Genomic DNA, 55,802 nt, shown 5'->3' with positions numbered 1-55,802 from the left:
GAGCTCGTGCGTGACCACCACCATCGTCATGCCGGACTCCGCGAGCCCCTTCATGACCTGGAGCACTTCGTCGACGAGCTCCGGGTCGAGTGAGCTCGTGGGCTCGTCGAAGAGCACGATCCGCGGCCTGGCCGCGACCGCGCGCGCGATCGCGACACGCTGCTGCTGCCCGCCGGAGAGCTGACGCGGATGCGCGTCGGCCTTGTCGGCGAGACCGACGCGCGTCAGCAGCTCCATCGCGCGCTCGCGCGCCTCTGCGGGAGACATGCCGTGCACCTTGATCGGCGCCTCGGTGATGTTCCGCAGGACGGTCCAGTGCGGGAACAGGTTGAACTGCTGGAACACCATGCCCATGCGGCGGCGCTGGCGCTGCACGTCGCTGTCGCGCAGCGGGCGGATCGAGCCGTTGTGCACCTCGTAGCCCAGCAGCTCGCCGTCGAGGTACATCGCCCCGCCCTGGATCGTCTCGAGCTGGTCGATGCAGCGCACGAGCGTCGACTTTCCCGAGCCCGACGGACCGAGCACGGCCACGACCTCCTGGGCGTGCACCTCGAAGTCCACGCCGTCGAGGGCGACGTTGTCGCCGTATGTCTTGCGCAGTCCGACGACCTGCAGCACGGGCGTCGTGTCGGTGGGCGTGATCATGCCGCAACCTCCGTCCGTGCCGCGACGCGACGCACGACCGCATCGCGCGTCATTCCCCTGCTGAAGTGCCGCTCGACCCGGCGCTGCACGAGGGTCAGCGCGGTCACGACGACGAGGTACCAGATCACGGCCACGAGGAGCATCGGCACGACCTCGTAGGTGCGGTTGTAGATGACCTGCACCGAGTGGAGCAGGTCGCCCATCGCGATGACGCTCACGAGCGAGGTTCCCTTCAGGAGCGCGATGACCTGCGAACCGGTCGGCGGGATGATCACGCGCATCGCCTGCGGCAGGACCACACGAGTGAACGAATGCCACCGGCTGAATCCCATGGCGGCCGCCGCGTCGCGCTGACCCTGGTCGACCGACAGGATGCCCGCGCGGACGATCTCGGCCATGTACGCCGCCTCGTGCAATGACAGACCGATGATCGCCGCCGTGAGCGGCGTGATCAGGTCGTTCGTCGACCAGCTGAACAGCTCCGGGCCGAACGGCACCCCCACCGCGATGCGCGGCAGCAGGTACGCGAGGTTGTACCAGAAGATGAGCTGCACGAGCGGCGGGACGCCGCGGAACACCCCCACGAACACGATGCACGCCCAGCGCAGCGGAGCGAAGTCGCTCAACTGCCCTGCGGCGAGCCCGGTGCCCAGGATCGAGCCCAGCACCATGCCGATCACGGTGAGCATGATCGACATGCCCAGGCCCATGAGCACGCTCGGGTTGAAGAGGTATTCCGCGACGACCGGCCAGTCGAAGCGCTCGTTGGTGGCGAGGAAGACCGCGATCTGAACCGTCACCAGCGCGAGCAGCACCCCGATGACCACACGCCAGGGGTGGATCCGCCGACGCGCGTCGGCGACGTCGATCGATCGATCGGCGAACGGATTGCGTACGGGCTGGGTGGTCAGGTCGCTCATGGTCAGCTCACTTGGCGGTGTCGGGGTTCAGAGCGGGAGCGTCGACGGCGGCGTTCTCGATGCCCCACTCCGACATGATCCGCTCGTACTCGCCGTTCTCGAAGATCGCCTCGAACGCCGCGAGCATCGGCTCCGCGAGACCGTTGCCCTTGGGCATGAAGATCGCGAGCTGGTCGATGCCGGCGCCCTGCTCATCCGACTGCAGGAGGTAGCCGTACCGCCCCGGGTCGCTGGCCTGCAGGTCGATCGCGGCGGACTGGGTCGTGCCGGCGTAGTCGGCGCGGTCGGAGTTGACCGCGAGGAAGGTCGCGTTGCTGTCTTCGAGGCCGATGAACTCCGCGGGCTCGAGTCCCTCCGCCTCGCACCACTCGTTGTAGCGCGCGAGCTGGCTCTCGGTGACCGAGCCCGTGACGCCCGCCACGCGCGCACCGCACACGGCCTCGGGGTCGTCGAGCTCGTCGGCGCGCTCGTCGAGGAAGATGTACGAGGTGCGCGTGGTCATCCACACGACCGCGTCGAAGTCCTCGAGACGCTCGGGGGTCACGCGCACGGGACCGTTGAACGCGTCGAAGCGGCCGGACAGCATTCCGGTGAGCATCGCGTCGAGGCCCGACGCGGTGATGATCTCGAAGGGCACGCCGAGCTGCTCCGACAGCGCCTCCTGCAGGTCGGGGTCGATGCCGGTGATCTCACCGCCCTCTTCGATGGTGCGGTAGGGCGGGTGCGTGTCGCCGGCGATCTTGATGACGCCGGCCTCCTTGATGGCGTCGGGAAGCATGTCGTAGAGGGGTGCGTCGGCCGCCGCATCCGTCTCTTCGGGTTCGGCTTCCGGCGCGGCCGACGAGCAGCCGGCGAGGAGGCCGAGGGCGAGGACAGCGGCGAGGGGGGTGGCGCTGGTTCGGATACGCATGAGAACTCCACATCTTCGTGCAGATCAGGCGGTGTCGGTCGAGCACCGCAATAACATCATAAAAGTTGATGTTTGAGAAATTCAACTATTTTCTCGGATGCTACGCCACGGGCCCCGGATGACGAAGACGGGGCGTACACGAACCCGTCGCGCACGCCCCGCCCCCACCGTCAGGACGCAGGTCGATCAGGGCATCGGCGACGCCTCGCTGAAGATGCGCGGGAAGTCGGGAACCTCACCCGGGTCGACGAAAGCCGCCCCACCGAGGTCGATCGACGTCGCGGCCTGCAGCGCCGCCGCGCGCTGGTTCAGCTTCGCGGGCTTCGCGATCGAACCCCACGTCGGCCGCTCGAGCCGCTCGAGCAGAGCGTCCACCGCCGCCGCGTACTCACCGGCCGTGAAGGCGCAATGACCCGACCGCTCGACGACGACCTGGCGCAGCCGGTCGCTGCTCCCCGCCGCCGCGACGACGTCGCGATACGCGTTCATCTCGCTGAGCGCCGCACGCGGATCGGAGCCCGTGTACATGTCGAGCACCGGGATCGACAGCGCGCCGCTGTAGACGCCGTTCTCGTGCGTCCAGGCGACGGCCGCGGCGTCCGCCTCGACCCGCGGCGCGGTCTCGAGGGCGGCGAGGTCGCTCGCGAGGTCGAGCCCTGCGGCCTCGTACAGCGCGTGAACGATGTCGGTCTGACCCGACTGCTCGAACTGCGCGCGGTAGTCGACGCCGACGTTCCACGAGATGTTCCCACCCGCTGTCGCTTCGAGCACCGACCGGCGAAGCAGCATGATCGAGATGCCGTCGGCGATGGTGTCGAGCTGCGTGGCGTAGTCGTCGGCCGCGGGTCGCTCCGCACGGGCGGGCCAGCCCGAGACGTGACCGATCGCCCCGGCGAGGGCGACGCGTGCGCGACCCTCGGGCGTAGACATCGCCTCGTCGACGAGGGCCGCGAGCGCGGCATCCGCCGCCGCCTGGTCGGTGATGTCGACCAGCTCGATCGGCTCGTCGCCGACCAGCACATCGAGCACCCACGTGGCGTCGAGGCGGTGGTTCCACATGCCCACGAGGCCCGCGCCGCCGCCGCACATCGGGATGGCGCCGTCGAATTCCGCACCGTACGTGTCGACGGTCTCGCGCGTGACGAGGCCGCCGAGCGAGCCGCCCGCGACGATCGTCGTCGTCGGCGCACGGCCGACGGCGGCCTCGAACGTGCCCTTCAGCTCCACGAGGTCGGACGCACCGGCACCCACTGCCCAGTCCGTGATGTCACGCGAGCGCGTCGCCGAGGCGTAGCCCTGCTCCATGAGCCAGCGCACGCGCGGATCGTTCGCCTGACGGAGGTCGGCGTCCATCACGAGCACGCCGTTCCAGTCGCTCGGCAGGTGGATGTTGTACGCCGTGCCGTTCGCGAGCTGCCCCGTCCACTGCTCGACCGTCGGCGCGAGCGTCGACGTGTACGGGCGGTTGAACGTGTCGGGCGAGAACCGGATGAAGCGCGCGTCGCCGAGACCGAGCGCACGGGCCGCGTCGTTCATGCGCTGGTGGTTGTCTCGGCCCTGCCACTTGCCCGTGTCGAGGCGGTGGAGCAGGAGCTCGGCCGCGGCGACGCGCTCGGCCGCCGTGAACGCGCAGTGCCCGGCGGAGTCGACGTACGTCTGCCGCAGCAGGTCGGCGTTGCCGGCCTTCTTGACGAGACGCTCATACTCCTCCTGCTGCGCGACCGTCGAGATCTGGTCGCCGATGTTGACGAGCGTCACGACGGGCACCTCGAGGTTCCCATCGAACTCGATGCCCTTCTCGAACCGCTCGACCGCTGCGGGGTCGGCCTCGATCCGCGGCGCGGCGTCGACCTGGGCGAGATCCTCGGCGAGGGACAGCCCTGCGGCCTTGTACAGCTTCTCGACGACGCTGCGAGCATCCGGCGCGAGCTTGCGGAACTGGTCGGCGTACACGATGCCGGTGTTCCACGAGGGGTTGCCGCCGACGAGTGCCTCGATGCTGCGGCGGCTGCTCATCGCCTGCCCGATGTAGGGCAGTCCGTCGCCGGAGAGGGCGCCGTACCAGCCGGCCTGGTACGCCTCGACGTCACGCGGCTCGGGCCGCGGCGCCGACGACGAGTACGCGGGGAGCTGTCCGATCGCCGCAGCGAGCGCGATGCGCGCACGCCCCTCGGGCGTGGACTGCGCCTCGGCGAGACGCGCACGCCACGCGTTGACCGACCCGTTCACGTCGGCGGGGATGTCGATCACCGGGAGCGTGCCTTCGGGGTCGAGCAGGTTCGAGAGCACGAAGACCGTGTCGAGCTTCTGGTTCCACTGCGAGACCGAGCCCGACAGCCCGCCGCACATCGAGACCACACCGTCGATGAGCGACGGGTAGCGCTGTGCGACACCCGCCGCGACGAATCCGCCCATGGACGCGCCCATCGTGATCGCGCGCTCGGGCGTGCCGACCTCGCCGGCGAACCGCCGCAGCGCCTCGACCTGGTTGTCGATCGCCGACGCGATGTCCCACCCGGTGACCGAGCGGGTCGTTCCGCCGTAGGCCGCGCCGTCGTCGATCAGGTGCTGCACGTGGGGTGCGATCGGACCCGAGGGGCCGAAGTCGAGGTCGACGAAGACCGTCCCGTTCCAGTCGCTCGGAACGATGAACCGGTACGGCGTCGAGTCCTCGAGCGAGCCCGTGATCACGCGTTCGTCGTCCGCTGCCGCGGGCGCCGAGCCCGCGAGCACTCCCGCCACCGCGACCGCTGCGACGGTCGCCATCGCGACGCCGGAGCGCCTCCTTCTGAATGGATTCGTCATGCCCAAGACCTCCACGTCTCGTGTTCTCGAACCCTGGCCGTCGACATCGACGGTCAGTAATATCAAGGCGGTTGATATTATTGGGGGCGAATGTAACGGAGGCCGCGGAGGCGGTCAATCCCCCGTCGCGACGCGGCGAGACGTCAGAAGACGTACTCCATGAGCTCGGTGCCGAGGATGCGGAACGCCTCGTGCGCGCGCAGCCGGTGCATGATCGACAGGTCGTCGAAGCACACGATCAAGGCGTACGAGACTCCGGCGCGGGGTCCGGCGAGCACGCCGGCCTCGACCCGGATGCCGTCGTCGCGACCGGTCTTGTTGATGAACAGCAGGCCGTGCTCGTCGTTCTCGTGCGAGAACGGATCGAGGCCCGTCGCGGATGCCACGAGCGACAGATCGTGGTTGAGGCTCAGCCACTCGGCGACCTGCGCGCTCACCCCGGGCGAGACCGCCTGCGAGTTGACGAGGGCCGCGAACACCTCGGACAGCTCGCGCGACGAGCCCAGCGCGAAGTGCGGCGCGTCATCGGGACCGCGCTCGTCGCGGAACCGGTCCAACAGCGCGGAGCGCGAGAGCCCGAGCAGCTCGATACGCCGCCGCACGGCGGGCAGTCCCACGCGGGCGAGCAGCGCGTTCGCCGCGAGCGCGTCGCCCGTCGACGCGGTGAGCACCGCGAGGTCGGAGAGCGGCAGTGCGGGGGCCATGAGGTGCTGCCACACTCCCCCCACCGCAACGCGTTCGACCGACGAACGATCGATGATCTCGAGCGGATCGAGGGTGCCCGCCTCGAAGGCGGCCGCCACCTCGATCAGCAGCGGGACGACGCCGAGCCCGGCGACGGGGAGGGTGACGAAGTCGTCGCCCGACAGCACGGCGGTGCCGCGGTCGAGGTCGGTGATGCGCACGGAGATGCGCGCACCGTTTGCGGCGAGGTCATCGAGCGCCTTCAACGTCGACGCGAACGCGGGTTTGCGGGCCGCCGCGCGGCGCGGGAGCCGGCGGCTGTTGCTGCTGCTTCGTTGCGAGCTGCGCAGCGATCCGGTGTCTCTGGGCGGGTCGTCCGTGTCGAAGGGCTCAGGGGGCATGCCCATGAGCGGGGTTCCTTCCGGGGGTTTCGGATGTCGGCTCGGCGCGCGGGGGCACGCCGAGGTACTGCAGAGCGATGTTCTGTTACGGGGGTGTTCGGTTGCGGGGGCGATATTCAGTTTGAGGTCGGAGCCGGATCCGGGGGGGATCGAGTCTTCAGTGGGTTTCGGGTGGCGTCCAGGTCTACGCCGCGGCGCGCCGGCCCGCAGGTCGGCGCGCCGTCCGTCACCAGATCGTGACGCGCTCGCTCTCGTCGAGCCACAGGGCGTCTCCGGGCTGGACGTCGAACGCCTCGTAGAAGGCGTCGACGTTGCGCACGATCTGATTGCAGCGGAACTCGTTCGGCGAGTGCGGGTCGATCGTCAGCAGGCGGATCGTCTCGGCGTCGCGGCCCTTCTGCTGCCAGATCTGACCCCAGCTCAGGAGCAGCCGCTGGATGCCGGTGTAGCCGTCGATGACGGGTCCGTCGGGGTCTTCGCCGCTCTTCGCGACGTGGAGTCGGTACGCCTTGATCGCGATGCCGAGGCCGCCGAGGTCGCCGATGTTCTCGCCGATCGTGAGGGCGCCGTTGACCTTGTACTCGTCGGACAGGCCGGCCGGCGTGAGTCCGTCGAACTGCGCGATGAGCGACTTCGTCCGCTCCTCGAACGCGGCGCGGTCGGCATCCGTCCACCAGTCGCGCAGCGACCCGTCACCGTCGTAACGGCTGCCCTGGTCGTCGAAGCCGTGGCCGATCTCGTGGCCGATGACGGCGCCGATGCCGCCGTAGTTCGCGGCCGCGTCGCGCTCCGCGTCGAAGAACGGGTACTGCAGGATCGCCGCGGGGAAGACGATCTCGTTCATGAGCGGGTTGTAGTACGCGTTGACCGTCTGCGGCGTCATGAACCACTCGTCGCGGTCGATCGGCTTGCCGACCTTGTCGAGCTGGCGATCGTGCTCGAAGATGTGCGCGCGGCGGACGTTTCCGATGAGGTCCGTCGCGTCGATCTCGAGCGTCGAGTAGTCGCGCCACTTGACCGGGTAGCCGATCTTCGGCGTGAAGGCCCCGAGCTTCGCGAGCGCGCGCTCACGCGTCTCGGGGCTCATCCACTCGAGCGTCGAGATGCTCTCGCGGTACGCCTCGACGAGGTTTCCGACGAGCTCGTCCATCGCCTCCTTCGCGGCGGGCGGGAAGTGCCGCTCGACGTACACCTTGCCGACGGCCTCGCCCATCGCCGCCTCGACGAGGCTGACGCCGCGCTTCCAGCGCTCGCGATTAACGGGCACACCGGTGAGCTGCGTGCCGTAGAACGAGAAGTTCTCGTCGACGAACTCGTCCGACAGGAACGCGGCCGCCGCATGCACGATGCCGAACCGCAGCCACGCCTTCCAGTCCTCGAGGCGCTCCTCGACGAGCACCGTACCGAGCCCTTCGAGGAAGCTCGGCTGGTACACGACGACCTCCGCGAACGCGTCGCGGTGCCCGGGCGCCATGCCCTCGAGCCACGGCTCGAGGTCGACGGCGGCGAGCGCCTTGACCTCGTCCCACGTCTTGAGGTTGTAGGTCGCGACGGCGTCGCGGCTGCGCACGTTGTCCCAGTGGTGGGTCGCGAGCTCTGTCTCGAGCGCGGTGATGCGGTCGGCGGCGGCCGCGGCATCCGCGATGCCCGCCAGCTCGAGCAGGCGCTCCACGTGCGTGCGGAACGCGATGCGCGTCTCGCCGAAGTTCTCGAGGCGGTAGTAGCTCTCGTCGGGAAGCGACAGTCCGCCCTGGATGAGGAACGGGAGGTAGCGCTGCGGGTTGCCCGGATCGGGCTCGACGTACAGGTGCACGATGCCGCTCACGCCGTCGCGCTCCAGCTCGCCGAGCGTGCGCAGGAACGAGGGGATGTCGGTGATCTCGTCGACGCGGGACAGCTGGTCGGCGATCGGCTTCGCACCGAGCTCGGCGATGCGCTCGGTGTCCATGAAGCTCGTGTAGAGGTCGCCGATCTTACGGGTCTCGGTGCCCGGCTCGGCCGCGCTCGCCTCCTCGATGATCGCGTGCACGTCCTTCTCGGCCTGCTCGGCGATGAGATGGAACGATCCCCAGCGAGCCTTGTCGTCGGGGATCTCGGTGCGCTCGATCCAGGCGCCGTTGACGTGGCGGAAGAGGTCGTCCTGCGGACGGATGTCGGCGCTCAGCTCTTCGAGAGCGAGACCTGATCGGGCAGCGTCGGTCATCCGTCCAGGATATGCCCCGTCGGTGTGAGCGGATGCCGCGCGCTCACGGTCCGCTGCGCGCGCAGCCGTCGGCGACGGGGTCGCCGGCGAAGCGCGACTGCGTCCAGACGAGAAGCTCGGGGATGAGCGGCGAGTCCCGCTGCACGAGCGGGACGTGATCGCGGCCCTCGTAGACCCGGTAGTCGACCCGCACCCCCGACTCGCACAGGCCGTCAACGTAGTCGTCCTGCGTCTCGGGGAGGATGAGCCGGTCCGCGGCCCCCTGCCCGATCAGCAGCGGTGCGGTGATCTCGGCCGGCGGGGTGTTGTCGACGAGGCGCGTCCCGAGCGGTCCGCCTGTGGGATCCGCCGCGAGGATGTCGGGGTCGTTCGAGAGCCCCATCAGATCCAGCACCGAGACAGCGGTCGCAGGGTCGGCGAAGCAGCGCGTGGCCATCTCGCGCACGGTCGCCTCAGCGCCCGGGCGGACATATTCGCGATACGTGATGTCGTCGAAGACGTGCGCATACGCGTCGATCACGAACGACATGATGAGGCTTCCGCCGGTCAGGTGCGGGAGGTCGTTCGCGAGACCGCTGAGGTCGGCGGCCGGCGCGAGCGCGGCCACCCCGTCGAGGGGCACGTCCGGCGCGTACTCGTCGGCGAGCACCCCCGCCCAGAGGGCCGCGCCGCCACCCTGCGAGTGGCCCCACACGACCGTCTGGTCGCCGAGGCGCGCGTCGTCGAGCTGCCGCGCGGCGCGCACGGCGTCGAGCACGGCGTGGCCGGTCGGGTCGCCGACGAGATACGGATGCGGCCCCTCGGTCCCCAGCCCGATGTAGTCCGTCGCCACGAGCGCCCACCCGTTCGCGATCACGTCGGGCAGCACGAACAGTGCGCCCGACTCGAACGGCTGCGGCGACAGCGACGGCGCGCAGTGCTGTGCGACGCCAGTCGTCCCGTGCGCCCAGTCGATCACGGGCCAGTCGCCCGCGCCCTCGCGAGGAACGACCACGATGCCGCTCGAGATCGCGGAGCGACCGTCCTGGTTCGTCGTCGTGTAGAGCATCCGCCACGCGAGCGCGTCCTGCGGCACGCCGCGCGTGAAGGGCTCGGCGCGGACGAGCTCGCCCGGCTCGTCGGGCACCGTGCGCGGCGCCGCATAGAAGTCGTCGACGACGGGACTCCCCGCGCGAATCGACAGACTGACGGATGCGGCCGCCCCCGCCAGCACGAGCGCGAGCACCGCAGCGACCGTGCGGACCCACCGTCGCAGCACGCTTGGACGGGCATCCGGCTCGTCCGCCCCCGTCTCGTCGCGAGCGCGATGCCGAATGGTGAGCCACACCTCGGCGACGCCCGACATGATCAGGCGCGCGCCGAACACGATCGCGACGACCAGGAGCGTGATGTCGGGCCACGCGAGCGCGAGGACGCCGAAGGCGATCCCCGCAAGGCCGAACGCCCCGGACGCCACGCGGGCATCGGGCGTCACACCCCTGCGGAACGCGGCGAGCAGCGATGCGACGCCGTTCACCATGAGCGCGATCCCGACGACGAGCGCGAGCACGCGCACCGTCAGCCCGGGCCACGCGAGCACGAAGACGCCCGCGATGATCCACACCGCCGCGAGCAGACCACGCCAGCGCGACGGCGACCCCGCCGGCTCCGCCTCGCCGCCGCCCGTCAGCGTGAGCACGCCCGTGAGGACGAGCCCCGCGCCGATGAGCAGCGCGAGCACGCCCAGCGATGTCGTGGGCCGGAGCACGATGACGGCGCCGAGCGCGATGGCCACGATTCCGACGGCCACCCGCACCCATCCGGGCAATCGCTCGAACCATCGGCGCAGGCGTGCGGTCAGATCCATCTCTTCCCCCGGGCGAGACTCAGGCGAGCACAGACTCTTCGAACCTATCGACCGGCGCCGGGGCAGCCCCGAAGGCTCGCGCGGCGGCGAGCCTCGGCGTCCCGGGTCCGCTCTAGGCTCGACGCGTGACGACCCGACCCGCGACGCTGAACCGCGCGATCCTGCACCTCGCGGTGCCCGCGCTCGGGTCGCTCGTGGCCGAGCCGCTCTTCCTCATCGTCGACTCGGCGCTCGTCGGCCACCTCGGCGTCGTGCCGCTCGCGGCGCTCGGCATCGCGTCGGCGGTGCTGCAGACGATCGTCGGGCTCATGGTGTTCCTCGCCTACTCGACCACGCCCGCCGTGGCCCGCCGGTTCGGCGCCGGCGACCCGTCGCGCGCCGTCTCGGTCGGCATCGACGGGCTGTGGCTCGCGCTCGGGCTCGGCGCCCTCCTCGCGATCGCCGGCTACCTCGCGACCCCGCTGTTGGTCGGGCTGTTCGGCGCGAGCCCCGAGGTCGCCGCCGATGCGATCACATACCTCGGCATCTCGATGTGGGGGCTGCCGGCGATGCTCATCGTGTTCGCCGCGACCGGCCTGCTGCGCGGCATGCAGGACACGGTGACGCCCCTGTGGATCGCGGGCATCGGGTTCGCGGCGAACGCGCTCCTGAACTGGCTCTTCATCTACGGCCTCGGGTGGGGCATCGCGGGCTCGGCGTTCGGCACCGTGCTCGCGCAGTGGGGCATGGTCGCCGCCTACGCGATCGTGATCGGGCGACTCGCGCGCGAGCATGAGGCATCCGTCCTGCCCCAGCGCGAAGGTGTCCGCGGGTCGGCTCGGTCCGGCGGCTGGCTCTTCCTGCGCACGCTCTCGCTGCGCCTCGCGCTGCTGGCGACCGTCGCCGTCGCGACGATGCTCGGCACCGAGGAGCTCGCGGGCTGGCAGGTCGCGTTCACGATCTTCTCGACGGCGGCGTTCGCGCTCGATGCGCTCGCGATCGCCGCGCAGGCGCTCATCGGCAAGGGGCTGGGCGCCCAGGACGAGCCGTTCGTGCGCCGCGTGCTGGGCCGCACGGTCGCGTGGGGCGCGTGGTTCGGCGTGCTCGTCGGCGCCCTCATCGGCGGCTTCTCGGCGCTCATCGGGCTCGTGTTCACGGGAGACCCCGAGGTGGCCGCCCTCGTGCAGCCGGCGCTCGTCGTCCTCGCGGTCGCGCAGCCGGTGTGCGGTGTCGTGTTCGTGCTCGACGGCGTGCTCATCGGCGCGGGCGACGCGCGCTACCTCGCGATCGCGGGGGGCCTGAACCTCGTGCCGTTCCTCCCGGCGCTCGTGATGCTCGCGATGCTGCACCCGACGGGCGCGGCGGGACTCGCGTGGCTCGCGGTGGCGTTCTTCGGCGTGTACATGCTCGCGCGCCTCGCGACGCTCGGGTGGCGCGTGCTGCGGCCGGAGTGGATGACCGCCGGCGGCTGATCCCCCGGGCGGGGACCCGGTTGGGGGCGCCGAGCGGCAGCGGCGCTCGTACATGACGAGGTCACGCGCGCTGATGTGAAAGCTCCGGGACGAATCGGCACTTCCGCGCCCGGACGCCCGTGCGCTGCGCGATCCAGCCCGGCGCTTCGACGGTGCGTCACTTTTCGGTGTACCGAAATTCCGCTATGGTTTCGGCATGCCGAAAACCTCCGCGCCCGCCCGCGTGCGACCGACTCGCGCTCGGCGCGACGCGTACGATGGCGGCGTGCGGAGAGCTCCGACGCTCCCCCGCCTCGCGTGGCTCATCGGGCCCGCACTGGTCGCGGGCGTGGCGTATCTGGATCCGGGCAACGTCGCGAGCAACATGACCGCGGGTGCGCGGTACGGCTACCTGCTCGTCTGGGTGGTCGTGCTCGGCAACGTCATGGCGTGGCTCATCCAGTACCTGTCGGCGAAGCTCGGCATCGTGACGGGCCGCAGCCTCCCCGAGACGCTCGGCGGGCGCCTGCGCAACAAGTGGGGGCGCCGCGCGTACTGGCTGCAGGCCGAGCTCGTCGCGATGGCCACCGACATCGCCGAGGTGATCGGCGGCGCGGTCGCGCTCTACCTCCTTTTCGGCGTGCCGCTGCTGTGGGGCGGTCTCATCACGGGTGCGGTCTCGATCGGGCTGCTGCTCGTGCAGTCCCACAAGGGCGCGAAGCCGTTCGAGTTCGTCGTCATCGGACTCGTGCTCATCATCGCGTTCGGCTTCACCTACGGCGTATTCGTCGCGCCGCCCGACCCGATCGGCATCGTGGGCGGCCTCGTGCCGCGGTTCGAGGGCACCGACTCGGTCCTGCTCGCCGCGTCGATCCTCGGCGCGACGATCATGCCGCACGCGATCTACGCGCACAGCGCGCTGGCGCGCGACCGCTTCGCCCCGCCGGGCACGTCGCCTGAGCAGGGCACCGACGCGGTGCCGACCCGCGGTGTGCCGCTCGAAGGCCTGCGCGGCATCTCGACGAAGCGCCTGCTGCGGGCGACGAAGTGGGACGTCACGATCGCGATGATCATCGCCGGCACCGTGAATCTCTGCATCCTGCTGCTCGCCGCGGCCAACCTTGACGGCGTGCCCGGCACCGACTCGCTCGAAGGCGCATACGCGGCGCTCGCCTCGGGGATCAGTCCGGCCGTCGCGACGCTCTTCGCGGTGGGCCTCCTGGCGAGCGGTCTCGCGAGTGCGTCGGTGGGCGCCTATGCGGGCGCCGAGATCATGCACGGCCTGCTGCACATCCGCGTGCCGTTGCTCGCCCGCCGTCTCGTGACGCTGCTGCCCGCTCTCGCGATCCTCGCGTTCGGCGTCGACCCGACCCTCGCGCTCGTGCTGAGCCAGGTCGTGCTGTCGTTCGGCATCCCGTTCGCGCTCATTCCGCTCGTCGCCCTGACGGCGAAGCACGACGTCCTGGGCCGTTTCCGCAATCGCGTCGTCACGACGGTCGCGGGGGTCGCGGCATCCGTCTTCCTCATCATCCTCAACGGAGTGCTGCTCTGGCTCGTGCTGTCGGGCTCGTGAGCAGCGCCCCGCAGGTCAGCGCGCCCAGCGGCGGCACCACTCGTACATCACGACGGCCGCGGCGGCGCTCGCGTTGATCGAGCGCGTCGAGCCGTACTGCGTGATCTCGACGACGGATGCCGCGGCTTCGAGCGCCCCGGGCGACAGTCCCGGGCCTTCCTGTCCGAAGAGGAACGCGCACCGCTCGGGGATCTCGGCACGGTCGAGAGGCACGGACCCTTCGACGTTGTCGACCGCGATGATCGGGACGGATGCGGCATCCGCCCACTCCCGGAACGCCGCGACGTCCTCGTGGTGACGCACGTGCTGGTAGCGGTCGGTGACCATGGCGCCGCGGCGGTTCCAGCGGCGGCGGCCGATGATGTGCACCTCGGCGGCGAGGAACGCGTTCGCGCTGCGCACGATCGAGCCGATGTTCATGTCGTGCTGCCAGTTCTCGATCGCGACGTGGAACCCGTGGCGGCGCGGGTCGAGGTCGGCGACGATCGCGTCGACCGTCCAGTAGCGGTACGCGTCGACGACGTTGCGGCGGTCGCCGTGGGCGAGGAGGTCGGGGTCGTAGCGCGGGTCATCGGGCCACGCCTCGGGGCCCCCGGGCCACGGGCCCACGCCGACCGGGAGCACGGGTTCGGACTCCGCGGCGGCGTGCTCGGCAGAGGCGTCCGCGGGCTCCGCGGGGGGTCGGGTGGGAGTCACGCGCCCAGAGTACAGACCGCCCGAGAACGGGGGTTTCGGCGTCCCGAAAAACCGCTATCGTTTCGGTATGCCGAAAAGGTCGTCGACGACCCGGCATGACCTCGCAGGACTGGGGAAGGTCGAACGATGAGCGTCATCGACGTACGAGACCTTGAGGTGAGCTACCGAGGCGTGCGCGCCGTCGACGGCGCGACGCTGAGCATCGGCGCCGGCACCGTGTGCGGACTGGTCGGCAAGGCGGGGTCGGGTAAGACCAGTCTGTTCAAGGCGATCGTCGGCGCTGTGCGGCCCGACCGCGGAACGATCCGTCTCGACGACCGCGCACCGCATGAGGCGCGCCGGGCGGGCCTCGTCGCCTACGTCCCCCAGAGCGAGCAGATCGACGGGTCGTTTCCCGTGAGCGTCCGCGACGTCGTGATGATGGGCCGGTACGGGTCTTTGGGCTTCACGCGGCGGCCGCGCGCCGCCGATCAGGCGGCGGTCGATGGGGCGCTCGCCCGCGTCGAACTCGACGACCTCGCGGATCGCCCGCTCGGAAAGCTGTCGCACGAGCAGCGCACGCTCGCCTTCGTCGCGCGCGCCCTCGCGCAGGAGGCGCGCATCTTCCTGCTCGACGAGCCGTTCGCCGGCGTCGACAAGGGCACCGAGGTCGCGCTCACGCGGCTGCTGCGCGAGCTCGCCACGCAGGGGTGCACCGTGTTCGTGTCGACGCGTGACGTCCACGTCGTGCCGGAGCTGTGCGACGACGTCATCCTCTTCTTGCGCAACACCCTCCTCCACGCGTCGCCCGACGTCGCCCTCCGGCCCGAGCACGTATCGCGCGCCCTCGGCCTGAACCTCACCCGGCCCGACGAACAGGTCGCGTGAGGTGGACGTGGTCGGCTGGCTCGTCGAGCCCTTCACGCACGACGACATGCGGCTCGCACTCGCGGCGGCACTGACGGCGGCCGTCGTGTGCGGCGTGCTCAGCTGCTGGGTCGTGCTCCTCGGGTGGTCGCTCATGGGCGATGCGGTTTCGCACGCGGTGCTCCCCGGAATCGTCATCGCCTCGCTGCTGGGTACGCCGTTCGCCGTGGGCGCGGTGCTGTCCGGACTGCTCGCGGTGGCCCTGATCGCCGTCGCGCGGTCGACGAGCAGGGTGAGGCCGGATGCCGCGACCGCCGTCGTCCTCACGACGATGTTCGCGCTCGGCCTCGTGCTCGCGGCGCTCACTCCCAGCCAGAAGGGCTGGGACCATGTGCTGTTCGGCGACCTGCTCGGGATCGGCGCCGCCGACCTCATCCAGATCGTCGTGCTCGGTGCGATCACCCTCGCGGTCGTGCTGGTCAAGCGCCGCGACCTCGTTCTCCACGCGTTCGATCCCGCCCACGCCGGCGCGATCGGTCTGAGCTTGCGCGGCCTCGGTGTGCTGCTCCTCGTGCTGCTCACGCTGGCGACCGTGGTCGCCGTCCCGACGGTGGGAGTCGTCCTCGCGCTCGCGCTCGTCGTCGTGCCCGGGGCGACTGCGTACCTGCTCACCGACCGGTTCGCGGCGATGCTCGTGCTCGCGCCGGCGCTCGCCGCGGCATCCGCTGTCATCGGCCTCTACGCGAGCTACCGCACCGGCACGCCGCCCGGCGGAACGATCGTCCTCACGATGGGTGTGCTGTTCGCGCTCGCGTACCTGTTCGCGCCGGCCCAGGGCGTCGTCCCGCGCTTCCTGCGGCATCGGGCGGCGGTGATGGCCGAGGTAGCCTGAGTCCGTGCCGTCCCCCGCCATCGACGACTACCTCAAGACGATCTACCACCACACCGAGTGGCAGGACGATCGCATCACGCCGTCGCAGCTCGCGGCGGTGTTGGGGCTCGCGCCGTCCAGCGTGACCGAGATGGTGCAGAAGCTCGCGGCCCAGGGCCTCGTGACGCATCGCCCGTACGGCCCGGTGTCGCTCTCTCCGGCGGGCGAGCGGCGCGCGGCGAGCGTGATCCGGCGGCACCGCCTGATCGAGACGTGGCTCGTGCGCGAGTTCGGCTACACGTGGGACGAGGTGCACGACGAGGCCGAGATCCTCGAACACTCGATCAGCGACCGGCTGCTGGAACGCATCGACGAGCGGTTGGGGCATCCGCGGTTCGACCCGCACGGTGACGCGATTCCGGATGCCTCGGGCATCGTCCACCGCGAGCCGTTCGTGCTCCTCTCCGAGGCGCCGTCGGGCCACGAGGGCCGCGTGCTGCGCGTGAGCGATCGCGACCCCGCGCTGCTGCGCGCCCTCGAGGATGCGGGTGTCGTCGTGGGGGCGATCGTGACCGTGGCGGATGCGACGGCCATCCGCATCGACGACACCGACGTGCCCCTCCCGGCCGACGCCGCCGACGCGGTGTGGCTGACGGCCTGACCGCCCGCGGCACCGCCCCGCAGCACCGAGCGTCAGCGCCGACGCACTCGCGCCGCGCGGTCGAACGGCCAGCGCACGCCGGTCGCGTCCTCGCACGCGCTCCACAGACGCTCGGCGATCTCGCGGCTGCGCGTGAGGCGCGACGCCTTCGCGCGGCGGGGCTCGCCGTGCGTGATGAACCGCGGCCCCCAGAACTCGCCGCCCTCGACCGACGGATCGACGAGTACCCGCACGAGCGGCCACGCCCCATGCTCCTTCGACTGCGCGATCGCGGCCTGGAGGTTGTCGACGAATCGCGTCATGCGGCTCGGCTCGTTGACGCCGATGATCCCCGGCGTGCGACCGCTCGTCGAATAGCCCGGATGCGCGACGACGCTCGCGACCGGGACGCCGGCGTCGCGCAGGCGCCGGTCGGCCTCCAGCCCGAGTGCCGTGGTCGCCGTCTTCGACTGCACGTACGCCCGCCACGCGGAGTAATCGTCGACGAGCTCGGGGTCGACGGGGTCGAACGGCGTGAGCGACGTCGACATGCTGCCGACCCACACCATGCGCCCCACCGAGGCGGCGAGCGTCGTGAGCAGCTCGCCCGCGAGCGCGAAGTGCCCGAGCGCGTTCGTCGCGAAGACGAGCTCGTGTCCGTCGAGCGTCGTCTGGCGCTCCTTCGGCGTGTGCACGATCCCGGCGTTGAGCAGCACGCCGTCGAGGTGCTTGCGCGAGCGTACCGTCGCGGCGGCGGCGCGCACCGAGCCGAGGTTGCTCGTGTCGAGGATCATCGTGTCGACGGCGGCGCGGGTCGCGGCATCCGGAACCCTTCGATACACGGCCGCGCGCGCCGCGGCGAGCCGGTTCGGATTGCGCCCGGTCATGATCACCTGGGCGCCCGCGCGGGCGAGCTGCTCCGACGCGAAGTAGCCCAATCCGGCGTTCGATCCGGTCACGAGATAGGTGCGGTCGGCGAGGTCGGGAAGCTCCCTCGGGTTCCACTCGTCGCGACTCACGAGTGAAGACTACGGCCCTTTGCGGGGGCGGAGCTGCGGACTCCCCGCCATGCGGCATCGCTAGGCTGTGCGCATGCGGACCCGGGCCGATATCGAGTGCTGGCTGACCGACATGGACGGCGTGCTCGTGCACGAGAGCCGTCCGATTCTGGGAGCCGCGGAGCTGCTCGCACAGTGGCGCGACACCGGCACGCCGTTCCTCGTCCTCACGAACAACCCGATCTTCACGCCGCGCGACCTGAGCGCCCGGCTGGCGCGTTCGGGGCTCGATGTTCCGGAGGATCGCATCTGGACCTCCGCGCTCGCGACGGCCGACTTCCTCCGGTCGCAGATGCCCGGCGGCACCGCGTACGTGATCGGCGAAGCGGGCCTGACGACGGCGCTGCACGAGGCCGGCTACATCATGACCGAGACGCAGCCCGACTACGTCGTCGTCGGCGAGACGCGGCAGTACTCGTTCGAGGCGATCACGAAGGCGATCCGGTTCATCAACGCGGGTGCGCGCTTCATCATCACGAATCCGGATGCCACCGGCCCCACGCCCTACGGAGTCGTGCCCGCGACCGGGTCGTTCGCGGCGCTCATCACGAAGGCGACAGGCAGGGAGCCGTACGTCGTCGGCAAGCCCAACCCGATGATGTTCCGCTCGGCGCTCAACCGCATCGGCGCGCACTCCGAGACGACGGGCATGATCGGCGACCGCATGGACACCGATGTGGTCGCGGGCATCGAGGCGGGGCTCCACACCGTGCTCGTGCTCACCGGCATCAGCGATCGCGCGGAGATCGAGAAGTATCCGTTCCGTCCCGATGAAGTCGTCGACTCGGTCGCCGACCTCATCGTGGGCGAACCGCTGGAGAGCGATCTTCCCGAGGGCATCTGACCGGCCCCGGTGTCGGCGGCCCGCGCTATCGTCGGGGCATGGGAGCGCTTGACGACGGCGAACGCGTCGAGGCTCCGGATGCCGCGACCTGGCGAGCCTGGCTCGAAGAGAACCACGCCACGTCGAAAGGCGCGTGGCTCGTGCGCGCACGGCCCGGCTCCGGACTCACGTTCGTCGAGTACGAGGATTCGATCCTGCATGCGCTGTGCTTCGGCTGGATCGACGGGCCCGTGCGCACGTTCGACGAGCACCGCGGCGGTCTGTGGTTCGCGCCGCGGCGCCCCTCGAGCGGCTGGGCGGCGTCGAACAAGGAGCGCGTCGCGAAGCTCGAGGCGGCCGGGTTGCTGGCGCCGGCCGGCATCCGCGCGATCGAGATCGCGAAGCAGAACGGCATGTGGTCCGTCTTCGACAACGCCGAGGCCCTGCGCGAACCCGACGACTTCGCGGCGGCGCTCGACGCGAACGCCACCGCACGCGCCAATTGGGACGCTTTCCCGCCGTCGGCGCGCAAGCAGGGCATCGCCGCCGTCGACATGGCTCGCAAGCCCGAGACGCGCGTGGCGCGCATCGCGAAGGTCGTGGCGGATGCGGCGGAGGGCCGGCGTCCGTGATCAGTCAGTTCGAGCAGGCGCTGCTCTACGGCGTGACGGTCGTGATCCTCGCGGGCACGCTCGTGGTGTGGATCGTGTCGTACGTGCGCCGATACGGCAAGAAGCGCGACCGGGACGACGACCTCGGACGCTGACCCTTCGTCTCGCTTCGAGACGAAGGGTCACCCACCGGGCGCGATGACCGGCGGGAGTTCTCGCAACGCCGCTCGTCGTCGCGCCTGCTCGTCGGGGTCGCTGACGGGCGACGACATGAACAGGCGGCGCACATAGTCGTCGCGCGGGTTCTCCGTCACTTCGCGAACAGTGCCGGCCTCGACGGTCCTTCCGCGCAACAGCACCATGACGTCGTGGCTGATGTGGCGGATCACGCTGAGGTCGTGCGACACGAACAGGAACGCGACGCCGGTGCGCTGCTGCAGCTCGATGAGCAGATCGAGCACGCGCGCCTGGGTCTTGAGGTCGAGGCCCGACACCGGCTCGTCGCACACGATGAGCCGCGGATCCGTAGCGAGGCTTCGCGCGATCGCGACCCGCTGTCGCTGACCGCCCGAGAACTCGCTGGGCACGCGACGCGCGGCATCCGACGGCAGGTGGACCGCGTCGAGCAGACTCCGCACGTGAGCGCGCGCATCACGCAGCGAGCGTCCCTGCGCGATGAGCGGCTCGGCGAGGATGTCCTGGATCTGCATCGCCGGGTTGAGCGACGAATACGGGTCCTGGAAGATCACCTGGATCTCGCGCGCGAGCGGGCGTCGCTGACGGCGCGACAGGCGGGAGATCTCGCGTCCGGCGAACCGGATCGATCCGCTCTGCGGCTGCGCGAGGCCGAGGATCGCGCGTCCGATCGTCGACTTGCCCGATCCGGACTCGCCCACGAGGCCCAGTGTGCGTCCCTCGGAGACGTCGAAGCTCACGTCGTGGACGACGGGCGTGAGGGTGCGACGCGGCCCCGACGGGTAGCCGACCGAGAGGCCCGTCACGCGCAGCAGGGGCTCGTCGGCGACGGTGGTCGTCGATGCGGTGGGAGCTGCCAAGGTCGTCACGCCACGACCTCCTTTCCGCGCGCGTCGAGGTCGTCGCGCACGACGGATTCGCTCAGCATCGCGTCCAGGAGCGAGCGGGTGTACTCGTGCCGCGGGTCGCCCAACACCGATCGCACGTCGCCGGTCTCGACGATCTCGCCCTGCGACATGACGGCGACGCGGTCGCAGATGTCGGCGACGACGCCGAAGTTGTGCGTCACCATGAGCACCGCCATGCCGGTCTCGCGCTGCAGTCCGCGCAGCACATCGAGCACTTCGGCCTGCACGGTGACGTCGAGCGCCGTCGTGGGCTCATCGGCGATGAGCAGGCGCGGATGACACGACACCGCGCCCGCGATGAGCACGCGCTGCGCCATCCCGCCGGAGAGCTGGAACGAGTACGACGAGAAGACGCGCTCAGGATCGACGATGCCCACCTGTCGAAGGAGGTCGAGCGCGCGCTCGCGCGCCTCCGCGCGTGACAGCCCGAGCTTCTTGCGCATCGGGACGACGAGCTGGCTGCCGATCGTGAACGTCGGGTCGAGGTTCGTGATGGGCTCCTGCGGGACATACGCGATCTCGGAGCCGCGGAGCCGCTCGTACGCCTTCTCGCCGGCATCCGTCAGCTCGATTCCGTCGAACCGGATCGAGCCGGCCGTGACGCGGCCGCCCTCCGGCAGCAGTCCGAGCGTTGCGAGAGCCGTCTGGGACTTGCCCGAGCCCGACTCGCCGACCAGCCCCATCACCTCGCCGGCACGGATGTCGAGCGAGATGCCGTGCACGACCTCGACGTCGCCCGTGCGGTAGCCGTACGCGATCCGCAGGTCCGAGATCGCGAGCAGCGGCGCAGCCTCGCCGCCCTGCGGCGGCGCGCCGGCTGCCGCCGTCTCGTGGCGACGAGCACCGGCGGCATGAGATTCGGGATCACGTCGGAGCGCAGGATGTGCACACCCCCGAAGCCGGCTGCGCGAGCGGACTCCACGTAGCCGAGCTGGGAGATGCGCATCGCCTCGCCGCGCGCGATCCTCGCGACCCCCGGCCACATCGTGACCGCCAGGATGGCGACGATGATCCAGATGCTCGATCCGAGGAGCGCCGCCGCCACGAGCGTCAGCACGATCCCCGGGAGCACCTGGAAGAACTCGGCGACCTTGACCATCACCAGGTCCATCGCCTTGCCGTAGTACCCGGCGAGACCGCCGACGATGAGCCCGATCGTCATGCACAGGAGCGCGACGCTGAATCCGACCAGCAGCGAGACCTGGCCGCCGTAGACGACGCGCGACAGGTAGTCGCGTCCGAGCATGTCGGTGCCCAGCCAGTGCTCGGGGCTCGGCGGCAGCAGCTTCGGGTAGATGGTCGAGACCGGGTTGTCGACGAAGAACGGGCCGATCGCGGACACGAGGGCGAAGAACACCAGCAGCGGGATGAACACGAGCGCGGCCGGCTTGCGGAAGAAGGCGCGCCACGCTGCGCGGGCGCCGCCCGTCTGCCGGGGGCCTGCGACATCCGAGTCCGGCGTGGGCGTCGGCGGCGTTTCGACGATGCTCTCGACGGCATCGAACTGCGACACGGTCACGCGGCCACCTCCCGGCGCTGGGGCATGAGTCGGGCCCGCAGGCGCGGGTCGACGAGTCCGTACACGAGGTCGGTGAGGATGTTGACGACGATGATCGTGACGGTCAGCACGATCACGATCCCGAGGACCACCATGTTGTTCTTGCGCTCGATCGCGTCGAAGAAGAGCAGGCCCATGCCCGGCCAGCCGAACACCCGCTCCACGAGGATCGAGCCCGCGAGGATGAAGCCGAGGCTGTAGCCGGCGACCGAGATCATCGGGAGAAGCGCGTTGGGCATCGCGTGCCGCCACAGCACACGCGAGGAGGAGAGCCCCTTGGATCGCGCGGTGTCGATGAAGTCCTGGCCGAGGGACTCGATCATCGACGACCGCATGATGCGCGTCTTGTAGGCGAGCTCGGTGGTCGCCATCGTGATGACGGGGAGCACGAGGTACTGGGGCTGGATGCCGGATTGCCCGTACGGGGCCATGCCGCCGGTCGGAAGCCAGTCGAGCCAGATCGCGAAGACGATGATCAGGAGCATGCCGAGCCAGAAGTTCGGCACCGAGAAGAGGGCGACCGACGTCCCCGAGATGCCGCTGTCGAGCCACCGCTTGCGCGTGCGCGCCGCGATCGAGCCGAGCACGATGCCGCCGACGAGCGACAGGACGAACGCCGGGACCGCGAGCGCGAGGGTGTTGCCCGCGCGGCCGAGGATGATGTCGAGCACCGGCTGCGAGTTCGTCGCGTAGGAGTAGCCGAGGTCGCCCCTCAGGACGTTGCCGAGGTAGGTGAAGTACCGCACGATGGCGGGCTGGTCGAGGCCGTATGCCGCGATGATCTGCTCCCGCACGGCGTCCGAGATCGGCACGTCGCCGACGAGGGACTGCACGGGGTCGCCGGGGGCGAGCTCGAGCAGGAAGAACAGCACCGTCACGACGGCGAGGAAGAGCAGGAACGACGAGACGAGCAGCTTGCCGACGTGAATCGCCCACGCCTTCATCGGCGATTCCTCCGCCCTGGATGGGTTCGCGGAGTGTGCATCCGACAACCTCCTTGTGTTCGGATTGCGATCCAATTGTGCGTATTACGGAACTTGCGTGTAACTGTCTACCACGACGACGCGCGAATGCAAAGACGCGTTTTCCGCGCGGGAAGCATCGGTCGGCACGCACACGGGGCGCACGACGTCACGCGTCGCAAGGAGGAACGGCGGATGCGCCGGCGCCGCTCGGGCGCCGGCGGGCAGCGTTCAGCGCCCCGCCGAGACGGCACGGCAGGGCGGGAGGAGAGGGATCAGGCCGAGCGCGCTCCGACCGGTGCGCCGAGCTCCTCGCTCAGCTGGTCGGCGGTGGCGCGGAGAGCCCGCAGGGCGGCGGAGGACTCGGAGAGATCCGTCTGCTGCTGCGCGCCCAGGATCGCGACCGTCGCGCAGATGCCGTTCTCGTCGAAGACCGGCGCGGCGGCACCGAACATCCCGCCGTCGTAGCTGGCCAGGGCATAGCCCTGTCGGCGCGCGAGGTCGACATCGGCGATGAGCTTCGCGGCGGCTTCGGCGTCCAGCCCCTGGAGCGCGGCGGCCGTCGCGTCGCCGTCGGCGTGCGCGAGGTAGATGTGCGTCTGCGCCGCGTTCTCATCGAGGCGAGTGCCGGCGCGGACGGTGATCATGATCGACCGGCTCGCGTCCTCCTCGACGAGAGCCACGACGGGACGGCCTGCGGCCCACAGGCTCAGGACTGCGGTGAGGCGCACGTCCTCGCGCAGGCGGCGCAGATGCCCGGGCGCGATGTCGACGACTCGACGGCGATTGAGGGCGCGGATCCCCACCTGCAGCATGAGCCCGCCGAGCGCGAAGGTGCCTCGACGCGAACCTCGCTCGAGGATGCCGGCGGCCACCATCGATGAGCAGTAGCGATACGCCGTCGTGCGGTTGAGTCCGGTCAGCTCGGCGACATCCGCCGCCGTGAGCTCGTTCGAGCCGAACAGTCCGCAGATCTCGGCGACGCGAGCGACCGCCTGGATGTCGGACGTGGTCGACGCCTCCTTGCGCTCGCTCATTGCCATGACGAAATCGTAGTTCACATGCCGATCATCGACGCGGATGCGGCGCCTGCCGGAGCCGTGTCGGTTTACAGCAATCCGATCGTGTGCATAATATGAACGTCCGTTGCGTATATCGAACAAAGGATTCCTGTGGCGTTCGTCGACGAAGCTCCGATCACCCCTTCCCCGGCCGTACTCAAGGTGCTCGACGGTGCGGTCGACCTCCATTGCCACTCGGGCCCGAGTCCGTTCCCCCGCCGGATCGACCACGTCGATGCGTCGCGCGACGCCGCGCGCATCAACATGCGCGCGATCCTCGTGAAGTCGCACCACCACAACACCGCCATGGACGTGCTCGCGATGCGCAAGCTCCTGGCCGATGCCCCCACGCCCGTCTACGGGGGTGTCGCGCTCAACACCGAGGTGGGCGGGGTGAACCCCTCCGCCGTCGCTCTGGCGATCGGGATGGGGGGGCGCTGCGTGTGGGGGCCCACCGTCTCTGCGGCACAGCACATCGCCGCTCACAGCCACGACGACGGCTTCCCGAACGCCGGCGGCGATCTCCACGAGAAGGTCGAGACGGTGCTCGGGCCCGACGGAGACGTCTCCGAGGCCGCCGACACCGTCACCAAGCTCGTCGCAGAAGCCGGCATCCTCATGACCGGCGGCCACATGGACGGCGAGCAGATCCGCGCCTACTTCCACGCCGCGCATCGCAACGGCGTGAAGCGCCTGCTGCTGCACCACCCCGACTTCATCGTGAACACGCCGGACTCCGTGCTCGAGGAGCTCGTGGGGCTCGGGGCGTTCGTGGAGCACGAGATCGCGATGTACCACCCCGGCGTCTCGGCGCCGCGGTGGCCGATCCAGCGCCTCGTCGACTGGATCGAGCGCATCGGCCCCGAGCACACCGTCATCGACTCCGACCTGGGTCAGGAAGGCAATCCGCTTCCCGTCGACGGCTACATCTACATCGTCGAGCAGCTGCTCGACCACGGCGTCTCGGAGCAGGACATCCGCCAGATGATCTGCCGGAACACCGCCTACCTGCTCGGACTCGAGGAGAGCCGCTGATGCGTCCCGCCGAGAAGGTCATCATCACGACGGCCGTGACCGGCTCGGTCAACGTGCCGTCGCAGAGCCCCTACCTCTCTCGGCGGAGCAGGTCCTCGCGGCTGCGCTGGAGGCGATCGACGCCGGTTCGGCGATCGTGCACCTGCACGCGCGGCATCCGGACGGTCGTCCCGCCTTCGAGCCGGAGGTGTTCGAGCAGATCGTCCCCGTGATCGAGGCCGAGACGGATGCCGTCATCAACATCACCACCGGCGGCTCGAGCGCCATGACGATGGACGAGCGCCTCGCCGCCGCGACGCGGTTCCGGCCCGAGCTCGCCTCGCTCAACATGGGGTCGATGAACTTCGTGTACTCGGGCATCGCCGAGAAGGTCACCGAGTGGCGGTACGAGTGGGAGAAGCCGTACGTGCTCAACACGTACTCGCATCCGTTCATCAACACGTTCGACCGCATCGAGCACACGATCCGCACGCTCGGCGACCTCGGCACGCGGTTCGAGTATGAGTGCTACGACATCGGACACCTGTACTCCCTCGCCCACTTCGTCGACAAGGGCCTCGCGAAGCCCCCGCTGCTGATCCAGGGGGTGTTCGGCATCCTCGGCGGCATCGGCGCGCACCACGAGAACCTCGAGCACATGGTGCGCATCGCCGACAAGCTGTTCGGCTCGGACTACTCCTTCTCCGCCTTCGCGGCGGGGCGGGACCAGATGCAGTTCGCGACCCACAGCGCGTGGCTCGGCGGGCACGTGCGCGTCGGACTGGAAGACAGCCTGTGGATCGGGAAGGGCCGCCTCGCGGAGTCGAACGCGCAGCAGGTCCGCAAGATCCGCGGCGTGATCGAAGACCTCGGAAAGCAGATCGCGACCCCGGACGAGGCGCGCGAGATCCTCGCGCTGCGCGGCCGGGTCCGGAAAGGAGGCGTCACCGCATGACCCCGTACGCCACAGACGACATCCGCTCCACCCTCGCCACCGCGGAGCCCGCCCGCTCGGTCGACCCCTCGACGCCGATCAAGCCGGCGCAGTGGATCGAGTTCTTCGCGCACGAGCCCACCGAGACGACCCCGCTCGGCGGTCGCACGTGGGTGGCGCGCGCCGCCAACGCCGTCATCGCCTACTCGCTCGCGAAGAAGGGCGACGTGCTGTCCCGCCGCGGCCAGCCGGACGAGTACACGGTGCTGATGTACTCCGAGAGCGCGCCGGTCGCGGTGACCGCCGGGCGTGAGGAGGCGCAGGTCGCCGAGGAGGCGCTCATCGTCGTGCCCCCGGGCGACAGCGACATCCGCGTCGAGGGAGACGGCGTCGTGATCCGGCTCTTCTCGGCCCTCGCCGACGACCTGCGGGAGGGTGCGCTGAACGCCGCGGCGTACGCCGAGCCCGACCTGCGCGCCGCTCCGCTCGTGCCCTGGCCCGACCCGGTCGGCGGGTTCCGGCTGCGGGTGTACCGTCTCGCCGAGACGCCGATCGCCGAGGGCCGGTTCGGTCGCATCTTCCGCACCACGAACCTCATGGTCAACTTCCTCGCGGAGGAGCCGGAGCCGCGGAATCCGCGCAAGCTCTCGCCACACCACCACGACGACTTCGAGCAGATCTCGCTCGCCGTCAAGGGCCGGTTCGTGCACCACATCCGCTACCCCTGGGGGCCCGACTCGACCCGCTGGCGGCCCGACGAGAGCCGTGAGATCGCGACGCCGTCGATCTGCATCATCCCGCCCCCCACCGTCCATACGACTCAGGGGATCGGCCCCCACCAGCAGCTCATCGACATCTTCTCGCCGCCCCGCGAGGACTTCTCGGAGGCGGGATGGGTGCTGAACGCCGACGACTACCCGGCACGATGACGCGGCGCAGCATCTTCCGTGCGGCCCTGCAGGGCGAAGGGCCGGCGCTCGGGACGTGGGTCAAGCTGCCCACCGTCGCCAGCATGGAGCTCATCGCCCTGGCCGGATTCGACTTCGCGGTGATCGACCTCGAGCACTCGCCCATCGACCTCGAGACGGCCTACGACCTCATCGGAGTCGGCCTGCTGTCCGGGGTCTCGCCGATCGTGCGCATCCCCGCCCTCGAGCCCGGCATCGTGCAGCGCGTCCTCGACGCGGGGGCCGAGGGGATCATGGTCCCGCACGTCGACACGGAGCATCAGGCACGTGCCGCGGCCTCATACGTGCGCTTCCCGCCACACGGAGTGCGCGGCGTCGGCGCCACGAGCCGCGCCGGAGCATGGGGGGCGCTGCCGCGCGAGGAGTACGTGCGCTTCGGCCAGGAGGAGGCGGTGCTCATCGCCCAGCTCGAGAGCGCCGAGGCGATCCGGAACTCCCGTGCGATCGCCCGCGTACCGGGCGTCGACGCCGTGCTGGTGGGGGCCGCCGACCTGTCGATGAGCGAAGGCATCCAGGAATCGGACCCGCGTGTGCGGGAGATGATGACGGATGCCGTCGCCCAGGCCACCGCCGAGGGCGTGCCCGTCGGCGGTGCGGGCGGAGCAGGTGCCGACGCCGTGCGCGCCGCGGTCGACGTCGGGTTCCGGTTCGTGCTCATGGGAAACGACGCCGGCCTGCTGGGCGCCGCGGCCCGCGAGGCCGTCCGGGCGGGAAGGTCGGTGAGCGTCTCATGACCGACTCGGTCACGACGGGAACCCTGCGCCTGCCGCCGCGCGTGCACGCGGGGTTCGGTGCACGCGCGCAGCTGCTGCACACGCTGCCCGACGGCACGCAGCGCGTGCTCGCGGTGATCGACCCGTTCCTGACGAGCTCGCCGCTGTGGATCGAGCTGCAGACCTCCCTCGAGGCCCACGGCGTGCGTGTGCACGTGTACTCCGACATCAGACCCGAGCTCCCGGTGGACTCGCTCACGGCGGCGGCCGACACCGCGGCCGCGCTCGGCGTGCAGGCGATCATCGCGGCCGGCGGGGGGAGCGCCCTCGACGCCGCGAAGCTCGTCGCGTTGCTCGTCACGCACGGCGGGCCGCTGTCGCGCTTCTACGGCGAGAACCTTGTGCCCGGGCCCGTGCTGCCTGTGATCGCGTTGCCGACCACCGCGGGGACCGGCTCGGAGGTGACCCCCGTCGCCGTCGTGTCCGACCCGCGGCGGCACATGAAGGTCGGCATCTCCAGCCCGCATCTGATCCCGGCCGCCGCGCTCGTGGATCCCGAGTTGACGCTCGCTGCACCCGCCTCGGTCACCGCGTTCGCGGGCGTGGACGCGCTCGTGCACGCCGTCGAATCGTTCACCGCCGCCGATCTGCGGTCTCCCTGGAACGACGAGCTGCCTGTGTTCACGGGGCGCAACACGCTGACGTCCGCGCTCGCCCTCGAGGCGGCGGCACGCATCCACGCGTGGCTGCCGATCGCGGTCCGCGAGCCCGCGAATCGTCGGGCGCGCGAGGAGATGGCGATCGGGTCGCTGCAGGCGGGGATCGCGTTCGGCCCCACGGGAACCCACCTCTCGCACGCGCTGCAATACCCGATCGGCGCCGCGACCGGCACACCGCACGGGCTCGGCACCGGCCTGCTGCTCCCGTACATCGTCGACGCGCTCCGCCGCGATCCGGCCACGGCCGAGCGCATCGGCGTGCTGGGCGACGCGATGGGCGTCGGCGCCGACCCGGATGCGGTCATCACCGCGCTGAGCGGACTCAACGACGCGATCGGGGTGCCGTCGAGCTTGCGCGCCCTGGGCATCGAGCGGGAGCACCTCCCGCAGATCGCGGAGCTCGCACTCGAGTCGCGTCGTCTGGTCGGCATCGCACCCGTCCCCGCCGGCGAGGAGCTGCTGCGGGAGATCCTCGATTCGGCCTTCGCCGGAACGCTCGCCCTCAGGAGGACGGCATGACCTATCGCAGCGACCTGTTCATCGACGGAGAATGGCACGCCGGCGCATCCGGTGAGCGCTTCGACGTCGTCGATCCCGCCGACCTCTCGACCATCGCGCGCTTCGCCGTCGCGACCGCGGAGGACTGCGATGCCGCGGTCGACGCCGCGGCGACGGCGCAGCCGAGCTGGGGCGCCACACCGCCTCGCGAGCGGGGCGAACTGCTGCGAGCGGTCTTCGAGTCGCTTCGGAGCGACGCCGACGAGCTCGCCTCCGTCATCGTGGCGGAGAACGGCAAGTCATGGGCGGATGCGGTCGCCGAGACCTCGTACGCGATCGAGTTCTTCCGCTGGTTCTCCGAGGAGGCCGTGCGCATCTCCGGCGACTACCGCCTGTCCCCCGACGGCGGCAAGCGCATCGTCGTGGATCGCGCGCCCATCGGCGTCTCGCTGCTCATCACCCCGTGGAACTTCCCTGCCGCGATGGCGACGCGCAAGCTCGCACCGGCCCTCGCCGCCGGGTGCACGACCGTGCTCAAGCCCGCACGCGAGACGCCGCTGACGGCCGCGTACATCGTGGACGCGCTCCAGCGCGCCGGCGCGCCGAAGGGCGTCGTGAACCTCGTGACACCCGTGCCGACGGGCCCGCTCGTGAAGCGGATGATCGATCGGCCCGAAGTGCGCAAGCTCTCCTTCACGGGGTCCACCGAGGTCGGGCGAGATCTCCTCCACGCGTGCGCCGACACGGTCGTGAGCGCCTCGATGGAGCTCGGAGGCAACGCGCCGGTCATCGTCCTTCCGGGCGCGGACCTCGACGTCGCCGTGGAGGGCGCGCTGCTCGCGAAGATGCGCAACGGGGGTTCGGCCTGCACCGCGGCCAACCGCTTCTACGTGCACGACTCACTGCACGACGCGTTCGTCGAACGACTCCGCGCCGCCCTCGAACGCATCAGCGTCGGCCCGGGCCGCGAGCGCACCCATGCACTGGGGGCGCAGGTATCCATCGCCGAGCGCGACAAGATCGCGTCCCTCGTCGAGGTCGCTCTCGATGAGGGGGCGCAGCTCGCCTGCGGAGGGAAGCCGGTCGCCGGAGGCGCGTTCTACGCGCCGACGCTGCTCACCGACGTCCACCACGGCGACACGATCACGACCACCGAGATCTTCGGACCGGTGACCGCGGTCGTCCGGTACGAGTCGGTCGCCGAAGCCGTCCGCATGGCGAACGACACGATCTACGGGCTCATGGCCTACGTGTTCGGGCCCGAGCGCGAAGCCGTCGCGGTGGGCCGACGGCTCGAGGCAGGCATGGTCGCCGTCAACCGCGGTGTCGTGAGCGATCCTGCCGCGCCGTTCGGCGGCGTCAAGCAGAGCGGGATCGGCCGAGAGGGCGGGTTCGAGGGCATCCACGAATTCCTCGAGGAGAAGTACATCGCCCTCACGGCGTGAGTCGGCGCGGGAGCACCTCGTCTCGCTTCGCTCGCTCGGTGACCGGGCCGGTCACCGCCCGACGGCGGCCTCCTCATCGACGCGGCGGAGCTTGTCGGGGTTCGCGATCGAGAAGATGCGGGTGACGAGACCGTCCTCGATCGTGAGGCTCACGACACCGGCGAGGTGACCGTCGACGTCGACGCGGATGCCCGGGAGTCCGTTGACCCACGTCGGCTTCGCCTCGATCGTCCCCGGGAACTTCTCGAGGCTGCCCGCGAGGTACCGCACGATGTTGTCGGCACCGTGCAGCGGACGCCGTGCCGCGCCCTTGACCTTGCCGCCGCTGTCGGCCACGGAGACGACATCGGGGGCGAGCACGTCCATGAGGTCCTGCACGTTGCCGGTGTTGAACGCGGCGACGAAGCGCTCGACCACGGCTTCGTGCTCCGCCGGGGCGACCCTCATGCGCGGGCGGCGCGCCGCGACGTGGTCCTTGGCACGGTGGGCGATCTGCCTCACGGCCGCGGGAGTCTTGCCGACGGCATCCGCGATCTCGTCGTACGGGACGTCGAAGACCTCGCGCAGCACGAACACGGCGCGTTCGGGCGGGCTCAGCGTCTCGAGCACGGTGAGGGTCGCGATCGACAGACTCTCGGCCAGCTCGACATCGTCGGCCACGTCGGGACTCGTCAGCAGCGGCTCGGGGAGCCACTCGCCGATGTAGTCCTCGCGACGCCGTGACAGCGTGCGCAGGTGGTTGAGCGCCTGGCGCGTCACGATGCGCACGAGATACGCGCGCGGCTCGCGCACGCTGTCGCGGTCGACGGCCGACCACCGCAGCCACGACTCCTGCAGGACGTCCTCGGCGTCGGCGGCTGAGCCGAGCAGCTCGTACGCGACCGTGAACAGCAGTCCGCGGTGCGTGACGAACGGGTCCTCCTCGTCGACGGTGCTCATCGGCCCGAGCCTACGCGGCGCCGCCGACAGGCGTGCGGTCGGCGAGGGCCGGCATGCCGCACGCATCCGCGAAGTGCTCCGAGCGGATGCCGAGCGCGATGTTCATGCGGGCGGACATGTTCATGAATGCGACGCGCGCCGCGAGCTCCACGAGCGCCGGGGCACCGAGCTGCTCGAGCAGCGCGTCGGAGAGCTCGTCTGTGACCGCCGGCGGAGTCTGGCTCGCCAACTCGGCGTACTCCATCACCTGGCGCTCGAGCGGGCTGAAGACGTCGGACGAGCGCCAGCGCGGCACCTCGCGAACCTTCAAGACGTCGAGGCCGCGGTCGCGCGACAGGAAGTAATTGAAGTCGAGGCAGAAGCTGCAGCCGACGGTCGCGGCTGCCGCCATCGCGGCGTAGGTCGCGAGCTCATGGTCGAGCTGGTCCCACTTCTCGACCTTCTGGCCGATGCCCATCGCGTCCTTCATGACGCGCTGGTTCTGCCACAGAATGCCGACGGAGTCGGGCACACGGCCCATCATCTTCTTCGCGAACGCCTTCACGATCGCGCCGTAGACGCCGGTGATCTCCGCGGCGGGGATGCGGGTGTCGGTGGCCATGTCGTCCTCCATGTCGTGTGGTGTCCTGCTCGTTGAACATGGAGACACCGGCCGGTTCCGGTGTGTGACAGGTTCCCGGACTACTGCGGCTCGAGCCCCAGATCGTCGAGGTCGATCGCCGCGAGCCACTGCAGCCCCTCGGCCTCCACCGCGGCCTGCGCCCCCGTCTTGCGGTCGACGATCACCGCGACCGCGACGGGCTCGGCGCCCTCGCGCCGCAGGACCTCGACCGCCTTGAGCGCGGACTGACCGGTGGTCGAGGTGTCTTCGACGACGACGACGCGCTTGCCCGCGACATCCGCGCCTTCGACCTGTCGGCCGCGCCCGTGATCCTTCGGCTCCTTGCGCACCACGAACGCGTCGAGCGGGCGGGGCGTGCGGGCCGACTCGTGCATGATCGCGTTCGCGATCGGGTCGGCGCCCAGCGTGAGCCCGCCCACGGCGACGATGTCGGGAACGTCGCGGATGAGGTCGAGCATGATGCGCCCGATCGACGGCGCCGCGCGGTGGTCGAGCGTGAGCTTGCGCATGTCGACGTAGTACGTCGCCTTCTTGCCGCTCGAGAGCGTGAAGTCGCCGTGGAACACCGCCTCGTCCTGGATGAGGGCGATGAGGTACTGGCGGTCTGCTTCGAGCTCGGGCGTGGAGGCGACGGTCATGCGCACGAGTCTAGGCGGGGGACGGATGCGGCGACCGCGGCCCCGGCGCGGACGAGGGGCCGGAGCGAACGCGTCGCCCCGGCCCTCGCCGGCCGCCTCAGGTCAGTTCAGGAACTCACCGATGAACGCGAGGTCGTCCGCGCGATCGATGCGGTACACGCCGCCGGTGCCGGCGCACGTGACGTTGAGCCCGAAGGAGGTGACGCCCGCGAGCTGGAGCGACGTGCCGATGAACGTTGGTCCACCCGAGTCACCCGAGCACGTGCCGCCCGTGTGGGCGTTGTTCGACAGGAGGAGCGAGCCGTCGCCCGTGAAGCCCGTGTTGATCTGGTTGAGCTTCGGGTGCGAGACCATGCGCAGGCGCTCCGCCTGGTCCTTCCACGACGCGGCATCCGGGAAGCTCTTCTGCAGGCCGTAGCCGACGGCCGTGAAGGTCACGTCCTGCTTGCCGCGCTTCGTCGCGAGGCTGTCGAGCTGGTTCAGCGTCGGGAGCGTGCCGAAGTACTGCGGGTCGATGTCGACCGGCTCGTCGAGCACGACCATCCCGAGGTCGTGCAGGTAGAACGCCGCGTCGTCGTACTCCGGGTGCGTGTACGGCGTCCCCGAGACGTCGCCCGTGAACGGGTAGCCCGTCGCCGCGGCGTCGCGCAGGTCGTCGTCGAACCACACCTCGACGTGGTCGGCGCCGTACGTGCAGTGGCCGGCCGTGAGGTAGAGCGTCGGCGAGATCAGCGTTCCGCTGCATCGCCAGGCGGGCGCGCCGTCCTGGAAGGCCACCATGAGTCCGACGGCGGGGTGGCCGTCGCCGTCCGGCACGCCGTTGGTGACGGCCTGTGCCGGCGTGCTGATGGACATGAACAACAGAGCCGCCGCTGCTGCAGCGACGGCGAGCGCGGGTTTGCGCATAGTCACCTTTCTTCGGTGGGTTTGGACGAGCATGTCACCGCGCCCCCGCCGCGGCAAGAGTCGAAACGCGAACTCGGCGTCCGACGCCCGGAATAGGCTTGAACCCATGCGCCTGGCCACCTGGAACGTGAACTCGATCCGCGCCCGTGTCGACCGCATCCTCGGCTTCGCGGTGCGTGAGCACATCGACGTGCTCGCGATGCAGGAGATCAAGTGCAAGGCCGAGCAGTTCCCCTACGAGCTGTTCGAAGAGGCCGGCTACCACGTCGAGGCGCACGGCTTCTCGCAGTGGAACGGCGTCGCGATCGCGAGCCGCGCGCCGATCGAGAACGTGCGCACCGCGTTCCCCGGCATGCCCGGCTTCGCGAAGGGCCATAACGGTCCCGATGCGCCGCAGGAGGCCCGCGCGATCGGAGGCACGATCGAGGGCGTCGAGGTGTGGAGCCTCTACGTGCCGAACGGCCGCACGCTGCAGGACCCGCACTACTTCTACAAGCTCGACTGGCTCGCCGCGCTCACCGGGTACACGCGCGAGACCCTCGAGGCGAACCCGGATCTACCGCTCGCGCTCGTGGGCGACTTCAACATCGCCCCGACGGATGCCGACAACGGCGATCCCGCGGTCGTGCCGGGCTTCTCCACCCACGTCTCGCCGCCCGAGCGCGAGGCGTTCGCGGCCCTCGAGTCGGCCGGCGTCTCCGACGTCGTGCGCCCGCTCGTGCCGACCGGCTACACGTACTGGGACTACAAGCAGCTGCGCTTCCCCCGCAACCAGGGCATGCGCATCGACTTCATCCTCGGCTCGAAGGCGTTCGCCGACGCGGTCGCGGGCGCGCAGATCCACCGCGACGAGCGCAAGGGCGAGGCCCCCAGCGACCACGTGCCGGTGGTCGTCGACCTCGACTTCGGCGGGCCCGACGACGACGATCGCCCGATGATCTTCTGACCTCGCGGATGCCGCGGCGCGGCATCCGTCTCGTCGATCAGCCCGTCGGAGCCGGCGTGCAGTGCGGCGGGTCGGACTTGCCGCTGATCGCGAAGTCCTCGCACGTGAGGAAGTGCTCCTGGTTGAGGCCGAGCAGGAACGACGCGACACAGATGCCGAGGATCACGAGGGCGATGAGCCACTTCGTGCTGGTGCTCGTCTCGTGCGCGAAGTCGGGCCACACGATGCCGATGAGCACCCACAGCGTGAACGGGATGCCGGCGAGCACCGCGAGCAGCGCGACGATGTCGACGATGAGGATCGTGATGTCGGTGGTCTCGTCGGCGACCGCGAAGTTGAGCACGAGCCACACGGTCGGCAGCAACAGGAGGAACGCTCGCGCGAGCCGCACGCCGACCGGGCGCTTCTCGACGAGCACGAACACGAACGCCGCCGTCGATGCCGCCCACAGCGCGAGCACGTCGTCGAAGAAGATCTCACCCCACACGCCGAGGGTGAAGGCGGGCCACCACGCGATCGCGGCGATGCCCACCATCACCACGCCGACGGGCACATCCCGTCGGCGTTTCTCCTCGGTGGTGGACGGCGCATCCGCGTGCACATCGGCACGCTATCGGCTCCGCGCGCGGGCGCCGCGGATCCACGCCCGAAGCCGGGCGATCCGGTGGCGATCCGGCGGCGATCCGGCGGCGATCCGATCAGGCGCCGTCTTCGGGCAGAGTCATGTCGCCTGTGCGCAGGGGTCCCGCAGGGCGATAGCGCAGCAGCACGGCCCCGGTGTCGCCGACCAGCGGCGGCGCGAGCAGCTCGAGCGTCGCAGGCTTCGCACCATCCGGGAACACCTTCTTGCCCTGGCCGATGACGATCGGATGCACCCACAGCAGCAGCTCGTCGTACGCGTCTGCGGCGAGCAGCGTCTGCACGAAGTCGACGCTCCCGATGACGTGGATGTTCTCGTGGCGGTCACGCAGCGCGGCGACCTCGGCGGCGGCATCCGGTCCGAGCAGTGTCGAGCCCTGCCACTCGAGCTTCGGGTTGCCGCGCGAGGCGACGTACTTCGGGATCGCGTCGAACTTGCGCCCGATGCGGCCCTCGGCATCGCCCTCGGTGTGCTTCGGCCAGTACGCGGCGAAGATGTCGTACGTGCGGCGGCCGAGCACGAGCGCGTCCATCGCCTCGATGCCGTCGCCGATCTGCTGCCCGAGCACGCGGTCGGGGAACGGCGCCTGCCAGCCGCCGTACGGGAAGTCGTTCGACGTGTCCTCCTCGGGGCCGCCCGGTGCCTGGGCGACGCCGTCGAGGGTCGTGAAGAGGTCGATCGTGATGCGTCCGGTCATGGGGTCACTTCCTTGTGGTCTTCGGTCGGGCTGGTCTTCGGTCGGGCTCACGCGACGAGCGCGACTCCCGGGTCAATGTGGAACGTCGCGGCGAACCGGTCGAGCAGCGAGCCGTCACCGCTCACGACGGCGAGCACGTCCTGGTCGATCGCGTCGGCGGGCGTGAGCTCGCCCGAGATGACACGACGGATGCCGGGGCCCGCCGCGAACACGAGATCGGGGTCGCCGTCGGGCAGCCGTCCGCCGATCGGCGGGGCCGGCGGAGCCAGCTGCGCGATGCGCAGGTCGCGCCCGTCGACCTGCACGCGAAGCGCGACGTCGCCCACGTGCAGCTCGTAGTCGGCCGGCGGGAGAGCCGCCGCGGCATCCGGCTGGAACGCCGTGCGCAGCGCCATCGTGAGCGAGTCGGCCGTCACGACGTCACCCGGCTCGGGCTCGCCCATCTGCTGGAACCCCCATCGTCCGAGCGCCAGCACGATCGGCTCGAGTTCGCGCCCGTACGGCGTCAGCTCGTACACGAGTCCGCAGTTCACGAGCGGCACGCGGCGCACGACGCCGCCCTCCTGCAGCTCCTTGAGCCGCGTGGAGAGGATGTTGGTGGGGATCTTGGGCAGCCCCTGCTTGAGGTCGGTGTACCGGCGGGGACCGACGAGCAGATCGCGCACGATGAGCAGAGCCCAGCGCTCGCCGATCAGCTCGACGGCCGTCGTGACCCCGCAGTACTGCCCGTAACTGCGGGAGGCCACTTACGCGTTCTGCCCCTGCTGCGCGAGGAACGCCTCGGGGCCCTGGGCGGCCGCCTGCGGCTCCATGTAGATGAACGCGAGGCCGTTTCCGTCGGGGTCGTCGAGGTCACGGCTGTACATGAAGCCGTAGTCCTGCGCGGGACGGGGCTCGGAGCCGCCGTTGGCGAGGCCGGCCTCGATGGCCTGGTCGACCGCCTCGCGCGACTCGCGGCTGAGTCCGATCTGCACCTGGGCCGTCGTCTTGGCGTCGGCGATCGGCTTGTCGGTGAACGTCGCGAAGTAGTCGCGGTGCAGCACCATCATGAAGACGTTGTCGTCCCACACGATGCACGCGGCGTTCTCGTCGGTGAACAGGGGATTGATGGTCGCACCGAGCGACGTGTAGAACGCCTTCGCCCGCTCGAGATCGTCGGTGGGGACGTTGACGAAGATGTGCGTCATTGCCGTGCTCCTTGTCGGTCGGGATGCGGCTGCCGCCGCCTCCCGCCGATACTTGCAAAAGACAAGCATACTTGTCAATAGCAAGTACGTCAGCCGAGGGCCCCGTCCAGGGCGGGGTGCGTGAAAGCGCCGGGCCCAAACGCGGGTCGGCGCCCGCACGGGGCGGTCATTGCCCGATCGAGCCCGGCGCTTTCACCGCAGTTCGGCCGTCCCGCGCCGCATCGCTTCTCCCCCGTGCGACGGATGCCCCACCCCCACCTCCCCCGTACCGTGGAGGCATGTCCGACTCGACCGCTGCGCCCACGCGCCGCATCCCCGCGACCGCGCGCGAGCACCGGAGCGACATCTGGCTCGCCGCCGCGCTCTTCGTCGCCGCGGTGCTCAGCACGGCGCTCGGCGCCGCCGCCGGCGTCTTCGGCGAAGACACCCCGGGGATGGAGTGGGGGCTCGTGTACGCCGCCGCCCTCACCATCCCGCTCGCGGTGCGCCGCCGGTACCCCGAGATCGCCGCGATCCTCGTCGCTCTCGCGTTCTTCGTCGCCGGCTCGTTCCGCCTGCCCGAGCTCTACGTCGGCAACATCGCCCTGTTCATCGCGATGTACACGGTCGGCGCGTGGGTCGACGACCGTCGCCGCGCGACGATCGTCCGCGTCGCGATCATCGTGGGCATGTTCGCGTGGCTGCTCGTGACCATGTTCCAGGCCGCGACGGCGCCGGCCGACGAGGTCGGCTTCTCCCGCTCGGGCGCCTTCTCGCCGTTCGTGGCATTCATGCTCATGCAGCTGCTCGTGAACGTCGCGTTCTTCGGCGGCGCGTACTACATGGGCGACCGCGCGCACGGCGCGGCGCTCCAGCGCGCGGCGCTCCAGCACCGCACCGCCGAGCTCGAGCACGAGCGCGAGGTCACGGCGGCGCAGGCGGTCGCGCTCGACCGCGTGCGCATCGCGCGCGAGCTGCACGACGTCGTGGCCCACCACGTGTCGGCGATGGGCGTGCAGGCGGGGGCGGCCCGTGCCGTGCTGGAACGCGATCCGGATGCCGCGCGCGAAGCGCTCCTCGGGGTCGAGGCATCCGCCCGCTCTGCCCTCGACGAGCTGCACCAGCTGCTCGAGACCCTGCGCACGCCCGCGGGGGAGACTCCGGATGCCTCGACCGTGCGCCTCGCAGACATGGAGCAGCTCGTCGAGCACGCGCGCGAGAACGGGCTCCCCACCACGTACACGGTCGTCGGCGACCCCGTCGCGGCGCTGCCCCCCGTCGTGCAGGTGAACGTGTATCGAGTCGCGCAGGAGGCGCTCACGAACGCGCGCCGCCACGGCGGACCGGATGCCACGGCCGACGTCCGCCTGCGCTACGAGCCCGACGCGGTCGAGCTCGAGGTCGCCAACACGGGTCGCTCGAGCGCGCCCGTCCGCGCAGGTCTCGGCATCGTCGGCATGCGCGAGCGCGCCGCTGTCTCAGGAGGCACGATCGAGGTCGGCCCACGCTCGCGCGGCGGATACCTCGTGCGCCTGCGCGTGCCGGTCGAGCAGTCGGCACCGGCTGAGACCGCGGGAGTCTCGGCGTGACGGGCTCTCCGATCCGCGTGCTCCTCGTCGACGACCACGCCGTCATGCGCGCGGGATTCCGCATGATCCTCGAGGCCGAGGACGGCATCACGGTCGTCGGCGAGGCCGCCACCGGGGCGGAGGCGGTGGCCGCGGCATCCGCTTCTCGCCCCGACGTCGTGTGCATGGACGTGCAGATGCCCGACATGGACGGCATCGAGGCGACGCGCCGCATCGTCGCGGATCCCTCGGTCGACGCGGCGGTGGTCATCGTGACGACGTTCGACCGCGACGACTACCTGTTCTCGGCGCTGTCCGCCGGGGCATCCGGCTTCTTGCTGAAGAACGCCGGACCCGAGGAGCTCGTGTCGGCCGTGCGCGTCGCGGCGGCGGGCGATGCGCTGCTCGCGCCCGAGGTCACGCGCCGTGTGATCGAGCGCTTCGCGGCGCCAGGGGTGCGCAACTCCGGAGAACCTTCGCGCAACGCGGCCGGAAGCCCGCGTGTTGAGGCCGCACCGCCGGATTCTCCGGAGTTGAGCACGCCGGTCTCGGGCACTCGGATCCAGGTCGAGCTCACCGAGCGTGAGCGTGAGGTGCTCCGGCTGGTGGCCGGCGCGCTCAGCAACGCCGAGATCGCGGCACGCCTGCACATCGGCGAGGCCACCGTCAAGACGCACGTATCGAACGTGCTGCAGAAGCTCGGCGTACGCGACCGCGTCGCCGCGGTCGTCTACGCCCACCGCCACGGGCTCGCCTGACCTGGTCCGGGCGGTCCAGGTGGCCACGAAGAGCTCGGCGAGACGACGGATGCCCCGACCCCCGCGCCACGAAGGGCGCCGGGCCGGGGCATCCGGAGGGTCTGGTGCGATTACGCGGCGACCGCGGCCTCGCGCGCGGGCGCGTAGCGGTCGACGAGGGCGAGGAACGCCTCGAGGTACGCGGTGAGGAACTCGGCGGTCTGCTCGTTGGTGACTTCGCCGTCCTCGGTGAACAGACCGGGCGTCGTCTGCACGTAGCCCTCCGGCTGACCGAGCGTGGGGGCGTTGAAGTGGCTGAGGATCGCCTTGAGGTGCTGCTGCGCCGCCGCGGTGGCGATGCCGCCGCCGGAGGTGCCGATGACGGCGGTGGGCTTGCCGTTGAACGAGCCCTGGCCCCACGGGCGGGCGGCCCAGTCGAGGGCGTTCTTGAGCACGCCGGGGATCGAGCGGCTGTACTCGGGCGTCACGATGATGACGCCGTCGACATCGGCGAGGGCCTGCTTGAAGTCGCGGGCGACCTGCGGATAGTCGGCGTCGTAGTCGGGAGAGTAGAAGGGGAGGTCCTTGATCGGGATCTCGACGAGCGTCGTGCCCTCGGGTGCCAGGCGCTCCAGCGCCTTCGCGAGGCGACGGTTGATCGAGGTGGACGAGATGCTCCCGACGATGTAGCCGATGGTCCGGTCGGTCATGGTTCCTCTTTCGCGTCAACGGGATCCCCGGCGGGGATCCACCGTGGATTTTCCATTCGCGTGAACGTATCTCGCGCGGCTATGTATTCCCTCGAATGGACCCCGCCGCTCCCGCCCAACGGGATGGGGAGAACGGTCATCCGGATGGCGGAGGGCTCAGGTTCCCCCCTGCGGGGGAGGTTCGCGCACCGCGGCATCCGTAGCGTCGAAGGCGACACAGATGCACGCGAAAGGAAACGCGGATGCTCCAACTCCGAGGCATAACCAAGAGCTACGGCGGACGGCGGGTGCTCGACGACGTCTCGTTCGACGTGCGGCCCGGCCGGCTCACCGGCTTCGTCGGCGGGAACGGCGCCGGCAAGACCACCACGATGCGGATCGTGCTCGGGGTGCTCGCGAAGGACGCCGGCACGGTGACGCTCGACGGCGCCGAGGTGACGGCCGCCCACCGCCGCTACTTCGGCTACATGCCCGAGGAGCGCGGGCTCTACCCCAAGATGAAGGTGCTCGAACACATCGTGTACCTCGCACGCCTGCACGGTTTCAGCAAGGCGGATGCCACGGCCCGCGCCACCGACCTGCTCGAGCAGCTCGGACTCGGCGAGCGCCTGAACGACAACGTCGAGACGCTCTCGCTCGGAAACCAGCAGCGCGCGCAGATCGCCGCGGCGCTCGTGCACGACCCGTCCGTGCTGATCCTCGACGAGCCGTTCTCGGGCCTGGACCCCCTCGCGGTCGACGTCGTCGCGGGCGTGCTGCAGCAGCGCGCGGCGCAGGGCGCGGCGGTGCTCTTCTCGTCGCACCAGCTCGACGTGGTCGAGCGCCTGTGCGACGACCTCGTCATCATCGCGAACGGCACGATCCGCGCCGCCGGCGCCCGTGACCGGCTGCGCGAGGAGCACTCGAGCCGCCGGTTCGAACTCGTCTCGGCGGGCGACGCGGGCTGGCTGCGCGACGAGCCGGGCGTCGAGGTGCTCGACTTCGACGGCGGCTACGCGGTGTTCGACGCCGACAGCGACGAGACGGCCCAGCGCGTGCTGCGCCGGGCGGTCGCGCAGGGTGATGTCGCGAGCTTCGCGCCGCAGCATCCGACCCTCGCCCAGATCTTCAAGGAGGTCATCCAGTGAGCACGATCACCCCCGCACCCAGCACCGGCCTGAGCACCGCGCAGGGCGTGTGGCTCGTCGCCGAGCGCGAGATCGGCTCGAAGCTGCGCAGCAAGGCCTTCGTCATCTCGACCGCGATCCTGTTCATCGGCGCGCTCGCGCTCGTCATCTGGGGCGGCTTCCAGGCCGCGTCGTCGTCGGGCACGCCGGTGGCGGTGACCGCGGATGCCACGCAATACGTCTCCGACACGGAAGGCCTCGACGTGACCGAGGTCTCCGACCGCTCGGCGGCCGAGTCGCTCGTCGAGACGGGTGACGTCGACGCGGCGATCGTCGCGGACTCGTCGTCGCCGCTCGGCTTCACCGTGATCGCGGACTCCTCGCCTCCGACGCAGCTGCTCCTGACGCTCGCGCAGGTTCCGCCCGTCGAGCTGCTCAACCCCGACGACGTCAACGCCGCGCTCGGCTACATCGCCGCGATCGGCTTCGGCATCGTGTTCCTGCTCGCGGCGTCGCTCTTCGGCGGCACGATCGCGCAGAGCGTCGTGGAGGAGAAGCAGACGCGCGTCGTCGAGCTGCTCATCTCGGCGATCCCGGTGCGCGTTCTCCTGGCCGGCAAGGTCATCGGCAACACGATCCTCGCGATGGCGCAGATCCTCATCCTCGCGGCGATCGCGATCATCGGGCTCACGATCACCGGCCAGACGGAGCTCCTGCAGGGCCTCGGCGTGCCGATCGCGTGGTTCGCGGTGTTCTTCTTCTTCGGCTTCATCCTGCTCGCGTCGCTGTTCGCGGCGGCGGCCTCGATGGTGTCGCGTCAGGAGGACATCGGCTCGACCACGACGCCCCTCACGATGCTCATCATGGCGCCGTACTTCCTGGTGATCTTCTTCAACGACAACCCGGTCGTGCTCGGCGTCATGTCGTACGTGCCCTTCTCGGCGCCGGTCGGCATGCCCATGCGACTGTTCCTCGGTGAGGCGCAATGGTGGGAGCCCCTCGTGTCGCTCGTGATCCTCGTGGCGACGTGCGTCGCGGCGATCCTCGTGGGCGCCCGCATCTACCAGAACTCGCTTCTGCGCATGGGCGCGCGCGTCAAGCTGACCGAGGCGCTCAACGGCTGATCAGGTCAGCGACCGGATGCCTCGCCCCGCGGTCCACCGGGGGCGAGGCATCCGCCGTCTATTGCCCTGTCATGTCGGGCGACATTCGCCCGACCGCGATGACGTTGCCCGCCGGGTCGCGGAACCATGCGATGTCGGGGCCGCCTTCGAACCCGCGCGAGATGCCCTTCTCGTCGGTTCCGTAGTCGGGGTCGGTGTAGATCTTCGTCACGATGCCACGCGCGTTGAGGTCATCGACCGCCGCCTCCACGTCGTCGACGTCGAAGTTGAGGATCGTGAACACGGCCGGCTCGTGGTCCTCCTTCGGGTAGACGAAGATATGGCCGCCCTGAGGCAGGGAGATCGTGAATCCGCCGCCCATCTCCTCGTAGACGGTCACGGTCATCCCCAGGGTGTCGCGGTAGAACCTGACCGCGGCGTCGACGTCGGGAACCGCGAAGCTCGAGAACGGCTTGTCGGGAGTGAACATGCTGGCCTCCGTCGGGTTGGCCTCCCCCGCTCGCAACGATCCTCCGTCGGGGCGCCGTTGTCGAGGGCTCGCTCGTCTCACGCCCGCTCGGACGGCGGGTTGAGGTCGGGGTGCAGCGCCGTGAAGAGCGAGTAGGGCGTGCCGTCGGCATCCGGGCCGCGCTCTTTGAACTCCTGCACCAGGTCGTACAGCCGCTGCTCGAGCTCGGCCTTGTGCTCGTCGTTGAGCTTGAGGCCCAGCCACGTGATGTCGAGGTCGTCGGGGTGCAGACCCTCGATCTGCTGGAGGAAGACCTCGACGAGGGCGTTCGACCCCTCGGGCATCGACGTGCGCCACGACAGGCCGGTCGCGCGGTAGGGCACCTCGCGCGCGCCCTGCGCGCCCGTACGCTCGGGCTCGGGCGCGAGGTAGCCGGTCTGCACGAGCGTGCGCACGTGGTGGAGCATCGTGCCGGGATTCACGCCGAGGAGTTCGGCCAGTTCCTTGTTGGTGCGGGCCTCGAACGCGCACAGTCGCAGCACCCGCAGCCGCAGCGGAGAGCTCAGGGCACGCATGCGCGCTTCGGCTTCGGCATCCCCCGGATGCAACTCCAAGCGCTCCTCGCGATATTGGACCACGGCATCAGCCTAGGGTGGTGATTGACTTTTCTCAATCGGACGCGCACACTGATTGACATGTCCCAACCGGTCGATCCCGAGCCCGCGTCGAACGACGATCGCGCGCGTCACGCCGACAGCCTCACCCTCGACGAGGGAGTGCTCGCGGAAGCGCGGGCGGAGGCGTCGACGGTCACCTCGCGGGCCGGCGCCGACGAGGCCGTGCTCGCCGACCAGGAGGCGCAGCGCCCCGCCGCGCGGGAGGCCGCCCGCAAGAGGTCGCTGTGGCGAGACGGCAACTTCCTCACCATGTGGACGGGCCAGGCGCTCAGCCAGTTCGGTGCGCAGATCACCGAGCTCGCCATCCCCGTGCTCGCGGTGCTCCTGCTCAACGCGACGGAATGGCAGGTCGGTGTGCTCGGCGCGGCGCAGATGGCGGCGTTCCTCGTCGTCGGGCTTCCGGCCGGCGCCTGGATCGACCGCATGCGGAAGCGGCACGTCATGATCACGGCGGATGCCGTGCGCGCGCTCGCGCTCGCGACCCTCCCCGTACTCGCGGTGCTCGGCATGCTCGAGATGTGGCACCTCTACGCCGTGATGCTCGTCATGGGCGTCGCGACCGTGTTCTTCGACGTGTCGAACCAGAGCATCGTGCCCTCGCTCGTGCGGTCCGACCAGATCGCCGAGGCCAACGGCAAGCTGCAGTCGACCGAGCAGCTCGCGGGACTGGCGGGTCCGGCGGTCGGCGGATGGCTCGTGGGGGTGCTCGCCGCACCCCTCGCGATCCTCTTCACGGTGGGCACCTACATCGCGTCGTTCTTCGCACTCCTGTTCACGCGCGACCACGAACGGCTGCGCAAGCCGGAAGACCACGGCCCCCTGGTCAAGGAGATCGGCGAGGGCCTGGGCTGGGTGTTCGGCAACCCGTTGCTGCGCCGCATCGTGCTGACGACCGGCACGGCGAACTTCTTCGGCACGATCGCGATGACGCTGTACCCGATCTTCGTGCTGCGCGAGCTCGGCCTCACGCCGCAGGCGCTCGGCATCGTATTCTCGCTGTCGGCGGTCGGCGGACTCCTCGGCGCGATCGCCACCCCGCGCATCGTCGCGCGCATCGGCGAGGCTCGCGCGATCCCCGTCAGCGGGATCGTCTTCTCGATCGCGCCGTTCCTGCTGCCGATGGTGTCGCTCTTCCCGGCGCTGGCGTTCCCGCTGCTGGTCATCCAGATGTTCCTGATGAGCTTCACGGTGCTGCTGTACAACATCACGCAGGTGACGTTCCGACAGCGCATCACCCCACCCCGACTGCTGGGACGCATGAACGCGTCGGTGCGGTTCATCGTGTGGGGCGTCATGCCGATCGCGGCGCTCATCGCCGGTGCACTCGGCACGTGGCTCGGCACCGTCCCGACGATCTGGATCGCCGCGACCGGCGAACTGCTCGCCGGCCTGTTCGTCGTGATCGGGCCCTTCTGGACGATGCGCGACCTGCCCGATGCGCACGCCGAACACACGGAGGCGGACGAAGGCAAGCGGTAGACCGGGCGGGGCATCCGTTCGCCCGTGCCGTTGCCCGGCTGGGAGTCGCGACCGTACCTTGGGCTTGTGACCTGGTTCTGGTGGGTCGCCGGCATCGTGGCGGCGATCGGGTTGCTCTGGGTTCTTCTGTGGGCGTCGTATCGGCGTTGGCTGAAGGCCGTGACCGAGCGCGCCTCGCGCGACAGCTGGATCGTCTCGACCCCGCTCGGTCGCGTCGAGTACAGCCAGCGCGGCGACGGGCCGGTCGTGCTCCACTTCCACGGCGGGAGCGTCGGGCACAACGGATGGTTCTTCCTCGAGCACCTCGTGCGGGCCGGCTACCGCGTGCTGACGCCCGATCGACCCGGATACCTCGGAACGCCCATCAAGAACGGCGGCTCGCCCGAGCAGCAAGCCGACCTCGCGGCCGCACTGCTCGACGTGCTGCGCATCGATCGCGTCGCGGTCGTCGGCGTGTCGGCGGGCGGTCCCGCGGCGATCCAGTTCGCGGCGCGGCACCCGGATCGCACGACCGCCCTCGTCCTGCTGTCGGCGGTCTCGCAGCGCACCGAGCTCTCCGAGGATCAGCTCGACAGCCCGCTCGGACGCCTCGTGATGACTCGGCGGTTCCAGAACGTCGCCTCCTTCCTCATCAACCGTGCGATGCACCTCATGCCCGCGCTCAGCATGCGCGACTTCGTGAAGACCTCGACCACCTACGACCCCGAGACCGGCAAGAAGCTCATCGACGAGGTGCTGCGCGATCCCGCACAGAGACGGGAGGTTCTCGCAATGATGGACGCGATGGTGCCGGCGCTCCCCCGGTTCGACGGGTTGATGAACGACGTGCGGGTGCAGCAGGAGCTCGGCGAGCTGCCGTTCTCGAGCGTCAGGGCGCCCGCGCTCATCGTGGGCAGCCGCGACGGCGACATCGGGTTCGCGAACTCGGTGAACGCCGAGGAGAAGCTCCCGCGCTCGGAGCTCGTCGCGGTCGACCAGTTCGGCCACCTCATCTGGTGGGGCGATCCCGCGGTGCGGCGGGACTTCGAGGCCCGCATCGAGTCGTTCCTCGCCGAGCACCACCCGCGCTGACGGAGGGGCACAGGTGCGCGATCGCTTCTACGCTCCACGTGCGAATCTCGCAAGCCACCCCCACGAACCCGCGTGAAATGGTTGTGTAGGCGCATGGCCCCTCGCATCGTCTCGGTCGGAACGGCCGTCCCCGCGACGCGCGTGACGCAGGAGCGGGTGCGCGAGCTCTTCGCGGCGCAGCCCGGCGCCGACCGCCTCGCGCAGCGGCGCATCCGTGCCGCCTTCGACGCGGCCGCGATCGAGACGCGCCATACGGTGATCGCCGAGCTCGGCGACGGCTTCCGCTCGGGGACCGGTCCACGATTCCTCGGGCCGGACGGTGTGCTGCGGATGCCGACCACCGGCGCACGGAATGACGCGTACGTCGAGCTCGCACCGCCGCTGTACGCCGAGGCGGCGAGGGCGGCGATGACGGATGCCTCGGCCGACGCATCCGCGATCACCCATGTCGTCACGGTGTCGTGCACCGGGTTCTTCGCGCCCGGCCCGGACTACCGCCTCGTGCGCGACCTCGGACTCCGGCCCACTGTCGAGCGCTATCACCTCGGGTTCATCGGATGCGCGGCCGCGCTGCCGGCGCTTCGCCTCGCGGCGCGGATCTCCGCGGCGCAGCCGGATGCCGTGGTGCTCGTCGTGTGCGCGGAGCTGTGCTCGCTGCACCTCACGACCTCCACCGACCCGCAGCAGATCGTCGCGGCATCCGTCTTCGCCGACGGAGCGGCCGCCGCGATCGTGACCGGGGTCGACGACATCGGGAACGGCGGCGGGCTCGAGTTCGAAGAGTTCGCGACGGCGCTCACGTCCGAGGGCGAGGACGACATGGTGTGGCGCATCGGCGACCACGGCTTCGAGATGGTGCTGTCGGCCGAGGTGCCGCGCATCATCGGGCGCGAGATCCGCGGGGCGGTCGACCGGTTCCTGGCGGGAAGTCCGACGCCGGACGCGTGGGCGGTGCATCCGGGCGGGCGAAGCGTGCTCGACCGCGTCGAGGCGGGGCTCGAGCTCGACCCCGCGTCGCTCGCGGCGTCGCGCTCCGTGCTGCGCGACTACGGGAACATGTCGAGCGCGACGGTGCTGTTCATCCTGCGTGCGCTGCTGCACGATGCGGCCGTGGGCGAGGGGGCGACGGTCGCGGGGCTCGCGTTCGGTCCCGGGCTCACCGTCGAGTCGGCGCTCATGACGAGACGGATGCCGCGCGCGGCCGACGCCGACCTGGACGTCGAGGACCTCGCGGCGGTGGCTGCGCCGGGAGTGCCGGCATGACGCTCGCCGTGCGCGCGGTCGAGCTCGAGGAGCTCATGGACGACCCCGCGTGCGACGCTGAGCGACTCCGCGCGACGCTGCGCCGCTTCGAGACCGTCAACCGGATCGTGTCGGGGTGGGGCGCGGTCTATCGCACGCGGCTCGAGCCGCACCTCGCGGCCCTCGGGCGCCCCGCGCGCGTGCTGGACCTGGGGTCGGGCGGCGGCGACCTGCTCGTGCGCCTCGCGCAGCTCGCGGGGCGCGACGGGCTCGCCGTGGAGTGGGTCGGCGCCGAGCCCGATCCGCGGGGGCACGAGGTCGCGGTGGCCCGAAACGCACCGGCGAACGTGTCGTTCGCATGCGCCGACGCGGAAACCCTGCTCGATCGGGGAGAGGTCTTCGACGCCGTGATCTCGAACCACGTGCTGCATCACATCGGGGCGGATGCCGCGGCCTTCCTCGCGCGCACGCGCGCACTCTCGAGGGGCATCGTCCTCCACTCCGACATCGCGCGGAGCCGCCGCGCATACGCGCTGTACGCGATCGGCATCACACCGTTCGCCCCGGGAACGTTCCTGCGTACGGACGGGCTCCGCTCGATCCGCCGCAGCTTCACGCGCGACGAGCTGCGGCACGCACTCGACCGGGAGGAACCCGCGACGTGGCGCATCGAGGCGCCGGTCGCGTTCCGGCTGCTCGCGGTCGCCGAGGGGAGTGCCGGCGATGCCTGACGTGCTCGTCGTCGGCGCCGGTCCCGTGGGCATGCTGCTCGCGAGCGACCTCTCACGGCGCGGTGTCGACGTCGAGGTGTACGAGAAGCGACCGACGGCCGGCGCGGGCTCGCGCGCGATCGGCGTGCACTCACCCGTGCTCGCGGCGCTCGAGCCGTCGGGTGTCACCGAGCGACTGCTCGCGCACGCGGTGCGCGTCACGCGCGGCGAAGCACGTTCCGACGGTCGCGTGCTCGGCGTCGTGCGGTTCGACGAGCTCTCGCGCCGGTTCCCCTTCGTCGCGACGCTGCCCCAGGCGAAGACCGAGGAGGTGCTCGCCGAAGGTGCGCCGGAGCCGTTGCGCGGCGCACGCGTGACCTCGATCGCGCCGCGTGACGGCGCGGTGCGCGTACGCGCGGCCGTCGGCGGTCGACCGATCGAGCTCACCGCACGGATCGTCGTCGTCGCGACGGGCTCGTCCGGGCGCGACCTCGCATACCGCCCTGGCGCGGTGCCCACCCGCGAGTACCGCGATCGATACCTCATGACGGATGCCGCAACCGGCCCCCACCCTGACGACGGCGTCGCCGTCGTGCATCTCGACCGCCGCGGGGTGCTCGAGTCGTTCCCGCTGCCCGACGGCGGCCGCCGGTTCGTCGCGTGGGACCAGCCGGATGCCCCCGACGACCCCGGCGCGCAGCTCGCGCGCCTGCGCACCGCGATCATCGCTCGAGGGGAAGGCGCGGCCGCCGAGCACGTCGAGCACGCGACCGCGTTCGGGGTGCGGCGGGCGATCGCACCACGACTGCGCAACGGACGCATCCTCGTGATCGGCGACGCCGCCCACGAGGTGAGCCCGATCGGCGGACAGGGCCTCAACCTCGGTCTGCTCGACGCCGCGACCCTCGCACCGCTCCTCGAGACGTGGGTGCGCTCGGGCGAGGCCCCCGACGCGGAGCTTCGCCGATGGGAGCGCGAGCGCGTGGCATCCGCACGCACCGCAGGTGCCCTCGCCACCATGAACACGTCCCTCGGGCGACCGCTCCCCGCCGTGCTCGATCGCGCGCGCAGGCTCGCGCTCCGCGCGATGCTCTCCCGGGGGCCGGCCCGCCTGTTCGCGCACGCGTACGCGATGGGCTTCGACCGCTCGGCGTAGCCCGCCCCGCTGCTGCTCCCTCCCCGCCTCCCCGCCGAGCGCACGGGTTGCCGTCGAACGCACGACCTCGCGACGCGGAGAAGCCGTGCACTCGACGGCAAGTCGTGCACTCGGCACGAGGAGCTACGCCGCGAGCGCCCCGCCCGCCGCGACGAGCTGCACCGCGAGCAGCAGCGATGAGCCCATGACGAGCCGGAACAGCCCGCGACCCGGATGCCCCGCAAGCGCCCACACGACCGTCGCGGCCGCGCACAGCGCCACGACCGCGAAGAACACCCACGAGAGCACCGACACGGCACCGAGGTCTGCGCCGACCGGCCCGAGCAGCACCGCGAGCGCGCCGCCCACAACCGCGAGGCCCGCGATGACCGCCGACGCGCGGGCGCCGAGGCGATGCGGGAGTCCGCGCACCCCGGTCGCCCGATCGTCCTCGAGGTCGGGCAGCACGTTGGTGAGGTGCACGGCGACGCCGAGCGCGGCGCCCGCGACCCATGCCCACCCCGCGGCGAAGGCCGGATCGGGCGCCGACAGGGGAGCGAACGACGGGAAGAGTCCGAAGCTCACGATGAACGGCACGACCGAGAAGGGCGTCGACTTCAGCCCGGCGTTGTACGCCCCGGCGGATCCGAGCGCGAGGGCGTGGGCGGCCAGCATCCGCCACCCCAATGCCGCCGACAGCGCGAGTGAGACGATGAGCAAGCCGGATGCCGCCACCCACGCCGCCGTCGCCGTCGCCTCTCCGCGAGCGAGGGGCTTGTCGGCGCGGCCCACCGCGCGGTCGCGCGCGAGGTCGAGCGCGTCGTTCGAGATGCCCACCGCGAGCTGCCCCGCGAACACCGCGAGCACGAGCAGGACGAGGCGCCACGGCGCGAGGCCGACCGCGATGCCGAGCGCGACCGACAGCGCCGTCACGACGAGCGTCGGCCCGGGATGCGACGATCCCCACAGAGCCCGGACGGTGCGCACGCTCGATGCTCTCACGCATCCGTGTCACGAATCGCGGTGCGAGGGGTGTCTTCCCAGTGAGACCACACATCAGGAGGAATCATGGCCCGCATCCCGCTCGACCACGCCCGCAGCCTGCACGCCCGCGCGCTGCGCGCGATGAGCCGCCGTCGATTCGGCAAGGTCATCGACCCCGGGCTCGTCGCCGCGCACCACCCCGCTGTCCTGTACACGATGTACGCCACCGAGCTCGGCGCGGGTCGCTGGCGCAAGACCGATCCAGCACTGCAAGCACTCGCGGTCATGCGCACGGCCGCCGTGATCGGATGCACGTGGTGCATGGACTTCGGCTACTGGGAGTACCACCACCGCGGCGTCGACCCGGTCAAGCTCCGCGCCGTGCCCGACTGGCAGTCGAGCACGGTGTTCACGCCGCTCGAGCGGGCGGTGCTGGAATACGCTGACGCCATGACCGCGACGCCTCCGACCGTCACCGACGAGCTCGTGGAACGCCTGCGCGCCGAGCTCACCGACGCCCAGGTCGTCGAGCTGACCGCTCTCATCTCGCTCGAGAACCAGCGTTCGCGAACGAACGCCGCCATGGGGCTCACGAGCCAGGGATTCAAGGATCAGTGCGAACTCCCCGCCGCCATGGCCACGGATGCCGTCGGAGCCGCCCGTGGCTGACGACGAGCACGCCCACCTCTTCGCCGAGCATCGGCGGGCGATGACCGGCGCGGCCTACCGGATTCTCGGGAGCCTCGCCGCCGCGGAGGACGCCGTGCAGGAGACGTGGCTGCGCTGGGCCGAGGTCGACCTCGCGAACGTGCGCAACCCCCGCGCGTACCTCCTGCGCGCCGCCAGCCGGCAGGCACTGAACGCGGCGCGGCACCAGGCGCGGCTGCGCGAGGACTACGTCGGCCCGTGGCTTCCCGAGCCGGTCGGCGATGTCACCGTGCTCGGCTCGCGCGCGACCGGCGACCCGGCGGATGCGGCGGATCTCGCGGAGTTGGTCTCGCTCGCCATGCTCGTCGTGCTCGAGTCCCTGTCACCGCCCGAGCGGGCGGCGTTCGTGCTCCGCGAAGTGTTCGGCCTCCCCTTCGACGAGGTCGCATCCGCGCTCGGCCGCACGCCCGAGGCCGCTCGGCAGCTCGTGCACCGGGCGCGTGAGCATGTGCGGGAGCGAGCGCCGCGGCATCCGGTGGATCGCTCGACCCACCGCGAGGTGACCGAGCGGTTCCTCGCGGCGGCTGCCGGTGGATCGATCGAAGACGTCGTGCGGCTGCTGTCGCCGGATGTCGTGCTCATCACGGACGGCGGCGGCAAGCGGCGCGCGGCCCTCAGGCCGATCTACGGGGTCGAGAAGGTGCTGCGTTTCGGCCTCGGCGTGATGCAACGGCCGGATGCCCCGCCGGAGTTGCGGCTCGGCGAGGTCAACGGTGAGCCGGCGATCATCATGACCGGCCCGGACGGCGTCGATTCCACCGCGACGCTCGTCGTCGACGGCGGACTCGTGACCGCGATCTATCTCGTGCGCAACCCCGACAAGCTCGGCCGCGTGCTCGCGTGAGGGCACGCGAGCCCGGGGCCGATCGAGTCAGCGCGGCAGCGACCCGAAGAACTCCGCGACGTCGGCCGCGTACAGGTCGGGCTGCTCGAGCGCCGCGAAGTGGCCGCCGCGCGGCGGCTCGGAGTAGTGCACGAGGCGGTAGTGCGGCTCGACCCACCGACGCGAGACGGGGTTGATCTCGCCGGGGAACGCCGCGACGCCTGTCGGAACGTCGGGCATCGGGTGCACGCGACCTTCGGGGTCGAGGCGCGACTCGAAGTAGATCATCGCCGACGACGCCGCCGAGCGCGGCGCCCAGTAGAACATGAGGTTCGTGAGCAGGTCGTCGGCGTGGAACACGCTCAGTCCGCCGTCGCTCCACGCCTCGAACTTCTCGAGTACCCACGCCGCGAGCCCCGCGGGCGAATCGGTCTGCCCGACCGTGAGCGACTGCGGCTTCGTGGACTGGATCGCCGCGTACGCGCGGCCGGTCGCATCCATCGCGTTCCAGCGATCCAGGGCGGCGCGCTCGCGCTCGGTCGGGTCGTCCTCCCACCACGACTGGCGATGGTTGCTCAGCAGCGGAAGGTTCGTGTGGAACCCGATGACGAATGCCGCGTGCAGCTGCGCGAGGCGCGAGCCGACGATCGCGCCCCAGTCGCCTCCGGCCACGCCGTACCGCTCGTAGCCGAGCTCCTCGGTCATGAGCGCATGGAGCGCGTTCGAGATCCGTGTGGGACCCCACCCCGGCTCGGCCGGCTTGCCACCGAATCCGAAGCCCGGCAGCGACGGCATGACGAGGTCGAACGCAGGGCGCCCAGGAACCGGGTCGACGAGCGGCTCGATGACGTAGCGGAACTCGGCCACCGAGCCCGGCCACCCGTGCGTGAGCAGCAGGGGGATGGCGCCCTCGCGCCCCGACCAGGCCCGGAAGACGTGCAACTCGACCCCGTCGACGGGGATCAGCACCGGGTCGAGGGCATTCAGCCATCCCTCGTGCCGGCGCCAGTCGTACTCGTCGGCCCACACGCGGCATAGCTCGCGCAACGCGGCGAGGTCGACGCCTGCCTCCCACGGCTCCGCCGGGAGCGGGTCGGGCCACCGGGTGCGGTGAAGGCGCTCGCGCAGATCCTCGAGGTCTGCATCGGGCACATGAATGGGGGCAGGACGGTGGATCTCCTCGGCCATGCCCTGATTATGGCGACCCGGATGCCGCGCGTCAGGACTCGAGACGAGGGGATCCCTCCAGCCGAGGGAGATCGGCGGGAATCCGCCCTCGTTCGGCGGAATCCCCTCACCCGGCGAAAGCTCAGTCCTCGAGCAGCTCCGCCTCGATCACCTCGTCGTCGTCGACGGTCGGCCCGGATGCCCCGGCCGGCCCCTCGCTCGTGAGCACGAGCTGCGAGCCGTCGGCCGCGACGTCCACCCGCACGACGTCGCCGTCGCGCACACCGCCCGACAGGAGCGCCATCGCGAGGCGGTCCTGGATCTCGGACTGGATGAGGCGGCGGAGCGGGCGGGCGCCGAACACGGGGTCGTAGCCGCGCTCGGCGAGCCAGGCGCGGGCATCCGGGGTCACCGCGAGCGTCAGGCGACGGTCCTTCAGGCGGCGCTGCAGGTTGTCGACCGCCAGCTCCACGATCTGGGCGAGGTCGTCCTGCGTGAGCGCCTGGAAGATGACGATGTCGTCGAGGCGGTTCACGAACTCGGGCTTGAACGCCTGGCGCACGAGGCCCTGCACCTGTTCGCGCTTCTCGTCGAACGAGAGCGTCGGGTCGATGAGGATCGGCGAGCCGAGGTTCGACGTGAGGATCAGGATGACGTTCTTGAAGTCGACCGTGCGGCCCTGGCCGTCGGTGAGGCGCCCGTCGTCCATGACCTGCAGCAGCACGTCGAAGACCTCGGGATGGGCCTTCTCGACCTCGTCGAGCAGCACGACGCTGTACGGGCGCCGGCGCACGGCCTCGGTCAGCTGACCGCCCTGCTCGTAGCCGATGTAGCCCGGAGGGGCGCCGACGAGCCGCGAGACGGTGTGCTTCTCGCCGTACTCCGACATGTCGATGCGCACCATGGCGTGCTCGTCGTCGAACAGGAACTCGGCGAGCGCCTTCGCGAGCTCCGTCTTGCCCACACCGGTCGGACCGAGGAACAGGAACGAGCCCGTCGGGCGGTTGGGGTCGCTGATGCCCGCGCGGCTGCGGCGCACGGCATCCGACACGGCCTTCACGGCCTCCTTCTGGCCGATCAGGCGCTTGCCCAGCTCGGCCTCGAGGTGCAGCAGCTTCTCGGTCTCGCCCTGCATGAGCCGGCCGACCGGAATGCCGGTCCACGCGGAGATCACCGCCGCGATGTCTTCCTCGGTGACCTGGTCGTTGACCATTCGCTCACCGGTGTCGCCCTCGGCGCGCTCGGCCTCCACGAGCTGGCGCTCGAGCGCCGGGATCTCGGCGTACAGCAATCGCGACGCCTTCTCGAGGTCGCCCTCGCGCTGCGCGCGCTCAGCCTCGATGCGCGCCGCGTCGAGCGCCGTCTTGAGGTCGCCGACCCGGTTGAGGTTCGAGCGCTCGCGTTCCCACCGCGCCTGGAGTTCGTCGAGACGCTTCTGCTCCTCGGCGAGCTGCTCGCGCAGCGCGGCGAGCCGCTCCTTCGAGGCGTCGTCCTTCTCCTTCTTGAGGGCGAGTTCCTCGAGCTTCAGGCGGTCGACGTACCGGCGCAGCTCGTCGATCTCGAGCGGCGCCGAGTCGATCTCCATGCGCAGACGCGACGCGGCCTCGTCGATGAGGTCGATCGCCTTGTCGGGGAGCTGACGGCTCGGGATGTAGCGGTGCGAGAGGGACGCCGCCGCGACGAGCGCGCCGTCGGCGATGGCGACCTTGTGGTGCGCCTCGTACCGCTCCTTGAGGCCGCGCAGGATCGCGATCGTGTCTTCGACGCTCGGCTCGCCGACGTACACCTGCTGGAACCGACGCTCGAGGGCCGCGTCCTTCTCGATGAACTCGCGGTACTCGTTGAGCGTGGTCGCGCCGATCATGCGCAGCTCGCCCCGCGCGAGCATCGGCTTGAGCATGTTCGACGCCGCGACCGAGCCCTCGCCGCCGCCCGCACCCATGAGCACGTGCAGTTCGTCGATGAACGTGATGATGCGCCCCTCGGACTCGGTGATCTCCTTCAGGACGCTCTTCAGCCGCTCCTCGAACTGGCCGCGGTACATCGCGCCGGCGACGAGCGCGGAGATGTCGAGGGCGACGAGCTCCTTGTCTTTGAGGCTTTCGGCGACGTCGCCCGCGACGATGCGCTGCGCGAGACCCTCGACGACGGCCGTCTTGCCGACGCCGGGCTCGCCGATGAGCACGGGGTTGTTCTTCGTGCGTCGCGTGAGCACCTGGCTGACGCGGCGGATCTCGGCGTCGCGGCCGATCACCGGATCGAGTTTGCCCTGTCGGGCGCGGTCGGTGAGGTTGATCCCGAACTGCTCGAGGGCGCTCTGGGACTCCTCCTGCCCGGGCATCTGAGTGGCGTTCATGTGGCTCCTGAAATCTGCGGGACTCCAAACTTGAGTCGATCTGACTCAAGTTTACCAGCCACCCACACCGAGATCAATGTGCAGCGGGGAGCCTCCGGTGGATTCGGGGCGCGAAACCGGCCTCGGGGCGGAAGAAATACACCCAGGGCCCGGTATGCCGCCCCAAAACCGGGAACGGCCGTCAGGCGACGGGCTCGAGCTCCTTCTCCGCGACGGATGCCGGGGCCGCCGCATCCGTCTTCATGTCGTCGCGCGTGCAGCAGAACCGCGCGCGGTACGCGGTCGGAGTGATGCCGAGCACGCGCGAGAAGTTCTGGCGGAGGACCGCCGCCGAGCCGAAGCCGCTCTCGTACGCGATGCGGTCGAGGCCGAGGTCGGTCTGCTCGAGCAGACGCTGCGCGTGGATGATGCGCTGGCGCGCGAGCCACGCGGCGGGAGTCGCACCGTAGTCGGCCTTGAACCGCCGGGCGAACGTGCGCGGCGACATGTGCGCCTTCGCGGCGAGCTGGTCGACGGTGAGGTCGAGGCGCAGGTTCTCGAGCATCCAGTCTGTGACCGGCGCGAGTGACAGGGACTGCACCTCGGGCAGCGGCTTCACGATGAACTGCGCCTGCCCGCCGTCGCGCTGCGGCGGGACGACCATGCGGCGCGCGATGCGGTTCGCCATCTCGGCGCCGAGCTCCTGGCGCAGCAGGTGCAGGCACGCATCGAGGCCCGCGGCGGTGCCTGCGCTCGTGATGATGTGCCCGTCCTGCACGTACAGCACGTCGGGGTCGACCTCGATCTTCGGGTACATCTCGGCCATGGCCTTCGCGTACATCCAGTGCGTCGTGGCGCGCAGGCCGTCGAGCACGCCGGCGGCGGCGAGCACGAATGAGCCGCTGCAGACGCTCAGCACCCACGCGTCGCGGGCCACCGCGTCGCGCACGACGTCGAGCACGCGCTCGTCGATGCGACTCCAGTACTGGCGAGGCGTCGGCGACACCACCACGAGGTCGGCCTCGTACGCGAACGACAGGTCGTTCTCGACGTTGATCGAGAAGCCCATCTTCGACGAGACGGCACCGGGGTCGGGCGTCACGATGCGGAAGTCGAAGTTCGGAATGCCGTCGTCGGACCGGTCGAGACCGAAGGCCTCGCACGCGACGCCGAACTCGAACGGCGCGAAACCCTCGGTGACGATGCAGGCGACCGTCTTCATGAGTACCTCCGGTGCTGACGTGGCAGGATTCGTGCGAACGGTGTCCATCCTGCCACTCGTGGCAG

The 55,802-nt window shown here is 70.5% G+C and carries 55 protein-coding genes (1 of these 55 running past the window's edge); 26 read left to right on the top strand and 29 right to left on the bottom strand.

Annotation, left to right across the window (positions count from 1 at the left end; translation table 11 throughout):
• The 7 genes from VFF97_RS15335 to VFF97_RS15305 all read right to left on the bottom strand — a co-directional run.
• Nucleotides 1–645 carry the 5' portion of an amino acid ABC transporter ATP-binding protein gene (locus tag VFF97_RS15335; RefSeq protein WP_325034364.1) on the bottom strand. Its footprint begins 198 nt before the window's first position, so the window shows 645 of its 843 coding nt (coding positions 1–645); its start codon is at nt 643–645; its stop codon lies beyond the left edge, outside the window.
• Complete coding sequence (locus VFF97_RS15330; protein WP_325034363.1) at nt 642–1,565, bottom strand: amino acid ABC transporter permease; 924 nt, start codon at nt 1,563–1,565, stop codon at nt 642–644. The genes VFF97_RS15335 and VFF97_RS15330 overlap by 4 nt, the downstream gene beginning before the upstream one ends.
• Nucleotides 1,566–1,572: 7 nt before the next feature.
• A complete protein-coding gene (locus VFF97_RS15325) occupies nt 1,573–2,475 on the bottom strand; it encodes a transporter substrate-binding domain-containing protein (RefSeq protein WP_325034362.1) in 903 nt (300 codons plus the stop codon).
• Nucleotides 2,476–2,661: 186 nt separating this feature from the next.
• Nucleotides 2,662–5,280 carry a hypothetical protein gene (locus VFF97_RS15320; protein ID WP_325034361.1) on the bottom strand — a complete coding sequence of 873 codons (2,619 nt, stop codon included), beginning with the start codon at nt 5,278–5,280 and terminating at the stop codon, nt 2,662–2,664.
• A gap of 143 nt (nt 5,281–5,423) precedes the next feature.
• Entirely contained in the window at nt 5,424–6,371 is a 948-nt protein-coding gene (locus tag VFF97_RS15315; RefSeq protein ID WP_414684272.1) for a serine hydrolase, read from the bottom strand.
• Nucleotides 6,372–6,591: 220 nt separating this feature from the next.
• Nucleotides 6,592–8,568, bottom strand: a complete 1,977-nt coding sequence (locus VFF97_RS15310) for a M13 family metallopeptidase (protein WP_325034360.1) — start codon at nt 8,566–8,568, stop codon at nt 6,592–6,594.
• A gap of 43 nt (nt 8,569–8,611) precedes the next feature.
• The gene (locus VFF97_RS15305) at nt 8,612–10,414 is read right to left on the bottom strand and encodes a lipase family protein (RefSeq protein WP_325034359.1); all 1,803 of its coding nucleotides are present in this window, start codon (nt 10,412–10,414) and stop codon (nt 8,612–8,614) included.
• 125 nt (nt 10,415–10,539) lie between these two features.
• Between VFF97_RS15305 and VFF97_RS15300 the strand changes: the two genes are divergently transcribed.
• Nucleotides 10,540–11,865 carry an MATE family efflux transporter gene (locus tag VFF97_RS15300; protein WP_325034358.1) on the top strand — a complete coding sequence of 442 codons (1,326 nt, stop codon included), beginning with the start codon at nt 10,540–10,542 and terminating at the stop codon, nt 11,863–11,865.
• A 265-nt stretch (nt 11,866–12,130) separates the two neighbouring features.
• On the top strand, nt 12,131–13,417 hold the full coding sequence (locus tag VFF97_RS15295; protein WP_414684270.1) for an Nramp family divalent metal transporter: 1,287 nt from the start codon (nt 12,131–12,133) through the stop codon (nt 13,415–13,417).
• 15 nt (nt 13,418–13,432) lie between these two features.
• Here the strand turns inward: VFF97_RS15295 and VFF97_RS15290 are convergent, their stop codons facing one another.
• Nucleotides 13,433–14,113, bottom strand: a complete 681-nt coding sequence (locus VFF97_RS15290; RefSeq protein WP_414684269.1) for a TrmH family RNA methyltransferase — start codon at nt 14,111–14,113, stop codon at nt 13,433–13,435.
• A gap of 126 nt (nt 14,114–14,239) precedes the next feature.
• On the opposite strand from VFF97_RS15290, the gene VFF97_RS15285 reads away from it, so the two are divergent.
• Genes VFF97_RS15285 through VFF97_RS15275 form a run of 3 tightly spaced genes read left to right on the top strand, consistent with a single transcriptional unit; the run spans nt 14,240 to nt 16,491 of the window.
• On the top strand, nt 14,240–14,980 hold the full coding sequence (locus VFF97_RS15285) for a metal ABC transporter ATP-binding protein (RefSeq protein WP_325034356.1): 741 nt from the start codon (nt 14,240–14,242) through the stop codon (nt 14,978–14,980).
• Between the two features lie 7 nt (nt 14,981–14,987).
• Nucleotides 14,988–15,851 carry a metal ABC transporter permease gene (locus tag VFF97_RS15280; RefSeq protein WP_325034355.1) on the top strand — a complete coding sequence of 288 codons (864 nt, stop codon included), beginning with the start codon at nt 14,988–14,990 and terminating at the stop codon, nt 15,849–15,851.
• A 4-nt stretch (nt 15,852–15,855) separates the two neighbouring features.
• Nucleotides 15,856–16,491, top strand: coding sequence for a metal-dependent transcriptional regulator (locus VFF97_RS15275; protein ID WP_325034354.1), 636 nt, complete (start codon nt 15,856–15,858; stop codon nt 16,489–16,491).
• Between the two features lie 32 nt (nt 16,492–16,523).
• Here the strand turns inward: VFF97_RS15275 and VFF97_RS15270 are convergent, their stop codons facing one another.
• Nucleotides 16,524–17,489 (bottom strand): SDR family NAD(P)-dependent oxidoreductase, encoded by a 966-nt coding sequence (locus VFF97_RS15270; RefSeq protein WP_325034353.1) that lies wholly within the window; start codon nt 17,487–17,489, stop codon nt 16,524–16,526.
• 73 nt (nt 17,490–17,562) lie between these two features.
• On the opposite strand from VFF97_RS15270, the gene VFF97_RS15265 reads away from it, so the two are divergent.
• Genes VFF97_RS15265 through VFF97_RS15255 form a run of 3 tightly spaced genes read left to right on the top strand, consistent with a single transcriptional unit; the run spans nt 17,563 to nt 19,117 of the window.
• Nucleotides 17,563–18,372, top strand: a complete 810-nt coding sequence (locus tag VFF97_RS15265) for an HAD-IIA family hydrolase (protein ID WP_325034352.1) — start codon at nt 17,563–17,565, stop codon at nt 18,370–18,372.
• A gap of 38 nt (nt 18,373–18,410) precedes the next feature.
• Nucleotides 18,411–18,983: a YdeI/OmpD-associated family protein gene (locus VFF97_RS15260; RefSeq protein ID WP_325034351.1), complete on the top strand. Its 573-nt coding sequence runs from the start codon at nt 18,411–18,413 to the stop codon at nt 18,981–18,983.
• On the top strand, nt 18,980–19,117 hold the full coding sequence (locus tag VFF97_RS15255; protein ID WP_325034350.1) for a hypothetical protein: 138 nt from the start codon (nt 18,980–18,982) through the stop codon (nt 19,115–19,117). The genes VFF97_RS15260 and VFF97_RS15255 overlap by 4 nt, the downstream gene beginning before the upstream one ends.
• 27 nt (nt 19,118–19,144) lie before the next feature.
• Here VFF97_RS15255 and VFF97_RS15250 read toward each other — a convergent pair whose 3' ends face one another.
• From VFF97_RS15250 to VFF97_RS15230, 5 genes are all read right to left on the bottom strand, one after another.
• Entirely contained in the window at nt 19,145–20,026 is an 882-nt protein-coding gene (locus VFF97_RS15250) for an ABC transporter ATP-binding protein (protein WP_325034349.1), read from the bottom strand.
• Complete coding sequence (locus VFF97_RS15245) at nt 20,023–20,787, bottom strand: ABC transporter ATP-binding protein (RefSeq protein WP_325034348.1); 765 nt, start codon at nt 20,785–20,787, stop codon at nt 20,023–20,025. Before VFF97_RS15245 ends, VFF97_RS15250 begins: the two co-directional genes overlap by 4 nt.
• Nucleotides 20,748–21,584 carry an ABC transporter permease gene (locus VFF97_RS15240; RefSeq protein WP_325034347.1) on the bottom strand — a complete coding sequence of 279 codons (837 nt, stop codon included), beginning with the start codon at nt 21,582–21,584 and terminating at the stop codon, nt 20,748–20,750. The genes VFF97_RS15245 and VFF97_RS15240 overlap by 40 nt, the downstream gene beginning before the upstream one ends.
• Nucleotides 21,581–22,567, bottom strand: coding sequence for an ABC transporter permease (locus VFF97_RS15235; protein WP_325034346.1), 987 nt, complete (start codon nt 22,565–22,567; stop codon nt 21,581–21,583). The genes VFF97_RS15240 and VFF97_RS15235 overlap by 4 nt, the downstream gene beginning before the upstream one ends.
• A gap of 293 nt (nt 22,568–22,860) precedes the next feature.
• Nucleotides 22,861–23,628, bottom strand: coding sequence for an IclR family transcriptional regulator (locus VFF97_RS15230; RefSeq protein ID WP_325034345.1), 768 nt, complete (start codon nt 23,626–23,628; stop codon nt 22,861–22,863).
• A 129-nt stretch (nt 23,629–23,757) separates the two neighbouring features.
• Between VFF97_RS15230 and VFF97_RS15225 the strand changes: the two genes are divergently transcribed.
• The 6 genes from VFF97_RS15225 (at nt 23,758) to VFF97_RS15200 (ending at nt 29,937) form a co-directional block, all read left to right on the top strand.
• The gene (locus VFF97_RS15225; protein WP_325034344.1) at nt 23,758–24,681 is read left to right on the top strand and encodes a DUF6282 family protein; all 924 of its coding nucleotides are present in this window, start codon (nt 23,758–23,760) and stop codon (nt 24,679–24,681) included.
• A 106-nt stretch (nt 24,682–24,787) separates the two neighbouring features.
• Nucleotides 24,788–25,615, top strand: a complete 828-nt coding sequence (locus VFF97_RS15220) for a 3-keto-5-aminohexanoate cleavage protein (RefSeq protein WP_325034377.1) — start codon at nt 24,788–24,790, stop codon at nt 25,613–25,615.
• On the top strand, nt 25,612–26,523 hold the full coding sequence (locus tag VFF97_RS15215; RefSeq protein WP_325034343.1) for a hypothetical protein: 912 nt from the start codon (nt 25,612–25,614) through the stop codon (nt 26,521–26,523). The genes VFF97_RS15220 and VFF97_RS15215 overlap by 4 nt, the downstream gene beginning before the upstream one ends.
• Complete coding sequence (locus tag VFF97_RS15210; protein ID WP_325034342.1) at nt 26,520–27,296, top strand: HpcH/HpaI aldolase family protein; 777 nt, start codon at nt 26,520–26,522, stop codon at nt 27,294–27,296. The genes VFF97_RS15215 and VFF97_RS15210 overlap by 4 nt, the downstream gene beginning before the upstream one ends.
• Nucleotides 27,293–28,513, top strand: a complete 1,221-nt coding sequence (locus VFF97_RS15205) for an iron-containing alcohol dehydrogenase (protein ID WP_325034341.1) — start codon at nt 27,293–27,295, stop codon at nt 28,511–28,513. Before VFF97_RS15210 ends, VFF97_RS15205 begins: the two co-directional genes overlap by 4 nt.
• The gene (locus VFF97_RS15200; RefSeq protein WP_325034340.1) at nt 28,510–29,937 is read left to right on the top strand and encodes an NAD-dependent succinate-semialdehyde dehydrogenase; all 1,428 of its coding nucleotides are present in this window, start codon (nt 28,510–28,512) and stop codon (nt 29,935–29,937) included. The genes VFF97_RS15205 and VFF97_RS15200 overlap by 4 nt, the downstream gene beginning before the upstream one ends.
• A 51-nt stretch (nt 29,938–29,988) precedes the next feature.
• On the opposite strand, the gene VFF97_RS15195 is transcribed toward VFF97_RS15200, so the two are convergent.
• The 4 genes from VFF97_RS15195 to VFF97_RS15180 form a co-directional block, all read right to left on the bottom strand.
• Entirely contained in the window at nt 29,989–30,876 is an 888-nt protein-coding gene (locus tag VFF97_RS15195) for an RNA polymerase sigma-70 factor (protein WP_325034339.1), read from the bottom strand.
• Between the two features lie 10 nt (nt 30,877–30,886).
• Nucleotides 30,887–31,477: a carboxymuconolactone decarboxylase family protein gene (locus VFF97_RS15190; RefSeq protein ID WP_325034338.1), complete on the bottom strand. Its 591-nt coding sequence runs from the start codon at nt 31,475–31,477 to the stop codon at nt 30,887–30,889.
• Nucleotides 31,478–31,557: 80 nt separating this feature from the next.
• Nucleotides 31,558–32,136 (bottom strand): orotate phosphoribosyltransferase, encoded by a 579-nt coding sequence (gene pyrE / locus VFF97_RS15185; RefSeq protein WP_325034337.1) that lies wholly within the window; start codon nt 32,134–32,136, stop codon nt 31,558–31,560.
• Nucleotides 32,137–32,238: 102 nt separating this feature from the next.
• Nucleotides 32,239–33,042, bottom strand: coding sequence for a S1 family peptidase (locus tag VFF97_RS15180; RefSeq protein WP_325034336.1), 804 nt, complete (start codon nt 33,040–33,042; stop codon nt 32,239–32,241).
• 106 nt (nt 33,043–33,148) lie between these two features.
• Here VFF97_RS15180 and VFF97_RS15175 point away from each other — a divergent pair, with 106 nt between their 5' ends.
• Entirely contained in the window at nt 33,149–33,988 is an 840-nt protein-coding gene (locus tag VFF97_RS15175) for an exodeoxyribonuclease III (RefSeq protein WP_325034335.1), read from the top strand.
• A gap of 37 nt (nt 33,989–34,025) precedes the next feature.
• On the opposite strand, the gene VFF97_RS15170 is transcribed toward VFF97_RS15175, so the two are convergent.
• The 4 genes from VFF97_RS15170 to VFF97_RS15155 all read right to left on the bottom strand — a co-directional run bounded on the left by VFF97_RS15170 (nt 34,026) and on the right by VFF97_RS15155 (nt 36,512).
• Complete coding sequence (locus VFF97_RS15170; RefSeq protein WP_325034334.1) at nt 34,026–34,589, bottom strand: hypothetical protein; 564 nt, start codon at nt 34,587–34,589, stop codon at nt 34,026–34,028.
• A 97-nt stretch (nt 34,590–34,686) separates the two neighbouring features.
• Nucleotides 34,687–35,325: a dihydrofolate reductase family protein gene (locus tag VFF97_RS15165; RefSeq protein ID WP_325034333.1), complete on the bottom strand. Its 639-nt coding sequence runs from the start codon at nt 35,323–35,325 to the stop codon at nt 34,687–34,689.
• 47 nt (nt 35,326–35,372) lie between these two features.
• The gene (locus tag VFF97_RS15160) at nt 35,373–36,071 is read right to left on the bottom strand and encodes a helix-turn-helix domain-containing protein (protein WP_325034332.1); all 699 of its coding nucleotides are present in this window, start codon (nt 36,069–36,071) and stop codon (nt 35,373–35,375) included.
• A complete protein-coding gene (locus tag VFF97_RS15155) occupies nt 36,072–36,512 on the bottom strand; it encodes a VOC family protein (RefSeq protein ID WP_325034331.1) in 441 nt (146 codons plus the stop codon). It abuts the gene before it with no gap.
• Between the two features lie 278 nt (nt 36,513–36,790).
• On the opposite strand from VFF97_RS15155, the gene VFF97_RS15150 reads away from it, so the two are divergent.
• Both VFF97_RS15150 and VFF97_RS15145 read left to right on the top strand, forming a co-directional pair.
• Entirely contained in the window at nt 36,791–38,080 is a 1,290-nt protein-coding gene (locus tag VFF97_RS15150) for a sensor histidine kinase (RefSeq protein WP_325034330.1), read from the top strand.
• A 44-nt stretch (nt 38,081–38,124) separates the two neighbouring features.
• Complete coding sequence (locus VFF97_RS15145) at nt 38,125–38,817, top strand: response regulator (RefSeq protein WP_414684274.1); 693 nt, start codon at nt 38,125–38,127, stop codon at nt 38,815–38,817.
• 110 nt (nt 38,818–38,927) lie between these two features.
• Here VFF97_RS15145 and VFF97_RS15140 read toward each other — a convergent pair whose 3' ends face one another.
• Entirely contained in the window at nt 38,928–39,506 is a 579-nt protein-coding gene (locus tag VFF97_RS15140) for an NADPH-dependent FMN reductase (protein ID WP_325034328.1), read from the bottom strand.
• 242 nt (nt 39,507–39,748) lie between these two features.
• On the opposite strand from VFF97_RS15140, the gene VFF97_RS15135 reads away from it, so the two are divergent.
• Nucleotides 39,749–40,633 carry an ATP-binding cassette domain-containing protein gene (locus tag VFF97_RS15135; RefSeq protein ID WP_325034327.1) on the top strand — a complete coding sequence of 295 codons (885 nt, stop codon included), beginning with the start codon at nt 39,749–39,751 and terminating at the stop codon, nt 40,631–40,633.
• Nucleotides 40,630–41,736 carry an ABC transporter permease gene (locus tag VFF97_RS15130; protein ID WP_414684268.1) on the top strand — a complete coding sequence of 369 codons (1,107 nt, stop codon included), beginning with the start codon at nt 40,630–40,632 and terminating at the stop codon, nt 41,734–41,736. The genes VFF97_RS15135 and VFF97_RS15130 overlap by 4 nt, the downstream gene beginning before the upstream one ends.
• Before the next feature lie 58 nt (nt 41,737–41,794).
• Here VFF97_RS15130 and VFF97_RS15125 read toward each other — a convergent pair whose 3' ends face one another.
• Together VFF97_RS15125 and VFF97_RS15120 are read right to left on the bottom strand one after the other, a co-directional pair.
• Nucleotides 41,795–42,205: a VOC family protein gene (locus tag VFF97_RS15125; RefSeq protein WP_325034326.1), complete on the bottom strand. Its 411-nt coding sequence runs from the start codon at nt 42,203–42,205 to the stop codon at nt 41,795–41,797.
• 77 nt (nt 42,206–42,282) lie between these two features.
• On the bottom strand, nt 42,283–42,822 hold the full coding sequence (locus tag VFF97_RS15120) for a winged helix-turn-helix domain-containing protein (RefSeq protein ID WP_325034325.1): 540 nt from the start codon (nt 42,820–42,822) through the stop codon (nt 42,283–42,285).
• Between the two features lie 57 nt (nt 42,823–42,879).
• On the opposite strand from VFF97_RS15120, the gene VFF97_RS15115 reads away from it, so the two are divergent.
• From VFF97_RS15115 to VFF97_RS15095, 5 genes are all read left to right on the top strand, one after another.
• Nucleotides 42,880–44,340, top strand: coding sequence for an MFS transporter (locus VFF97_RS15115; RefSeq protein WP_325034324.1), 1,461 nt, complete (start codon nt 42,880–42,882; stop codon nt 44,338–44,340).
• Nucleotides 44,341–44,406: 66 nt separating this feature from the next.
• Nucleotides 44,407–45,411, top strand: a complete 1,005-nt coding sequence (locus VFF97_RS15110; protein WP_325034323.1) for an alpha/beta hydrolase — start codon at nt 44,407–44,409, stop codon at nt 45,409–45,411.
• A gap of 93 nt (nt 45,412–45,504) precedes the next feature.
• Nucleotides 45,505–46,674 (top strand): type III polyketide synthase, encoded by a 1,170-nt coding sequence (locus VFF97_RS15105; protein ID WP_325034322.1) that lies wholly within the window; start codon nt 45,505–45,507, stop codon nt 46,672–46,674.
• A complete protein-coding gene (locus tag VFF97_RS15100; protein ID WP_325034321.1) occupies nt 46,671–47,384 on the top strand; it encodes a methyltransferase domain-containing protein in 714 nt (237 codons plus the stop codon). The genes VFF97_RS15105 and VFF97_RS15100 overlap by 4 nt, the downstream gene beginning before the upstream one ends.
• On the top strand, nt 47,377–48,519 hold the full coding sequence (locus tag VFF97_RS15095; RefSeq protein ID WP_325034320.1) for an NAD(P)/FAD-dependent oxidoreductase: 1,143 nt from the start codon (nt 47,377–47,379) through the stop codon (nt 48,517–48,519). Before VFF97_RS15100 ends, VFF97_RS15095 begins: the two co-directional genes overlap by 8 nt.
• A gap of 123 nt (nt 48,520–48,642) precedes the next feature.
• On the opposite strand, the gene VFF97_RS15090 is transcribed toward VFF97_RS15095, so the two are convergent.
• A complete protein-coding gene (locus VFF97_RS15090; protein WP_325034319.1) occupies nt 48,643–49,485 on the bottom strand; it encodes a UbiA family prenyltransferase in 843 nt (280 codons plus the stop codon).
• 81 nt (nt 49,486–49,566) lie between these two features.
• On the opposite strand from VFF97_RS15090, the gene VFF97_RS15085 reads away from it, so the two are divergent.
• Nucleotides 49,567–50,151, top strand: a complete 585-nt coding sequence (locus tag VFF97_RS15085; protein ID WP_325034318.1) for a carboxymuconolactone decarboxylase family protein — start codon at nt 49,567–49,569, stop codon at nt 50,149–50,151.
• A complete protein-coding gene (sigJ, locus tag VFF97_RS15080) occupies nt 50,144–51,034 on the top strand; it encodes an RNA polymerase sigma factor SigJ (RefSeq protein WP_325034317.1) in 891 nt (296 codons plus the stop codon). Before VFF97_RS15085 ends, sigJ begins: the two co-directional genes overlap by 8 nt.
• 27 nt (nt 51,035–51,061) lie before the next feature.
• On the opposite strand, the gene VFF97_RS15075 is transcribed toward sigJ, so the two are convergent.
• From VFF97_RS15075 to VFF97_RS15065, 3 genes are all read right to left on the bottom strand, one after another.
• Nucleotides 51,062–52,201: an epoxide hydrolase family protein gene (locus tag VFF97_RS15075; protein WP_325034316.1), complete on the bottom strand. Its 1,140-nt coding sequence runs from the start codon at nt 52,199–52,201 to the stop codon at nt 51,062–51,064.
• A gap of 121 nt (nt 52,202–52,322) precedes the next feature.
• Nucleotides 52,323–54,536, bottom strand: a complete 2,214-nt coding sequence (locus VFF97_RS15070) for an ATP-dependent Clp protease ATP-binding subunit (protein ID WP_325034315.1) — start codon at nt 54,534–54,536, stop codon at nt 52,323–52,325.
• Between the two features lie 181 nt (nt 54,537–54,717).
• A complete protein-coding gene (locus VFF97_RS15065) occupies nt 54,718–55,737 on the bottom strand; it encodes a GlxA family transcriptional regulator (RefSeq protein ID WP_325034314.1) in 1,020 nt (339 codons plus the stop codon).
• Nucleotides 55,738–55,802 lie beyond the last annotated feature (65 nt).

Origin of the sequence: Microbacterium sp. (assembly GCF_035687345.1) — a bacterium.
Classification (GTDB): domain Bacteria; phylum Actinomycetota; class Actinomycetes; order Actinomycetales; family Microbacteriaceae; genus Microbacterium.
Note: the sequence above shows the minus strand (reverse complement) of the source record. Positions and strands in the feature narration are given on the sequence as shown.

Bases quoted from the DNA above. Each gene is read 5' to 3' on its own strand.
- VFF97_RS15305 (WP_325034359.1), bottom strand. From the start codon at position 10,414: ATGGATCTGACCGCACGCCTGCGCCGATGGTTCGAGCGATTGCCCGGA.
- VFF97_RS15065 (WP_325034314.1), bottom strand. From the start codon at position 55,737: ATGAAGACGGTCGCCTGCATCGTCACCGAGGGTTTCGCGCCGTTCGAG.
- VFF97_RS15135 (WP_325034327.1), top strand. From the start codon at position 39,749: ATGCTCCAACTCCGAGGCATAACCAAGAGCTACGGCGGACGGCGGGTG.
- VFF97_RS15165 (WP_325034333.1), bottom strand. From the start codon at position 35,325: ATGACCGGACGCATCACGATCGACCTCTTCACGACCCTCGACGGCGTC.
- VFF97_RS15310 (WP_325034360.1), bottom strand. From the start codon at position 8,568: ATGACCGACGCTGCCCGATCAGGTCTCGCTCTCGAAGAGCTGAGCGCC.
- VFF97_RS15105 (WP_325034322.1), top strand. From the start codon at position 45,505: ATGGCCCCTCGCATCGTCTCGGTCGGAACGGCCGTCCCCGCGACGCGC.
- VFF97_RS15315 (WP_414684272.1), bottom strand. From the start codon at position 6,371: ATGGGCATGCCCCCTGAGCCCTTCGACACGGACGACCCGCCCAGAGAC.
- VFF97_RS15095 (WP_325034320.1), top strand. From the start codon at position 47,377: ATGCCTGACGTGCTCGTCGTCGGCGCCGGTCCCGTGGGCATGCTGCTC.
- VFF97_RS15320 (WP_325034361.1), bottom strand. From the start codon at position 5,280: ATGACGAATCCATTCAGAAGGAGGCGCTCCGGCGTCGCGATGGCGACC.
- VFF97_RS15180 (WP_325034336.1), bottom strand. From the start codon at position 33,042: ATGCGCAAACCCGCGCTCGCCGTCGCTGCAGCAGCGGCGGCTCTGTTG.
- VFF97_RS15215 (WP_325034343.1), top strand. From the start codon at position 25,612: ATGACCCCGTACGCCACAGACGACATCCGCTCCACCCTCGCCACCGCG.
- VFF97_RS15085 (WP_325034318.1), top strand. From the start codon at position 49,567: ATGGCCCGCATCCCGCTCGACCACGCCCGCAGCCTGCACGCCCGCGCG.
- VFF97_RS15235 (WP_325034346.1), bottom strand. From the start codon at position 22,567: ATGAAGGCGTGGGCGATTCACGTCGGCAAGCTGCTCGTCTCGTCGTTC.
- VFF97_RS15325 (WP_325034362.1), bottom strand. From the start codon at position 2,475: ATGCGTATCCGAACCAGCGCCACCCCCCTCGCCGCTGTCCTCGCCCTC.
- VFF97_RS15205 (WP_325034341.1), top strand. From the start codon at position 27,293: ATGACCGACTCGGTCACGACGGGAACCCTGCGCCTGCCGCCGCGCGTG.
- VFF97_RS15150 (WP_325034330.1), top strand. From the start codon at position 36,791: ATGTCCGACTCGACCGCTGCGCCCACGCGCCGCATCCCCGCGACCGCG.
- VFF97_RS15175 (WP_325034335.1), top strand. From the start codon at position 33,149: ATGCGCCTGGCCACCTGGAACGTGAACTCGATCCGCGCCCGTGTCGAC.
- VFF97_RS15070 (WP_325034315.1), bottom strand. From the start codon at position 54,536: ATGAACGCCACTCAGATGCCCGGGCAGGAGGAGTCCCAGAGCGCCCTC.
- VFF97_RS15190 (WP_325034338.1), bottom strand. From the start codon at position 31,477: ATGGCCACCGACACCCGCATCCCCGCCGCGGAGATCACCGGCGTCTAC.
- VFF97_RS15195 (WP_325034339.1), bottom strand. From the start codon at position 30,876: ATGAGCACCGTCGACGAGGAGGACCCGTTCGTCACGCACCGCGGACTG.
- VFF97_RS15265 (WP_325034352.1), top strand. From the start codon at position 17,563: ATGCGGACCCGGGCCGATATCGAGTGCTGGCTGACCGACATGGACGGC.
- VFF97_RS15115 (WP_325034324.1), top strand. From the start codon at position 42,880: ATGTCCCAACCGGTCGATCCCGAGCCCGCGTCGAACGACGATCGCGCG.
- VFF97_RS15260 (WP_325034351.1), top strand. From the start codon at position 18,411: ATGGGAGCGCTTGACGACGGCGAACGCGTCGAGGCTCCGGATGCCGCG.
- VFF97_RS15100 (WP_325034321.1), top strand. From the start codon at position 46,671: ATGACGCTCGCCGTGCGCGCGGTCGAGCTCGAGGAGCTCATGGACGAC.
- VFF97_RS15285 (WP_325034356.1), top strand. From the start codon at position 14,240: ATGAGCGTCATCGACGTACGAGACCTTGAGGTGAGCTACCGAGGCGTG.
- VFF97_RS15075 (WP_325034316.1), bottom strand. From the start codon at position 52,201: ATGGCCGAGGAGATCCACCGTCCTGCCCCCATTCATGTGCCCGATGCA.
- VFF97_RS15140 (WP_325034328.1), bottom strand. From the start codon at position 39,506: ATGACCGACCGGACCATCGGCTACATCGTCGGGAGCATCTCGTCCACC.
- VFF97_RS15145 (WP_414684274.1), top strand. From the start codon at position 38,125: ATGCGCGCGGGATTCCGCATGATCCTCGAGGCCGAGGACGGCATCACG.
- pyrE (WP_325034337.1), bottom strand. From the start codon at position 32,136: ATGACCGTCGCCTCCACGCCCGAGCTCGAAGCAGACCGCCAGTACCTC.
- VFF97_RS15125 (WP_325034326.1), bottom strand. From the start codon at position 42,205: ATGTTCACTCCCGACAAGCCGTTCTCGAGCTTCGCGGTTCCCGACGTC.
- VFF97_RS15155 (WP_325034331.1), bottom strand. From the start codon at position 36,512: ATGACGCACATCTTCGTCAACGTCCCCACCGACGATCTCGAGCGGGCG.
- VFF97_RS15200 (WP_325034340.1), top strand. From the start codon at position 28,510: ATGACCTATCGCAGCGACCTGTTCATCGACGGAGAATGGCACGCCGGC.
- VFF97_RS15210 (WP_325034342.1), top strand. From the start codon at position 26,520: ATGACGCGGCGCAGCATCTTCCGTGCGGCCCTGCAGGGCGAAGGGCCG.
- VFF97_RS15330 (WP_325034363.1), bottom strand. From the start codon at position 1,565: ATGAGCGACCTGACCACCCAGCCCGTACGCAATCCGTTCGCCGATCGA.
- VFF97_RS15230 (WP_325034345.1), bottom strand. From the start codon at position 23,628: ATGGCAATGAGCGAGCGCAAGGAGGCGTCGACCACGTCCGACATCCAG.